The sequence below is a fragment of the Marmoricola endophyticus genome, assembly GCF_014644415.1.
Lineage (GTDB): Bacteria > Actinomycetota > Actinomycetes > Propionibacteriales > Nocardioidaceae > Marmoricola > Marmoricola endophyticus.
This window is the reverse complement of record NZ_BMKQ01000001.1, coordinates 742249-798876: the sequence shown is the minus strand read 5'-3', so window position 1 is coordinate 798876 and position 56628 is coordinate 742249. Positions and strand designations below refer to the sequence as shown.

The 56628-nt window shown below is 69.8% G+C and carries 51 protein-coding genes and 1 pseudogene (2 of these 52 cut by a window edge); 25 read left to right on the top strand and 27 right to left on the bottom strand.

The features are described from left to right. Positions 1-574, top strand: partial view of a HipA family kinase gene (locus tag IEX42_RS03910; protein WP_188778406.1) — the 3' portion only. It extends 197 nt beyond the left edge of the window; the window shows 574 of its 771 coding nt (coding positions 198-771); the start codon falls outside the window, past its left edge; the stop codon is at positions 572-574. Then, positions 571-966: a DUF3037 domain-containing protein gene (locus IEX42_RS03905; RefSeq protein WP_188778404.1), complete on the top strand. Its 396-nt coding sequence runs from the start codon at positions 571-573 to the stop codon at positions 964-966. Before IEX42_RS03910 ends, IEX42_RS03905 begins: the two co-directional genes overlap by 4 nt. A gap of 97 nt (positions 967-1063) precedes the next feature. Here the strand turns inward: IEX42_RS03905 and IEX42_RS03900 are convergent, their stop codons facing one another. Beyond that, positions 1064-1426, bottom strand: a complete 363-nt coding sequence (locus IEX42_RS03900; RefSeq protein WP_188778402.1) for a hypothetical protein — start codon at positions 1424-1426, stop codon at positions 1064-1066. Positions 1427-1441: 15 nt separating this feature from the next. Continuing rightward, positions 1442-2923, bottom strand: coding sequence for a cryptochrome/photolyase family protein (locus IEX42_RS03895; RefSeq protein WP_188778400.1), 1482 nt, complete (start codon positions 2921-2923; stop codon positions 1442-1444). A 23-nt stretch (positions 2924-2946) separates the two neighbouring features. Here IEX42_RS03895 and IEX42_RS03890 point away from each other — a divergent pair, with 23 nt between their 5' ends. Further along, positions 2947-3717, top strand: a complete 771-nt coding sequence (locus IEX42_RS03890; protein ID WP_188778397.1) for a class I SAM-dependent methyltransferase — start codon at positions 2947-2949, stop codon at positions 3715-3717. Here the strand turns inward: IEX42_RS03890 and cynS are convergent. The 4 genes from cynS to IEX42_RS03870 all read right to left on the bottom strand — a co-directional run bounded on the left by cynS (position 3705) and on the right by IEX42_RS03870 (position 7881). Continuing rightward, positions 3705-4145: a cyanase gene (gene cynS, locus IEX42_RS03885; RefSeq protein WP_188778395.1), complete on the bottom strand. Its 441-nt coding sequence runs from the start codon at positions 4143-4145 to the stop codon at positions 3705-3707. The genes IEX42_RS03890 and cynS overlap by 13 nt on opposite strands. Positions 4146-4456: 311 nt before the next feature. Next, positions 4457-5200, bottom strand: a complete 744-nt coding sequence (locus IEX42_RS03880; RefSeq protein ID WP_188778393.1) for a sirohydrochlorin chelatase — start codon at positions 5198-5200, stop codon at positions 4457-4459. Positions 5201-5237: 37 nt separating this feature from the next. Next, positions 5238-5984: a phosphoadenylyl-sulfate reductase gene (locus IEX42_RS03875; protein WP_188778391.1), complete on the bottom strand. Its 747-nt coding sequence runs from the start codon at positions 5982-5984 to the stop codon at positions 5238-5240. A gap of 181 nt (positions 5985-6165) precedes the next feature. Next, entirely contained in the window at positions 6166-7881 is a 1716-nt protein-coding gene (locus tag IEX42_RS03870) for a nitrite/sulfite reductase (RefSeq protein WP_188778389.1), read from the bottom strand. Between the two features lie 326 nt (positions 7882-8207). On the opposite strand from IEX42_RS03870, the gene IEX42_RS03865 reads away from it, so the two are divergent. Next, complete coding sequence (locus IEX42_RS03865; protein WP_188778387.1) at positions 8208-9662, top strand: glycine hydroxymethyltransferase; 1455 nt, start codon at positions 8208-8210, stop codon at positions 9660-9662. A gap of 259 nt (positions 9663-9921) precedes the next feature. Here the strand turns inward: IEX42_RS03865 and IEX42_RS03860 are convergent, their stop codons facing one another. From IEX42_RS03860 to glgA, 3 genes are all read right to left on the bottom strand, one after another. Continuing rightward, positions 9922-10896, bottom strand: a complete 975-nt coding sequence (locus IEX42_RS03860) for a TRM11 family SAM-dependent methyltransferase (protein WP_188778385.1) — start codon at positions 10894-10896, stop codon at positions 9922-9924. Positions 10897-11077: 181 nt separating this feature from the next. Next, the gene (locus IEX42_RS03855) at positions 11078-11380 is read right to left on the bottom strand and encodes a GIY-YIG nuclease family protein (protein WP_188778383.1); all 303 of its coding nucleotides are present in this window, start codon (positions 11378-11380) and stop codon (positions 11078-11080) included. Positions 11381-11796: 416 nt separating this feature from the next. Beyond that, positions 11797-12993, bottom strand: a complete 1197-nt coding sequence (glgA, locus tag IEX42_RS03850; protein WP_188778381.1) for a glycogen synthase — start codon at positions 12991-12993, stop codon at positions 11797-11799. Between the two features lie 62 nt (positions 12994-13055). Between glgA and glgC the strand changes: the two genes are divergently transcribed. Next, complete coding sequence (gene glgC, locus IEX42_RS03845) at positions 13056-14303, top strand: glucose-1-phosphate adenylyltransferase (RefSeq protein ID WP_188778379.1); 1248 nt, start codon at positions 13056-13058, stop codon at positions 14301-14303. Continuing rightward, positions 14300-15943: a phosphoglucomutase (alpha-D-glucose-1,6-bisphosphate-dependent) gene (gene pgm / locus IEX42_RS03840; RefSeq protein WP_188778376.1), complete on the top strand. Its 1644-nt coding sequence runs from the start codon at positions 14300-14302 to the stop codon at positions 15941-15943. The genes glgC and pgm overlap by 4 nt, the downstream gene beginning before the upstream one ends. Before the next feature lie 172 nt (positions 15944-16115). On the opposite strand, the gene IEX42_RS03835 is transcribed toward pgm, so the two are convergent. Both IEX42_RS03835 and IEX42_RS03830 read right to left on the bottom strand, forming a co-directional pair. Continuing rightward, the gene (locus IEX42_RS03835; RefSeq protein WP_188778375.1) at positions 16116-16790 is read right to left on the bottom strand and encodes a response regulator; all 675 of its coding nucleotides are present in this window, start codon (positions 16788-16790) and stop codon (positions 16116-16118) included. Continuing rightward, entirely contained in the window at positions 16787-18385 is a 1599-nt protein-coding gene (locus IEX42_RS03830) for a sensor histidine kinase (protein ID WP_188778373.1), read from the bottom strand. The genes IEX42_RS03835 and IEX42_RS03830 overlap by 4 nt, the downstream gene beginning before the upstream one ends. Positions 18386-18506: 121 nt before the next feature. On the opposite strand from IEX42_RS03830, the gene IEX42_RS03825 reads away from it, so the two are divergent. The 8 genes from IEX42_RS03825 to IEX42_RS03790 all read left to right on the top strand — a co-directional run bounded on the left by IEX42_RS03825 (position 18507) and on the right by IEX42_RS03790 (position 24614). Next, the gene (locus tag IEX42_RS03825) at positions 18507-19859 is read left to right on the top strand and encodes a cation:dicarboxylate symporter family transporter (protein WP_188778371.1); all 1353 of its coding nucleotides are present in this window, start codon (positions 18507-18509) and stop codon (positions 19857-19859) included. A gap of 64 nt (positions 19860-19923) precedes the next feature. Beyond that, positions 19924-20724 carry a crotonase/enoyl-CoA hydratase family protein gene (locus IEX42_RS03820; RefSeq protein WP_188778369.1) on the top strand — a complete coding sequence of 267 codons (801 nt, stop codon included), beginning with the start codon at positions 19924-19926 and terminating at the stop codon, positions 20722-20724. 33 nt (positions 20725-20757) lie between these two features. After that, positions 20758-21810 (top strand): YihY/virulence factor BrkB family protein, encoded by a 1053-nt coding sequence (locus tag IEX42_RS03815; protein WP_188778367.1) that lies wholly within the window; start codon positions 20758-20760, stop codon positions 21808-21810. Between the two features lie 40 nt (positions 21811-21850). Then, on the top strand, positions 21851-22138 hold the full coding sequence (locus IEX42_RS03810) for a hypothetical protein (RefSeq protein ID WP_188778365.1): 288 nt from the start codon (positions 21851-21853) through the stop codon (positions 22136-22138). Between the two features lie 12 nt (positions 22139-22150). Beyond that, entirely contained in the window at positions 22151-22510 is a 360-nt protein-coding gene (locus IEX42_RS03805; RefSeq protein WP_188778363.1) for a hypothetical protein, read from the top strand. Between the two features lie 7 nt (positions 22511-22517). Beyond that, entirely contained in the window at positions 22518-23594 is a 1077-nt protein-coding gene (locus IEX42_RS03800; RefSeq protein WP_229660574.1) for a potassium channel family protein, read from the top strand. 196 nt (positions 23595-23790) lie between these two features. After that, a complete protein-coding gene (locus IEX42_RS03795) occupies positions 23791-24237 on the top strand; it encodes a lipopolysaccharide assembly protein LapA domain-containing protein (RefSeq protein WP_188778362.1) in 447 nt (148 codons plus the stop codon). 5 nt (positions 24238-24242) lie between these two features. Then, positions 24243-24614: an NYN domain-containing protein gene (locus IEX42_RS03790; protein ID WP_188778360.1), complete on the top strand. Its 372-nt coding sequence runs from the start codon at positions 24243-24245 to the stop codon at positions 24612-24614. Positions 24615-24811: 197 nt separating this feature from the next. Here IEX42_RS03790 and IEX42_RS03785 read toward each other — a convergent pair whose 3' ends face one another. Then, positions 24812-26065: a PucR family transcriptional regulator gene (locus IEX42_RS03785; RefSeq protein ID WP_188778358.1), complete on the bottom strand. Its 1254-nt coding sequence runs from the start codon at positions 26063-26065 to the stop codon at positions 24812-24814. 124 nt (positions 26066-26189) lie between these two features. Here IEX42_RS03785 and IEX42_RS03780 point away from each other — a divergent pair, with 124 nt between their 5' ends. From IEX42_RS03780 to IEX42_RS03770, 3 genes are read left to right on the top strand one after another with little or no spacing between them, the layout of a single operon-like run. Beyond that, entirely contained in the window at positions 26190-27524 is a 1335-nt protein-coding gene (locus tag IEX42_RS03780; protein ID WP_188778356.1) for an MFS transporter, read from the top strand. Then, entirely contained in the window at positions 27521-29563 is a 2043-nt protein-coding gene (locus IEX42_RS03775; RefSeq protein WP_188778354.1) for an acetate--CoA ligase family protein, read from the top strand. The genes IEX42_RS03780 and IEX42_RS03775 overlap by 4 nt, the downstream gene beginning before the upstream one ends. Then, a complete protein-coding gene (locus tag IEX42_RS03770) occupies positions 29560-30879 on the top strand; it encodes an alkyl sulfatase dimerization domain-containing protein (protein WP_188778352.1) in 1320 nt (439 codons plus the stop codon). Before IEX42_RS03775 ends, IEX42_RS03770 begins: the two co-directional genes overlap by 4 nt. 47 nt (positions 30880-30926) lie before the next feature. Here the strand turns inward: IEX42_RS03770 and IEX42_RS18065 are convergent, their stop codons facing one another. Further along, positions 30927-31772: a LysR family transcriptional regulator gene (locus tag IEX42_RS18065; RefSeq protein ID WP_188778350.1), complete on the bottom strand. Its 846-nt coding sequence runs from the start codon at positions 31770-31772 to the stop codon at positions 30927-30929. 101 nt (positions 31773-31873) lie between these two features. On the opposite strand from IEX42_RS18065, the gene IEX42_RS03760 reads away from it, so the two are divergent. Then, positions 31874-32623, top strand: a complete 750-nt coding sequence (locus IEX42_RS03760) for an SDR family oxidoreductase (protein WP_188778349.1) — start codon at positions 31874-31876, stop codon at positions 32621-32623. 86 nt (positions 32624-32709) lie between these two features. Here IEX42_RS03760 and IEX42_RS03755 read toward each other — a convergent pair whose 3' ends face one another. After that, positions 32710-32865, bottom strand: a complete 156-nt coding sequence (locus IEX42_RS03755) for a DUF6131 family protein (protein ID WP_188778347.1) — start codon at positions 32863-32865, stop codon at positions 32710-32712. Between the two features lie 232 nt (positions 32866-33097). Between IEX42_RS03755 and IEX42_RS03750 the strand changes: the two genes are divergently transcribed. The 3 genes from IEX42_RS03750 to IEX42_RS03740 all read left to right on the top strand — a co-directional run bounded on the left by IEX42_RS03750 (position 33098) and on the right by IEX42_RS03740 (position 35941). Beyond that, positions 33098-33541, top strand: a complete 444-nt coding sequence (locus tag IEX42_RS03750; protein WP_188778345.1) for a PA2169 family four-helix-bundle protein — start codon at positions 33098-33100, stop codon at positions 33539-33541. Between the two features lie 428 nt (positions 33542-33969). Next, positions 33970-35163 (top strand): tyrosine-type recombinase/integrase, encoded by a 1194-nt coding sequence (locus IEX42_RS03745; RefSeq protein ID WP_229660573.1) that lies wholly within the window; start codon positions 33970-33972, stop codon positions 35161-35163. Positions 35164-35251: 88 nt separating this feature from the next. Next, positions 35252-35941, top strand: coding sequence for a hypothetical protein (locus tag IEX42_RS03740; protein ID WP_188778343.1), 690 nt, complete (start codon positions 35252-35254; stop codon positions 35939-35941). Between the two features lie 176 nt (positions 35942-36117). Here the strand turns inward: IEX42_RS03740 and IEX42_RS03735 are convergent, their stop codons facing one another. From IEX42_RS03735 to IEX42_RS03725, 3 genes are read right to left on the bottom strand one after another with little or no spacing between them, the layout of a single operon-like run. Further along, positions 36118-39273 (bottom strand): DEAD/DEAH box helicase, encoded by a 3156-nt coding sequence (locus tag IEX42_RS03735; RefSeq protein WP_188778341.1) that lies wholly within the window; start codon positions 39271-39273, stop codon positions 36118-36120. Continuing rightward, positions 39273-40817: an ATP-binding protein gene (locus tag IEX42_RS03730; protein WP_188778339.1), complete on the bottom strand. Its 1545-nt coding sequence runs from the start codon at positions 40815-40817 to the stop codon at positions 39273-39275. The genes IEX42_RS03735 and IEX42_RS03730 overlap by 1 nt, the downstream gene beginning before the upstream one ends. Then, a complete protein-coding gene (locus tag IEX42_RS03725; protein WP_188778337.1) occupies positions 40814-43054 on the bottom strand; it encodes a tellurite resistance TerB family protein in 2241 nt (746 codons plus the stop codon). Before IEX42_RS03725 ends, IEX42_RS03730 begins: the two co-directional genes overlap by 4 nt. Before the next feature lie 811 nt (positions 43055-43865). Between IEX42_RS03725 and IEX42_RS03720 the strand changes: the two genes are divergently transcribed. Next, positions 43866-45164, top strand: a complete 1299-nt coding sequence (locus IEX42_RS03720) for a hypothetical protein (RefSeq protein ID WP_188778334.1) — start codon at positions 43866-43868, stop codon at positions 45162-45164. A gap of 1456 nt (positions 45165-46620) precedes the next feature. Here IEX42_RS03720 and IEX42_RS03715 read toward each other — a convergent pair. The 6 genes from IEX42_RS03715 to mobF all read right to left on the bottom strand — a co-directional run bounded on the left by IEX42_RS03715 (position 46621) and on the right by mobF (position 50933). After that, a complete protein-coding gene (locus tag IEX42_RS03715) occupies positions 46621-47151 on the bottom strand; it encodes a hypothetical protein (protein WP_188778332.1) in 531 nt (176 codons plus the stop codon). Between the two features lie 60 nt (positions 47152-47211). Further along, entirely contained in the window at positions 47212-47340 is a 129-nt protein-coding gene (locus IEX42_RS18240) for a hypothetical protein (protein WP_268236425.1), read from the bottom strand. Between the two features lie 286 nt (positions 47341-47626). Continuing rightward, positions 47627-47833, bottom strand: coding sequence for an excisionase family DNA-binding protein (locus IEX42_RS03710; RefSeq protein WP_188778330.1), 207 nt, complete (start codon positions 47831-47833; stop codon positions 47627-47629). Beyond that, complete coding sequence (locus IEX42_RS03705) at positions 47833-48069, bottom strand: helix-turn-helix domain-containing protein (protein WP_188778328.1); 237 nt, start codon at positions 48067-48069, stop codon at positions 47833-47835. Before IEX42_RS03705 ends, IEX42_RS03710 begins: the two co-directional genes overlap by 1 nt. 131 nt (positions 48070-48200) lie before the next feature. Continuing rightward, on the bottom strand, positions 48201-49001 hold the full coding sequence (locus tag IEX42_RS18055) for a hypothetical protein (protein WP_229660572.1): 801 nt from the start codon (positions 48999-49001) through the stop codon (positions 48201-48203). 63 nt (positions 49002-49064) lie between these two features. Next, positions 49065-50933, bottom strand: a complete 1869-nt coding sequence (mobF, locus tag IEX42_RS03700; RefSeq protein WP_229660571.1) for a MobF family relaxase — start codon at positions 50931-50933, stop codon at positions 49065-49067. Positions 50934-51186: 253 nt separating this feature from the next. Here mobF and IEX42_RS03695 point away from each other — a divergent pair, with 253 nt between their 5' ends. After that, a complete protein-coding gene (locus IEX42_RS03695) occupies positions 51187-51759 on the top strand; it encodes a DUF7255 family protein (RefSeq protein WP_188778327.1) in 573 nt (190 codons plus the stop codon). Positions 51760-51780: 21 nt separating this feature from the next. On the opposite strand, the gene IEX42_RS03690 is transcribed toward IEX42_RS03695, so the two are convergent. The 4 genes from IEX42_RS03690 to IEX42_RS03675 form a co-directional block, all read right to left on the bottom strand. Further along, entirely contained in the window at positions 51781-52128 is a 348-nt protein-coding gene (locus IEX42_RS03690; RefSeq protein ID WP_188778325.1) for a HepT-like ribonuclease domain-containing protein, read from the bottom strand. Continuing rightward, positions 52125-52568, bottom strand: coding sequence for a helix-turn-helix domain-containing protein (locus IEX42_RS03685; protein WP_188778323.1), 444 nt, complete (start codon positions 52566-52568; stop codon positions 52125-52127). Before IEX42_RS03685 ends, IEX42_RS03690 begins: the two co-directional genes overlap by 4 nt. A 582-nt stretch (positions 52569-53150) precedes the next feature. Continuing rightward, positions 53151-54884: a DUF2075 domain-containing protein gene (locus IEX42_RS03680; protein WP_188778321.1), complete on the bottom strand. Its 1734-nt coding sequence runs from the start codon at positions 54882-54884 to the stop codon at positions 53151-53153. Next, the gene (locus IEX42_RS03675; protein WP_188778319.1) at positions 54871-55191 is read right to left on the bottom strand and encodes a nucleotide pyrophosphohydrolase; all 321 of its coding nucleotides are present in this window, start codon (positions 55189-55191) and stop codon (positions 54871-54873) included. The genes IEX42_RS03680 and IEX42_RS03675 overlap by 14 nt, the downstream gene beginning before the upstream one ends. Before the next feature lie 322 nt (positions 55192-55513). Here IEX42_RS03675 and IEX42_RS03670 point away from each other — a divergent pair, with 322 nt between their 5' ends. Then, positions 55514-56539: a PASTA domain-containing protein gene (locus IEX42_RS03670; RefSeq protein WP_188778318.1), complete on the top strand. Its 1026-nt coding sequence runs from the start codon at positions 55514-55516 to the stop codon at positions 56537-56539. A 15-nt stretch (positions 56540-56554) separates the two neighbouring features. Beyond that, positions 56555-56628: pseudogene (locus tag IEX42_RS18320) on the top strand (DUF4236 domain-containing protein) (its annotated part continues 64 nt past the right edge of the window); the annotation flags it as partial.

Genomic DNA, 56628 nt, shown 5'->3' with positions numbered 1-56628 from the left:
GCTGGTGGTCGTCGAGCTGGAGGAGGCGATCGCGCGCTACGAGGCCGACGAGGAGGTCCAGGACCTGCTCACGGCGAGCCTGGGCGCCAACCTCGGCGTGGACTTCCTGCCGGGGTCGTTCGGGTTCGACACGTCCGTCGACGTGGACCCCGAGTGGGCCGGCCGGGTGCTGTGGCTGGACGCCTTCGTCGCGAACGTCGACCGCTCCTGGCGCAACCCGAACCTCCTCGTCTGGCACGGCCGGCCCTGGCTGATCGACCACGGCGCCTCGCTGTACTTCCACCACGGGTGGGCCGGCGGCCTCACCTCGCCGGAGCGTTTCGCCGTGCAGCCGTGGGACGCCTCCGCGCACGTGCTGTCGCGCTGGACGGCCTCGGCCGCGGCGCTCGACGACGCGCTCGCGGGGGTCGTCACCGACGAGGTGCTGGAGACCGCGGTGGCGGACGTCCCCGACGAGTGGCTGGTCCCGGTGCCCGGGGCCGAGGACGCCGCGGCGCTGCGCACGGCGTACGTCGACTTCCTGCGCGCACGGCGCGACGGAGGCCGCACGTGGTTGCCGGGGAGCGCGCGGTGAACCCGTACCAGTACGCCGTCCTGCGCTGCGTGCCGCGCGTCGAGCGCGAGGAGTTCCTCAACGTCGGGGTGGTCGTCTACTGCCAGCGCGCCGACTTCCTCGACGTCGCCTGGGACGTCTCGCGCGAGCGGCTGGCGTCGTTCGCACCCTCGCTCGACGTCGACACGGTCTGCGCGGGCCTGGAGTTCGTCGCCGGCGTGTGCCGGGGCGACGCGGCCCTCGGCGGCGTCGCCGCCGACGACCTCGGCACCCGGTTCGGCTTCCTCAAGGCGCCGCGGTCCACCGTCCTCCAGCCCGGCCCGGTCCACGGCGGCCTCACCGCCGACCCCGCCGCCACCCTCGCCGACCTGCTGGCGCGGCTGGTGCGGCTTCCCCACGGTATGCAGGAATGACCGCGACAAACCGGACGACGACGTCCGCCTCCCACGGTGGAACAGCACTCCCCACGAGGGGTACGTCGTGGGAAGTGCTGGTTCGTCGTGGGCAGGATCAGGTCAGCGGTGCGGCGACCACCGACTCGCCCAGCGGGCTGTAGACGACGACGCCGACGTCCGCGGCGATCTGGGAGAGGTAGCGCTCGACCTCAGGGCCCTCGTGACCGCCCAGACCACCGATCGTCACGTAGAGGGAGTCTCCGTCGAGCTCACCGCGCAGCTCTTCCCACGGCGGCTCGGGCCCGTCGAACCGTGCTTCCAGCAGGTCAGCGACACGCGCCAGCTGCGGCGCCGGAGGCCGCCGTGCCAGGTAGCGCTCCTCGCTGGCCTCGACGCGTCGCTCGAAGTCCGCGGTGGCCTCGCGGTCCGAGGGGCGCCCGGGTCGACTGGGCACCCAGACGGCGATGTCGTACGTCACGTGCCGAGTATGGCGCTACAGCCAGCGACCCGCCGCTTTGGTGTGCGCGGCCTTGGTGGCGGCATCCATGGCGTCGTACTGCCGCACGATGAACGGCGAGCGCCCGTTGCCCTCGAAGACCTCGCGGTGGTCGCGGACGAAGGTCCAGTACAGCCCGTCCCACGCCTCCTGCCAGTCGCCGTCGTCGAGGGCCGAGCCGAAGTCCGACATCTTGCGCAGGTAGTTCGAGCCCGAGACGTACGGCTTCGTCGTGATCGCCTCGCCGGCGGCGAACTGGCTCATCGCGTACACGTTCGGCACCATCACCCAGTCGTAGGCGTCGACGAACATCTCCATGAACCACTCGTAGACCGCGTCGGGGTCGGTGCGCGTCAGGCACATCGCGTTGCCGAGCACCATCAGCCGCTCGATGTGGTGGGCGTAGCCGTGCTCGAGCACCCGCTCGACGACGCGGTCCACGGGAGCCAGACCGGTCTCGGCGGTCCACCAGCCCTCGTCCAGCGCGGCGGTGTGGCCGAGGTGGTTGGTCGTCCGCATCCGGCGGCCGTAGAGGAAGTACGTCGCCCGCATGTACTCGCGCCAGCCGATCACCTGGCGCACGAACCCCTCCAGCGACGGCAGGTCGACGTCCTCGGAGGCGTCCAGCGCGCCGGCCAGCACGTCGCGCGGGTCGAGCAGCCCGATGTTGAGCCCCGGCGTGATCGCCGCGTGGAAGAGGAACGACTGGTCGGCGGCGATCGCGTCCTCGTACGGCCCGAACTGCGCGAAGCGCTCGTCGAGGAACTGCGCGTACGACGACTCCGCCTCCTCGTGCGAGGTCGGCCAGTGGAACGCCGTCGCGTCGCCGGGGTTGCCGGGGAAGCGCTCGCGCACCCAGTCGATCGCGTCGGTGACCTCGGGCGCGCGGTCGGGCCAGGTCGGCGAGGGGACCGGGTGGTCCTTCGGCAGCTTCTTGCGGTTCTCGGTGTCGAAGGACCACTGCCCGCCGACCGGCTGCTGCCCTGTACCTTCCACGAGCACGTCGAGCCGCTGGCGCTGCCAGGAGTAGAAGTGCTGCATCCGTGCCGGGTGCTCGCCGAACCAGTCGCGGATCTCGGCGCGGGTGCAGATCCAGTTGGGCGAGTCGAGCACGTCCTCGGCGCGCAGCTCGTAGCCGGCGTCGGACAGCGAGGCCGAGCACCCCTGCGAGAGCCAGTCGTCGCACACGTCGTACACGCTGACCCGGTCGGGGCGCAGGTCCGCGACCACCTCCGCCAGCCGCTTGCCGCTGGGGGAGCGGCCGTCGGTCTCGATCACGTCGACGTCGTACGACGCCGCGCGCAGCCGGTCGACGAAGCGGCGCATCGAGGCCCGGTGCAGCACCAGCTTCTGGGTGTGGAAGGCGTACTGGCGGAAGAACAGGTCGTCCTCCACCAGCACGAAGCGGGTGCCCCGCGGCGCCTCCAGGTGCGCCGCGAAGAGCTGGTGGGGGTAGACCAGGCGCACGTGACGACTCACCCGCTCGACCCTAGGCTCCGGTTGTGGCCACGCCCTCACCCCGCGGTCTGAGCTTCGGCCCGGTCGCGGAGCGGTACGAGCGGTTCCGTCCCGGCTACGGCGAGGACGTCGTCGACCTGCTGCTCGCCCGTGGTCCCCGCTCGGCGATCGAGGTCGGCGCCGGTACCGGCAAGGCCACCCGTGCGGTCGCCGGCCGGGGGATCGCGGTCCTGGCCGTCGAGCCCGACCCGGCGATGGCCGCGGTGCTGCGACGCACGACGTGGGGTCTGCCGGTCAGCGTCGAGGAGTCGACGTTCGAGCAGCTCTCCGCCGAGCCCGTCGACCTGGTGTACGCCGCGGCCGCCTTCCACTGGACCGATCCGGACACCCGGTGGACGCGCGCTGCGCAGCTGCTCGTCCCGGGAGGGGTGTTCGCCTGCCTGGGCGGTCCGATCAGCATCGCCGACGCGGACCTCGACGCGCGGGTGATGGCCGTACGCCGCAGCGACCTCGGCGACGAGAACACCTCCCGCACCCGGACCGCCGACGGCGCGACCTCGTGGCCGGCGGACGAGCTGCGGGGCTCACCGCTGTTCACCGACGTCCGCGAGCACGACCTCACCGAGGAGTACGAGCTCTCCGCCGACGACCTCCTCGGCCACCTCTCGACGGTCTCGGCCTTCATCGTGCTCCCCGAGGACGAGCGCGCCGCCGCCCTGGCGCGGATCCGGGCGCTGCTCCCCGACCCGGTCCTCGTGCAGCGCGAGGTGAGACTGCACACGGCGGTCCGCGCCGAGCAGCCTCACCAGGCGTAGTCGAGGAACTTCCCGTCGAAGGTGACGACCACACGGTCGCCGCCCGGGTCCGGGTGCCGCTCGACGCTGAGCCGGAAGTTGATGGCGCTCATGATCCCGTCGCCGAACTCCTCGTGGATCAGCTCCTTCAGCGCCGGCCCGTAGACCTGCAGCGCCTCGTGGAAGCGGTAGATCGTCGGGTCCGTGGCCAGCTCGGGCTCACGGGTGCGGTACGGCATCCGCTGCAGCCGGGCCACGTCGTCGGCGGAGAGGTCGAGCAGCGAGCCGGCCTTCGCGGCCGTCTCCGCAGGCATCGGGTGCATCCCGAGCAGCGCGGAGGTCGACCACTCCTTGGGCCGGCCCAGGGCCTCGGCGATCTGCGCCCAGCTCAGCCCCGCCGCCTGCTTGGCGGCGAGGACACGGTCACGGAGGTCGGCGTTGGTCGTCATGCCGTACGACACTAGGTCGCCGTTGTGACAACGGTGTGACGCGACGGGGGGTCTCGACGTCGCTCGCTGGCGCTCGCTGCTCGACCACCGGCGGGTCACAAAGACCTGACGCTGCTCGCTCACCGTCACCACCGGTGGTCGAGCAGCGACCGAGCGTCAGCGAGGGAGCGGCGTCGAGACCTCTCGTGGGGCGAGCGTGGGTCAGGGGGTTCTGACGCTGCTCGCTCACCGTCACCACCGGTGGTCGAGCAGCGACCGAGCGCCAGCGAGGGAGCGGCGTCGAGACCCCTCGTGCGGCAGGCGCCGGCTCCTCAGACGGGTACGAGCTCCACGGCGCCCACGGCGTACCGCGCCAGCACCGCCTGCGCGAGCACCTCGTCGGACCCGAGCGGCTCGGAGACCGCGACGGCACCCGCCTCCAGCGCCAGCTCCTTGGCCCGGTCGGGGAGGAAGCCGGGCGCGAGGAACATCGACGCGACGGCGACGTGTCGGCGTCCCTCCGCGCGGAAGGCGCGGACGGCCTCGCCGGTCGCCGGCGGGGCCGACGACGCGAACGCGGCGGTCACCGGCAGGTGGTGGTGCTGACCCCAGACCCGGGCGAGCCGGGCCACGGCCTGGTTGGCCAGCGGGTCCGAGGACCCGGCCGCGGCCAGCACCAGCGCGTCCAGCTCGCGCACGCGGGCGTCGCTGAGTGCCTCGCGCAGCCGACGGTCGAGCACGTCGAGGAACGCGGGCTCCAGCCCGAGCACCTTCGAGGCGTGCACCTGCAGGCCGTCGTGGCGGGCCATCGCCTCGCGCACGGCGGCGGGGACGTCCACCTTGGCGTGGTAGGCCTCGCTGAGCAGGAGGGGGACGACGACGACCTCCTCGACGCCGACGGCGACCAGGCCGTCGACGACCTCACCGAAGCCGGGCTCGCTCAGCTCGAGGAAGGCGGTCTCGACCCGGAGGTCCGGACGCAGCCGGCGCACCTGCGCGACGAGCTGGGTGATGGTCGCCTTGTGGCGGCGGTCGCGGCTGCCGTGGGCCAGCGCGACGAGAGCGGGGGCGGTCATGGCCGGCCTCCTCGGGTGCGGTGGATGGGGCGGGGGATCACTGGTTGATCCCGCACTCGGTCTTGTTCGTCCCGGCCCAGCGGCCGCTGCGGGGGTCCTCGCCGGGGGCGACCCGGCGGGTGCAGGGCCAGCAGCCGATCGAGGGGTAGCCGTCGTACTGCAGCGGGTTGACCAGCACCCCGTTGTCGATGACGTACTGCTCGACCTGGGCGTCGCTCCAGCGCGCGAGCGGCGAGACCTTGACCTTCTTCTTCTTCTCGTCCCAGCCGACGACGGGGGCGATCACGCGGTCGTGGGTCTCGGCCCGGCGCAGGCCGGTGGCCCAGGAGTCGTAGTCCGCGAGGGTCTTGCGCAACGGCTCCACCTTGCGCATCGCGCAGCACAGGTCGGGGTCGCGGTTGAACAGGTCCTTGCCGTACTGCGCGTCCTGCTCGGCGACGCTCAGCTCGGGCTCCGCGGTGACGATGTTGACGTCGAGAGTCGCCTCGACGGCGTCACGGGTGCCGAGGGTCTCGGCGAAGTGGTAGCCGGTGTCGAGGAAGACGACGTCGATGCCGGGGGCGACCTTCGAGGCGAGGTGGGAGAGCACGGCGTCGCCCATCGAGGCGGTGATGCAGAACCGCTTGCCGAAGGTCGCGACGGCCCACTCCACGATCACCTCGGCCGGTGCGAGCTCGAGGTCCGCGCCGACGCCGTTGACCAGGTCGCGCAGCTCGTCCTCGCTGCGGCCCTGGGTCTCGGTGCCACGGGCCAGTCGCGCGCGCTCGGTGGTGGGGACGGTCATGTCGTGCTCCTCGGGCTCGTCGGCTCGGGACGGGGGATCTGCCCGAGCATCGACAGGGAAAAGGCCCGCAGGCAGGAGCGGCATTCCCACGCCCCGGCCGCCTTGACGCCCTCGCCGGGCTCGTGGGGCCAGAGGTTCTCGTCCCCGCAGTACGGGCACAGGTTGGGGAAGGCGCGGGCGCTCACGAGCCGGCGCTCTCGAGCGCGCGGTCGCCGCGCAGCTGGTCGTCCTCGGCGCGGACCACCCAGTCGGCGAAGGCCTCGCCGTCCTCGCGGTCCTCCAGGAACGACGTGACCACGTTGGTGACGTAGTCACCGAGGTCCGCCGAGGTCACCTTGTGCGCGCGCAGCTTGCGCCCGAAGTTGGAGTCGAGCCCGGTGGCGCCGCCGAGGTGCACCTGGAACCCCTCGACCTGGTTGCCGTCGGCGTCCATCACCAGCTGTCCCTTGAAGCCGAAGTCGGCGACCTGGGTGCGTGCGCAGGCGTTCGGGCAGCCGTTGACGTTGACGGTGATCGGCACGTCGAGCTCGGGGATCCGCTCCTCCAGCTCGCCGATCAGGTCCTTGGCGCGCTGCTTGGTCTCGACGATGGCGAGCTTGCAGTACTCGATGCCGGTGCAGGCCATCGTGTTCTGCCGCCAGTTCGAGGGGCGCGGGGTCAGCCCGATCTCCTCGACGGCCTCGGTGAAGTCCTCGACCTTGTCGGCGTCCACGCCGATCACGACGATCTTCTGGTAGGCGGTCAGCCGGATCCCGTCGGCGCCGAAGCGTTCGACGACGTCGGCGAGCCCGGTCAGCGTCGAGCCGGAGATCCGGCCCACCGTCGGGGCGACGCCGACGTACTTGCGGCCGTCGTTCTGGTCGAAGACGCCGATGTGGTCGGCCTGGCGCTTGGGCGCCTCGGGGGAGTCGAGGGAGACCAGCTCGCGCTCGAGGTACTCCTTCTCCAGCACCTCGCGGAACACGTCGCGGCCCCAGTCGGCGACCAGGAACTTCAGCCGGGCGCGCGAGCGCAGCCGGCGGTAGCCGTAGTCGCGGAAGATCTTGATGACGCCCTCCCAGACGTCGGGGACGTCCTCGAGGGGGATCCACACGCCGAGCTTCGTCGCCAGCATCGGGTTGGTCGACAGCCCGCCGCCGACCCACAGGTCGAAGCCCGGGCCGTGCTCGGGGTGCACGGTGCCGACGAACGAGACGTCGTTGGTCTCCGGCGTCGTGTCGTGGCTGGGGTGCCCGGTCAGCGCGGTCTTGAACTTGCGCGGGAGGTTGGAGTACTCCGGATCGCCGACGTAGCGCCGCTTGATCTCCTCCAGGGCGGACGTGCCGTCGATGATCTCGTCGGCGGCGATCCCGGCGACCGGCGAGCCGAGGAACGCGCGCGGGGAGTCGCCGCACGCCTCCATCGTGTCCAGCCCGGACTCGTCGAGCAGCTCCCAGATCGCGGGCACGTCCTCGATCCGGATCCAGTGGTACTGGATGTTCTCGCGGTCGGTGACGTCGGCGGTGTCGCGGGCGTACCGCTCGCCGACCTGGCCGAGGGCGCGGATCTTGGCCGGCGTCAGCAGTGCGCCGTCGGAGCGCACGCGCATCATGAAGAACTCGTCGTCGAGCTCCTCCTCCTCGAGCATCGCGGTCTTGCCGCCGTCGAAGCCCGGGGCGCGCTGGGTGTAGAGCCCCATCCACCGGAAGCGTCCGCGCAGGTCGGCGGGGTCGATCGAGGCGAAGCCGCGCTTGGAGTAGATGTTCAGGATCCGGTCGCGGACGTTGAGCGGGTTGTCGTCGCGCTTGGACTGCTCGTTCTTGTTCAGCGGCTCGGTGTAGCCGAGCGCCCACTGACCCTCACCGCGCTTGGTGCGGGGGATGGGCGTGCCGTTCTTGCCGGTCTGGGTGGAGACCATGACAGAGGTGAGTCCTGTTCGTCGTCGCGGGCCGCGGGTCGACGGCGCGGGCGGACGACGGTGTCGGCCTCGGGACGTCGGCTGCGGCTCGCTGGGGAGGGAGCCGGTCAGCGGGAGCGACAGATCATGCTGCGGGTACGGCCGAGGTCGACGTGGCGGCGAACCACCAGTCGGGTCGACGTACGCGCGAGCATGGGTCGAGTCTCGGTCTGTGGACAGCCGCCCACAAACTGAGATCTCGTGATGTGAGATTGCCGTCTGTAATGTGAGACACCCGACTTGGTGCGGGGCCCGACCGGGGGCTGTCGGCCACTAGTCTCCTCGCCATGAGCGATGCCCCGCTGCCCTACGCCAAGGCCGCCTCGACGGCGTACGACGCCGCGCTGGAGGTGATCGCCTCCGTCGAGCCGCGGATCGCCGAGGCCACCCGCCAGGAGCTGGCCGACCAGCGCGCCTCGCTGAAGCTGATCGCCAGCGAGAACTACGCCTCACCTGCCGTGCTGCTGACGATGGGCACCTGGTTCAGCGACAAGTACGCCGAGGGCACCGTGGGGCACCGCTTCTACGCCGCCTGCCAGAACGTCGACACCGTCGAGGCCCTCGCGGCCGAGCACGCCCGCGAGCTGTTCGGCGCCCCGTACGCCTACGCCCAGCCGCACTCGGGCATCGACGCGAACCTCGTCGCCTTCTGGTCGATCCTCGCCCACCGGATCGAGGCGCCCGCGCTGGCCGAGAAGGGCATGAAGAACGTCAACGAGCTCACCGACGAGGACTGGGAGGGCCTGCGCCGCGAGATGGGCGACCAGCGGCTGCTCGGGATGTCGCTCGATGCGGGCGGCCACCTGACGCACGGCTTCCGCCCGAACATCTCGGGGAAGATGTTCCACCAGCAGCAGTACGGCACCGACCCCGAGACGGGCCTGCTCGACTACGACGCGGTCGCGGCCAAGGCGCGCGAGTTCAAGCCGCTGGTGCTGGTCGCCGGCTACTCGGCGTACCCGCGCCGCGTGAACTTCGCGAAGATGCGCGAGATCGCCGACGAGGTCGGCGCGACGCTGATGGTCGACATGGCGCACTTCGCCGGTCTGGTTGCGGGCAAGGTCTTCACCGGGGACGAGGACCCGGTGCCGCACGCCCACGTCGTGACCACGACGACGCACAAGTCGTTGCGCGGTCCGCGCGGCGGCCTGGTCCTCGCGCAGGAGGAGTTCGCCTCCAGCGTCGACCGCGGCTGCCCGATGGTGCTCGGTGGGCCGCTCTCGCACGTGATGGCGGCGAAGGCCGTGGCGCTGGCCGAGGCGCGCCAGGACGGGTTCCGCACCTACGCGCAGGCCATCGCCGACAACGCCAAGTCGCTGGCCGACGGCCTGATGTCCCGAGGGGCGAAGCTGGTCACCGACGGCACCGACAACCACCTGGTGCTGCTCGACGTCTCCGGCTTCGGCCTGACCGGGCGCCAGGCCGAGACCGCGCTGCTCGAGGCCGGGGTGGTCACCAACCGCAACTCGGTACCCGCCGACCCGAACGGCGCCTGGTACACCTCGGGTATCCGCCTCGGTACACCCGCCCTGACCACGCGCGGCTTCGGGGGGACCGAGTTCGACGAGGTGGCCGACATGATCGTCGACGTGCTCTCCCAGACCCAGCCCGGGACGACCAAGGCGGGCGGGCCCTCGAAGGCGTCGTACGTCACCGCCGACGGGGTCGCCGACCGTACGCACGCGCGGATCGACGAGCTGCTGGACAAGCACCCGCTCTACCCGGGACTCGACCTGGCCTGAGGTCGGTGGTCGAGCCCGACTGAGCGCCAGCGAAGGAGGACGTCGAGACCCGGCGAGCGACGCGCCGAGGTGGTCGAGCCCGACTGAGCGCCAGCGAAGGAGGACGCCGAGACCCGGCGAGCGACGCACCGAGGTGGTCGAGCCCGACTGAGCGCCAGCGAAGGAGGACGTCGAGACCTCCGTCGCCGACGCACGTACCTCTCGTGGCTCGACGTCGCTCGACCGATGGCGAGGAGCTCGCTTCGTCGGCTGAGACGGCCTACGTCGGACGCGTCGCCACCAGCACGTCGCGGTGGATCGAGGCGTCGACCCGGTGCGCGAGGTCGAGCCACGGGCCGTCGTCGCGGACGTCGAGCCCGGCATCGCGTGTGATGGCGGCGAGCGTCGCGCGCGGCAGGGTGAGGGTGTTGAAGGCGATGCCGAGCGCGCCGCCGCCGACCAGCTGGCCGGCCCAGACCGGCAGGGCCTCGCGGAGCAGAGCCTCGGGGGAGCGCTCGCGGCCCTCGCCGGTGTGGCCGCCGTGCACCACGCCGTACGGCGCGTCGGTGACGACCGCGTCGAACTTGCGCTTGCCGAGCAGCTCGGCGGAGCGGCGACCGTCGCCGGAGAGGATGCTGAGCGTCTGCGTGCGCTCTGCCGGGGTGACCTCGACGTCGAGGCGGCGGCCGACCTTGCGGCCGTCGCGGCGGACCGGCGTGACGTCGGCCCGGTGCTTGAGCCGCTTGCGGCGCAGGTAGGTCTTGAGGAACGCCGCCGTTGCGTCGAGCGCCTTCTCGTCCTGCTCGACGCCGGTCGCGTCGTGGCCGAGGGTGAGCGCCGTGGTCAGCGTGGTCCCGCGTCCGCACATCGGGTCGAGCACACGACGCGGGCCGGGGGCGCGGTCGACCGCGGCGAGCGTCACGTTGAGCAGCAGCCGGGTGAGCTGCTCGTTCGTCTTGCCGGGGTATTTCGGGATGCTCACCAGGTCGTCGTCCAGCACGTCAGGGACGTGCACCGGCACCGGCGCCAGCAGGTCACCCTCGCGCCGGAAGAGCGCGAAACGGCTCGACATCGTCCCCAGCGCCGGCTGCTCCGGTGCCTCGAGAGCGAGGTAGTCGACCCCGGCGACCTGGACCGGGGCCACGGCGGTGACTTCCGGGCACAGCAGCCGCAGCTCCGCCGCCGCCAGCGCCGGCGCCTGCTCGGCGTACACCCGGTTGGCCGACGGCGCGAGCAGCAGCAGGTACGACGTCACGGCGCCTGAGCCTAGAGGTGCCGGCGACGTCCGCTGTCGCTGTCATCCCACCGGGTCTCGACGTCGCTCCCTTCGACAGGCTCAGGGCATCACGCTGGCGATCGCTGCTCGACCGGCTAGCCGTAGGTGGTCGAGCCCGACCGAGCGCTAGCGAGGGAGGACGTCGAGACCACGACCCGGCTCAGGTCGCCCCGTCTCGCCGCTCGCCGGAGTAACCCCACGCGAGCCCTGGTAGGTCTCGCATCCTCCCTTCGATGAGGGCCTCGCGTTTCGCTCGCGACCAGCCCTGGATCTGGTTCTCCGAGGCGAACGCGTTGGCCACGTCGTCGTGGTGCTCGCACCACACGAGGACCACCGGTCGACGTGTACGGGTGTACGCCGCGCCCTCACCGGCGTTGTGCTGAGCCATGCGCCGATCGAGGTCGAGGGTGCTGCCGACGTAGTAGGAGCCGTCCGAGCAGCGGACGATGTAGACCCAGGCCATGCGCTTCACGATCGTCTGCCGCGCAGCGGTGCGGAAGAGGTCGGTCGCGGCCTGTGGAGAAGGCTGCTTCTCGTCTCACCGGGTCTCGACGCGCTCGCTGGCGCTCGCTGCTCGACCACCCATCCGCGCTCGCTGGCGCTCGCTGCTGGACCACCCATCTGCGCTCGCTGGCGCTCGCTGCTCGACCACCCATCCGCGCTCGCTGGCGCTCGCTGCTGGACCACCCATCTGCGCTCGCTGGCGCTCGCTGCTCGACCACCCATCCGCGCTCGCTGGCGCTCGCTGCTCGACCACCCATCCGCGCTCGCTGGCGCTCGCTGCTCGACCACCTAGCCGTAGGTGGTCGAGCCCGACCGAGCGCTAGCGAGGGAGGACGTCGAGACCTCCCCTGGTGGGTCGCGAACCGTGGGTGATCGTCACCGCAGGGAGCGGTAGACCTCCAGCGTCCGCTCGGCGATGGCGGGCCAGCTGAAGTGCTGCTGCGCGCGGGCGCGGCCGGCCCGGCCGTACGACGCGGCGCGCTGCGGGTCGCTGACGGCGTCGGTCAGCGCGGCGGCGAGATCGGCGACGTACGCATCGGGGTCCAGCGGGGTGCCGGTGCCGTCCTGGGCCTGGTCGATCGGCACCAGCCACCCGGTCTCGCCGTCGACCACCACCTCGGGGATGCCGCCGGTCGCGGTGGCCACGACCGCGGTCTCGCAGGCCATCGCCTCGAGGTTGACGATCCCCAACGGCTCGTAGATCGACGGGCAGACGAACACGGTCGCCGCGGTCAGCAGGGCCACGACGTCGGGGCGCGGCAGCATCTCGCCGATCCACACCACACCGTCGCGCGAGGCGGCCAGCCCGTCGACCAGCCCGCGCACCTCGGCCTCGATCTCGGGGGTGTCCGGAGCGCCGGCGCAGAGCACGAGCTGCACGTCGGGCGGCAGCTGAGCGGCGGCGCGGAGGAAGAGCGGCAGCCCCTTCTGCCGGGTGATCCGCCCGACGAAGATCACCGCCGGGCGGTCCGGGTCGACGCCGAGCTCGCGCACCCGGTCCGGGTTCGCCACCGGGGCCCAGTCGTCGGTGTCGATGCCGTTGTGCACGACCGTGACCTTGGCGGGGTCGACGGACGGGTAGCTGCGCAGCACGTCCTCGCGCATCGCCGCGCTGACCGCGATGATCCCGGCGGCCGCCTCGTACGCCGTCCGCTCGGCCCAGCTGGACACGGCGTACCCGCCGCCGAGCTGCTCGGCCTTCCACGGCCGCATCGGCTCGAGGCTGTGCGCGCTGACCACGTGCGGCACGTCGTGCAGCAGCGAGGCGAGGTGGCCGGCCATGTTGGCGTACCAGGTGTGCGAGTGGACGACGTCGGTCCCCTCGCACCCGGCCACCATCGACAGGTCGACGCCGAGGGTGCGGATCGCGGGGTTGGCGCCGGCCAGCTCCGCCAGGTCCGGGTACGACGTCGTGCCCGGCTCGGCGCGCGGGGCGCCGAAGGCGTGGACGCACGCGTCGACGTCGGCGCGGGCGCGCAGCGCGCGCACCAGCTCGGCGACGTGGACGCCGGCGCCGCCGTACACCTCGGGCGGGTACTCCTTGCTCAGCACGTCGACGCGAAGGCGGTCCATGCGTCTCAACCTATCCGCGGGGAGCCTCGCCCGGTGACCCGTGTCACGGATAGGTTCGCCCCATGGCCTCCTCCTCGCGCAAGAACGTCCTCGCGATCGTGCTGGCCGGCGGCGAGGGCAAGCGGTTGATGCCGCTGACCGCGGACCGGGCGAAGCCGGCGGTGCCGTTCGGCGGGATCTACCGGCTGATCGACTTCGCGCTGTCCAACGTCGTCAACTCCGGCTACCTCAAGGTCGTCGTGCTGACGCAGTACAAGTCGCACAGCCTGGACCGGCACATCACGACGACGTGGCGGATGAGCACCCTGCTGGGCAACCACGTCACGCCGGTGCCGGCCCAGCAGCGGGTCGGCAAGCGGTGGTACCTCGGCAGCGCGGACGCGATCTACCAGTCGCTGAACCTGCTCAACGACGAGAAGCCGGACATCGTCGTCGTGGTCGGTGCCGACCACGTCTACCGGATGGACTTCGCGCAGATGGTGGACGCGCACGTCGAGTCCGGTGCCGCCGCGACCGTCGCAGCGATCCGGCAGCCGATCGGGCTGGCCGACCAGTTCGGCGTGATCGACGTCGACCCGGCCGACCCGTCGCGGATCCGCGCGTTCCTGGAGAAGCCGACCGACCCGCAGGGCCTCCCGGACAGCCCGGGGGAGGTGCTGGCCTCGATGGGCAACTACGTCTTCGACGCCGACGCGCTGCGCGAGGCGGTCACCCGCGACGCGGAGCAGGAGGACTCCGCGCACGACATGGGCGGCGACATCGTCCCGGCCTTCGTGGCCCGCGGCGAGGCCGGCGTCTACGACTACAAGGACAACGACGTGCCCGGCTCGCTGGACCGCGACCGTGGCTACTGGCGCGACGTCGGGACGATGGGCTCGTACTTCGCCGCGCACATGGACCTCGTCGCGCCGCTGCCGATCTTCAACCTCTACAACTCCGAGTGGCCGATCTACACCACCTACGGCCCGCAGCCGCCGGCGAAGATCGTCGAGGGCGACCTGGGCAAGCCGATCAAGGTCTTCAACTCGATCCTCTCCCCGGGTGCGGTCGTCATCGGCGGGCAGGTCAGCACCTCGGTCCTCTCGCCGATGGTGCGGGTCGAGCCGGGGGCCGAGGTCTCGGACTCGGTGCTGCTGCCCGGCGTCCGCGTGGGGGAGGGGTCCGTGGTCCGCCACGCGATCATCGACAAGTCGGTCGTGCTGCCGCCGGGCACCAGGATCGGGGTCGACCCCGAGGAGGACCGGGCTCGCGGGTTCGTGGTCGAGGACGGCCTGACGGTGCTGGCCAAGGAGCAGGAGGTCCCGCGGTGAACGACTCCCGAGCGGGTACGCAGGCCCGATCCGAGGACCTCGTCGACGTCCCGGCGCTGGTGACGGCGTACTTCACCGGCGTCCCGGACCCCGAGGACCCCGACCAGCAGGTCGTCTTCGGCACCTCCGGGCACCGGGGGAGCAGCCTGCGCACCGCCTTCAACGAGACGCACATCCTGGCCACGACGCAGGCGATCTGCGACTACCGCAAGGCGCAGGGGTACGACGGGCCGCTGTTCCTCGGCGCCGACACGCACGCGCTCAGCGCGCCCGCGACCGCGACCGCGATCGAGGTGCTGGTCGCCAACGACGTGACGGTGCTGGTCGACGAGCGCGACGGCTTCACCCCGACGCCGGCGGTGTCGCTGGCGATCCTGGCGGCCAACGGAGGTCGGACGGCGGGAGCGGGGCTCGCCGACGGGATCGTGGTCACCCCCTCGCACAACCCGCCCTCGGACGGGGGGTTCAAGTACAACCCGCCGCACGGCGGGCCCGCGGACTCCGAGGCGACGAGGACGATCGCCGACCGCGCCAACGCGCTGATCCGCGACGGGCTCTCGGGCGTGCGTCGCGTTCCGCACGCCCGCGCCCGCGCGGCCTGCACCGGCTACGACTTCCTCGGTGCGTACGTCGAGGAGCTCCCGCACGTGCTCGACATCGACGCCGTGCGCGCGGCCGGCGTACGCATCGGCGCGGACCCGCTGGGTGGTGCCAGCGTCGGCTACTGGGGCGAGATCGCCGAGCGGCTGCGCCTGGACCTGACCGTGGTCAACCCGGCAGTCGACCCGACCTGGCGGTTCATGACGCTGGACTGGGACGGCAAGATCCGGATGGACTGCTCCTCGCCGAGCGCGATGGCGTCGCTGATCGGCCGCAAGGACGAGTACGACATCGCCACCGGCAACGATGCCGACTCCGACCGGCACGGGATCGTCACGCCCGACGCCGGGCTGATGAACCCCAACCACTACCTCGCGGTGGCCATCGGTCACCTGTTCGGCGGCGCGCGCCCGGACTGGCCGGAGTCCGCGCGGATCGGCAAGACGCTGGTGTCCTCCTCGATGATCGACCGGGTCGCCGAGTCGCTCGGGAAGCCGCTGGTGGAGGTGCCGGTCGGCTTCAAGTGGTTCGTGCCCGGGCTGCTCGACGGGTCGTTCGGCTTCGGGGGCGAGGAGTCGGCCGGCGCGTCCTTCCTGCGCCGTGACGGCAGCACCTGGACCACCGACAAGGACGGCATCCTGCTCGCACTGCTGGCCTCGGAGATCGTCGCGGTCACCGAGCAGACGCCGAGCCAGCTGTACGCCAGCCTCGTCGCCGAGCACGGCGACCCGGCGTACGCCCGCATCGACGCCGCCGCGACCCGCGAGCAGAAGGCGAAGCTGGCGGCGCTGAGCCCCGACGACGTCGGTGCGACCGAGCTCGCCGGCGAGCCGATCACCGCCAAGCTGACCGAGGCGCCGGGCAACGGCGCCGCCGTGGGCGGGCTGAAGGTGACCACGGAGTCGGCGTGGTTCGCGGCGCGTCCCTCGGGGACCGAGGACGTCTACAAGATCTACGCCGAGTCCTTCCGGGGCGCCGACCACCTGCACCTCGTGCAGGAGGAGGCGCGCGAGGTCGTGGCCGCGGCGCTGGAGGGCTAGCGCGAGGGTCTCGACCTCCTCCCGGTCGTGGGGACGGGTGGTCTCGACGTCCTCCCTCGCTGGCGCTCGGTCGGGCTCGACCACCTTGCCTGGTCGGGCTCGACCACCGCGAGGTGGTCGAGCAGCGAGCGTCAGCGAGCGCGTCGAGACCCGGTGAGCCGGGCCTCCGCCGTCACACCCGCCGGTACTCCAGCTCGGGGCGGCCGGAGCCGCCGTACCTCGCGGCGCGTGCCAGCAGGCCCCGCTCGGTCAGCTGCTCGAGGTAGCGCCTCGCGGTGACCCGCGAGACCCCGGTGCGCTCGGCGACCTCGGTGGCGGAGACGGCCTGCTCGGCGGCGCGTACGGCCTCGAGGACCTGCTCGAGCGTCTCCGGGCTCATCCCCTTCGGCGTCACCTGGCCGCCGGCGGGCCGCAGCGCACCGAAGGCCCGGTCCACCTCGTCCTGCGCGACCTGGCCGTCCTCGCCGCCGAGCCGCGCGCGGTACTCGGCGTACTGCCGCAGCTTCTCGGCGAACGAGGCGAACGTGAACGGCTTGAGGAGGTACAGCACCACTCCCTGGGCCACCGCCGAGCGCACCACCTCCGCCTCGCGAGCAGAGGTCACCGCGATCACGTCGACGTCGTGACCCGCCGCGCGCAGCCGGCGCAGCAGCACCAGGCCGTGGCCGTCGGGCAGGTTCATGTCCAGCAGCACCAGGTCGACCGGGCGTGCGGCCAGCAGGCGTGCGGCGTCGGCGGCCGAGCGGGCGACGCCGGCCAGCTCGAAGCCGGGCACGCGTCGGACGTACGTCGCGTGCGCCTCGGCGGCCAGCTCCTCGTCCTCCACCACGAGCACGCGGACACTCATGCGCCCCGCCTCAGGTGGACCGCGACCTCGGCGCCGCCGAGGTCCGAGCGCCCGATGCGGACGTCGCCGCCGTGGCGCCGCGCCGTTCGTCGTACGAGCGCGAGGCCGACGCCCCGCCCGCCCACGGCGGACCCGGCCTTCGTGCTCCACCCCTGCTCCAGGGCCCGCGCCGCCTCGGCGTCGGTGAACCCCGGACCGCTGTCGCCGACCGCGACCTCGAGCCCGTCGGCGTCGGGGGTCAGCCGCACCCGGACCCTGCGGTCGGTGCCGTCCGGGCGCTCCGCGACCGCGTCCAGCGCGTTGTCGACCAGGTTGCCCAGCACGGTGACGAGGTCGCGCGCCGAGAGGTCGGCCACCGAGGCGCCGCCCTCGACGCTCAGGGTCGTGCCCCGCTCGGCGGCCTCGGCGCTCTTCCCGAGGAGCACGGCCGCCAGCACCGGGTCGCCGACCCCGCCGACGACCTGGTCGGTGAGCACCTGCGCGACCTGCAGCTCCTCCGTGGCGAGATCGACCGCCTCGTCGGCCCGACCCATCTCGACCAGCGACACCACGGTGTGCAGCCGGTTCGCGGCCTCGTGGGTCTGTGCGCGCAGCGCCTGGGTCAGCCCGCGGGCGACGTCGAGCTCGCCGGTGACCGACTGCAGCTCGGTGTGGTCGCGCAGCGTGAGGACGACGCCGACCTCGCGGCCGTCCCACTGCGCGGGGGCCGAGGAGACGACGAGCAGGTGCTCGCCGACCAGGTAGAGGTCGTCGGACTCGGCCGTCCGGCCGAGCGCGGCCGCGACCAGCGCCGGCGGCAGACCGAGGCGTCGTACGTCCGAGCCGACGACGTCGGCCGGCAGCTCCAGCAGGGTCCGCGCCTCGTCGTTGACCAGCTGCACGGTGCCGCGGTCGTCGAGCAGCACCAGTCCTTCGCGGACCGCGTGGAGGACCGCGCGGTAGAACTCGTACATCCGGGTGATCTCGCGCTCGCCGAGACCGTGGGTGCGCCGCCGCAGCCGCCGGGTCACCCACCAGCTGCCGAGCAGCCCGACCCCGACCACCGGCACCGCGGCGACGGCGATCAGCAGCAGGTCCGAGCGCAGCCCGGAGTCGATCCGGGAGACGGTGATCCCCACCGCGACGAGGCCGACGACCCGGCCCTGGGACTCGACCGGCACCACCCAGCGCACGGACGGGCCGAGCGTGCCGGCGTGCGTCTGCCGGAACGCGCGCCCGTCCAGCGCGTCACCGACGTCGCCGATGAACCTTCGCCCGATCAGGGACGGGTCGGGGTGGGTCAGCCGGACCCGGTCCGGCGTCATCACGGTGATGAAGTCGGTGCCCGTGGCCCGGCGCAGCCGCTCGACGTACGGCTCCAGGGTGCGGGAGGGCTCGCTCCCGGCGAGCGTGGCGGGCAGGCCCGGGGCGTCGGCGACGCTGCGGGCGACGGTCAGCGTGACCTTCGAGGCGCGGTCACGCGCGTCGGCACGGGCGTCGTACGCCGCGAGGGCCGCGGAGACACCGACCAGCACGAGGACCACGAGCAGCTGCGTCAGCAGCACCTGTCGCGCGATCGACGGCTCGGCACGGCGGCCGCGGCGCAGGAGATCCACGGGTGCATCGTGCCGCACGGCGGGTGAACAGAACGACCAGAACAGTGACCGTGCTCACACGGTGGCGCAGGATGACGCTCGTCACCAGTCCAGGCGACCAGAACGACTCGATGGAGGACCCGTGAGTACGAGCGCCGCACCGTCCCAGCCCCGGCAGAAGCGGGACCGCACCCACTTCCTCTACATCGCGGTGGTCGTCGCGGTGGTGCTCGGCATCATCGTCGGCTTCGCCTTCCCCGACTTCGCGCAGTCGCTGCAGGTGCTGGCCGACATCTTCATCGGGCTGATCAAGATGATGATCCAGCCGGTGATCTTCTGCACCGTCGTCCTCGGCGTCGGCAGCGTCGCCAGCGCGGCACAGGTCGGCAAGGTGGGCGGCCTCGCGCTGGTCTACTTCCTGGTGCTCTCCACCGTGGCGCTGTTCATCGGCCTGCTGGTGGGCAACCTGATCCAGCCCGGCGACGTCATCCACCTGACGGACAGCGCGGCCGCCGCGGGGGAGAAGCAGGCCTCCGCAGGCGAGGGCTCGACCACGGACTTCATCCTGGGCATCATCCCGACGTCCCTGCTGGCCTCGCTGACCTCGGGCTCGGTGCTGCAGGCGCTCCTGGTCGCGCTGCTGGTCGGCTTCGCGCTGCTCGGCATGGGACCGGCGGGCAAGCCGGTGCTCACCGTGATCGGGCACTTCCAGAAGCTCGTCTTCCGCGTCCTGGCGATGGTCATGTGGGTCGCGCCGGTCGGCGCCTTCGGTGCGATCGCCGCCGTCGTCGGGGCCACCGGCGTCGACGCGCTCAAGGGCCTCGCGCTGCTGATGGGCGCTTTCTACCTGACCTGCGTGCTGTTCGTGTTCATCGTGCTCGGCGCGATCCTCAAGGTGGTCGCGGGCGTCAACGTCTTCGCCCTGATGAAGTACCTCGGCCGCGAGTTCCTGCTGATCCTGTCCACCTCGTCGTCGGAGACGGCGCTGCCGCGGCTGATCGCCAAGATGGAGCACGCCGGCGTCGACAAGACCACCGTCGGCGTGGTCGTACCGACCGGCTACTCCTTCAACCTCGACGGGACGGCGATCTACCTCACGATGGCCTCGCTGTTCATCGCCGAGGCGCTGGACAAGCCGTTCTCCATCGGCCAGCAGGTCTCGCTGCTGGTGTTCATGATCATCGCCAGCAAGGGCGCCGCGGGAGTGAGCGGCGCCGGCCTGGCGACGCTGGCCGGAGGCCTGCAGGCGCACCGGCCCGACCTGGTCCAGGGCGTCGGCCTGATCGTGGGCATCGACCGGTTCATGTCCGAGGCCCGGGCGCTGACCAACTTCGCCGGCAACTCGATCGCGACCGTCGTCATCGGCTCGTGGACGCACAGCGTCGACAAGGCCCGGCTGGACCGGGTGCTCGCCGGCGATCTGCCGTTCGACGAGGCGACGATGGTCGACGACCACGAGGCGAGCGACGAGGCGGCCGCAGCCGTACGCCACTGAGGGGGCGCCGACGAGGCGTGACAGCCTGCTCCCAGAGCAGCCCACCGCCCGAGAGGACCCCACCATGAGCGACGTACTCCGCACCGAGCGCGACGGCAACGTCGAGACCTGGACCATCGATCTGCCCGACCAGCGCAACCCGATCTCCGGGCTGGACGTGATCGAGGCGTTCGAGGAGCAGACCCGGCGGGTGCAGGACGACCTCGAGGTGCGCTGCGTCGTGCTGACCGGTGCCGGGTCGGCGTTCTCCGCGGGCGGCAACGTCGCCGACATGCGGGCGAAGGAGGGCATCTTCGCCGGCAACCCGTGGCAGGTGCGCAACGGCTACCGCAGCGGCATCCAGCGGATCCCGCTGGCGATGGCCGCGTGCGAGGTGCCGATGGTGGCGGCCGTGAACGGCCCCGCCGTCGGCGCCGGGTGCGACCTCGCGCTGATGTGCGACCTGCGGATCGCCTCGACCAGGGGCTGGTTCGCCGAGAGCTTCGTGCAGCTCGGGATCATCCCCGGCGACGGCGGGGCGTGGCTGCTCACCCAGGCCGTCGGCCCGCAGCGCGCCGCGGAGATGGCCCTCACCGGGGACCGCGTGCTCGCCGAGCAGGCCCTCGACTGGGGCCTGGTCACCTCCGTCGTCGAGCCCGACGAGCTGCTGCCCGCCGCGCAGGACCTCGCCGGCCGGGTGGCCAAGAACCCGCCGCACGCGACCCGGATGGCCAAGCGGCTGCTGCGCGAGTCCCAGCGCGCCACGCTGCCCCAGGTGCTCGAGCTCTCCGCGACGATGCAGGCGCTCTCGCACCACACCGCCGACCACGACGAGGCCATGGCGGCGATGGCGGAGAAGCGCCCGGGGACGTACGCCGGGTCCTGAGCCGGCACCGCTCCTGGCCGTACCGTAGGCGCCATGGCGACGGGCGCGACGGACGCGGACGGCGGGCCCCCGCAGCCCGCCGCCGCAGCCTCGCGCGCCGCGGAGCTGCGCCGGATCGGCCCCGCCCGCCTGCTGCGCGCGGTGTGGCGGCTGACCAAGGAGACGACGCTCTCGTGCGTCCACCACCGGGTGACCGGGCTGGCCGCCGAGGCGGCGTTCTTCGCGATTCTGTCGCTGCCGCCGCTGATCTTCGCGCTGGCCGGCGCGATCGGCTACGTCGTCGAGCGGTTCTCGGCCAACCGGGTCGACGAGGTGCGCGAGGCGGTGCTCTCGCTGGCCGGGCAGGCACTGACCCCGGAGACCGTGAACACGATCATCCGTCCGACGCTGAACGACGTGCTCGCCGGCGGGAGGTACGACGTCGTCTCCGTCGGCTTCGTCCTCGCGCTGTGGTCCGGGTCGCGGGCGTTGAACGTCTTCGTCGACACCATCACCATCATGTACGGCCTCGGCGGGGTCCGCGGGATCGTGCGCACCCGCACCCTGTCGTTCTTCCTCTACGTCCTCGGGCTGATCACCGGCATCGTCAGCATCCCGCTGGTGCTGGCCGGGCCGACCCTGGTCCGCGACGTCCTGCCCGACCGGCTGGTCTTCCTCAACGCGCTGTACTGGCCGGTCGTGCTGGTGCTGTGCATCTGCTTCCTGGCCACGCTCTACCACGTCTCGGTCCCGGTGCGGACGCGCTGGCGGCTGAACCTTCCCGGTGCGGTGTTCTCGATGGGCGTGTGGATCTTCGGCTCCGCCCTGCTGCGGCTCGTGCTGGCCGGCACGGCGGGGCAGTCGACCTCGATCTACGGCCCGCTCGCCGCGCCGATCGCGGTGCTGATCTGGCTCTACATCCTCTCCATCGCGGTGCTGATCGGTGCCGCGATCAACGCGACCTTCGACCGGCTCTGGCCCCAGCCGGAGACCACCGGCGCACGGCTCCAGCTGCTGCGCCGGGTGCAGCGGTCCGTACGGACCTGGCGCCCCGGCGGCGAGCGGCCGGCCGACGCCGTACCCCACGAGCCGGAGCAGCGCGGATAAATCTGCCACCGGGTCGGGCAGCGACTCGTATCCTCACAGGATGCTGCCGGCACGGCTCGTCACCGAGGACCGCGGCTGCGTGCTGCGCCTGGACACCGGTGTCGCGGAGGTGCTGACGGCGGCGGGGCGGCGGCGGGCGTCGTACTCCGGACGGATGCTGACCCGGGTCGCGCGGGACCCGGCCGCGGCGCCGGCGCCGGGGGACTGGGTACGCCTGCGGTCCTGGCCCGACGGGCGCACCACCATCGAGGAGTGCCTGACGCCGCGGCGTCCCGAGGGCGCCGACGCGGTGGTGATCCCGCTGCCCGGTCGGCGCCTGCCTGCGTGACATGCTGACGTCGTGGCGAACGTGACCCTGCCGACCCCGGTGCTGCTGGCCGGGGGAGCGCTCTGCCTGGTCGGGGGCTACCTGCTCGGCGCGGTGACCGGGCCGGACACGCCTGACCGTACGACCGCGACCGTGGTGAGCTACCAGCGCGACGACAGCAGGCTGTGCCTGCGCGGGGAGGCGGTCGAGGACCAGCGCGGTGCCGAGGACGGCGAGCTGTGCGGGGTGTGGCGGCGCAGCAACCCGGCGACCCGGGACGACCCGAAGGCCGGCGAGGAGTTCCGCTTCGTGACCCAGGAGGTCTCCGGTCAGGAGGGTGACCAGGGGAGTGGCTCGAGCACCGTCGTGATCTACGGCGACCTGATCGGCTGACGTCCTCGTGCGGGACACGACGACCAAGCTCGTCCGCTTCCCAGCGGCCTCGAGATCACCGTGGTGGCAGCTGGGGCGCCGGCTGCTGCTGGCGGTCGCGATCCTCGTCGGCACGGTGCTGCTGGTCTACCTCGACCGCGACGCGTACCGCGACAGCGCCAAGCCCGGCGGCACGATCGGCCTGTCCGACGCGATCTACTACACGACCGTCACGCTCTCCACGACCGGGTACGGCGACATCGCCCCCGCGACGCAGAGCGCGCGCCTCGTGAACGCCTTCGTCATCACCCCGGCGAGGATCGCCTTCCTGGTGCTCCTGATCGGCACCACCTTGGAGGTGCTCGCCTCGCAGGGGCGCGAGCAGTTCCGCATCGCCCGTTGGAGGAAGAAGATGGACGAGCACGTCGTCGTGATCGGCTACGGCACCAAGGGCCGCAGTGCGGTCGACCTGCTGGCCGGCAACGGCGTCGACCGCGAGCGGATCGTGGTCGTCGACCCGGCGAGCCACGCGGTCGAGGACGCCAACGCGGACGGGCTGGCGGTCATCGCCGGCGACGCCACGCGCCGCGAGGTGCTGCGTCGCGCGGGCGTGGACCGGGCCGAGCAGGTGATCATCACGACCAGCCGGGACGACTCCACCGTGCTCTCGACGCTGACGGTTCGCCAGCTCAACCCCGACGCCTACATCGTCGCCGCGGTCCGGGAGTCGGACAACGTCGAGCTGGTCAAGCAGAGCGGCGCGGACTCGGTGATCACCTCCTCCGACGCCGTCGGGCGGTTGCTGGGGATCTCCTCGATGAGTCCGACGCTCGGCTCGGTGATGGAGGACCTGCTGACGTACGGCCAGGGGCTGGAGGTGGCCGAGCGGGAGCTGCTGGTCACCGAGGTCGGCAAGCAGCCGCAGCAGCTGCGCGACCAGGTGATCGCGGTGGCCCGTGACGACAAGGTGTTCCGCTACTTCGACCCCGCGGTGGCCCTGCTGGCGCGCGGCGACCGGCTGATCGTCGTACGACCCGCGCAGGAGCTGCCCTGGGCGCCCCGGCCGGGCACCCACGGGGAGGACGTCTCCGACGAGGACGAGTAGTGGTCTAGCCCACCCGCGTCGATGTCGATGAACTTCGGCATTCGCCGGACGGGGTTGTCCCACCCACGTAATCTCTTCCTCAGAACCGCTGGTGACCCGAGACGCCAGCGGTTCTCTTAATTTTTCGGGCCTGCGCCGCGCCGTGCGCACCCGCGAGGGTCCAGCCAGGACGCGCCGCGAGCCCTACGCTGGCCCCATGAGCAGCAACGAGCCGCCGCCGTCACGCCTGACGCCCACCGAGAAGCCGGCGGGCGGGCCGGCCGAGACGCCGAAGCCGCCGTCGGACACGAAGGCCGCCCCCGACACGAAGGCGGCCCCGGACACGTCGGCGCCGCCGACGAAGCAGGGGTCGGCCCCCGCGCAGACCACCGACCCGCTGCGCGGCTCCAAGGCCAGCGGCTTCTGGGCGACGGTCGTGGTCCTCGTCGTCGTGCTGGTGCTGCTGGCGGTCTTCGTCCTGCAGAACACCCGCAAAGTGCAGATCGACTTCTTCGGCTGGAGCGGCAGCATCCCGCTCGCTGCCGCGATGATGATCAGCGCGGCGGCCGGGCTCGTGGTCGCCGTGGCGGCCGGCTCGGCCCGCATCCTGCAGCTGCGCCGGCGGGTCAAGCGCGAGCGCAAGGCCGTACGCCCCGCGAAGTAGCGGCCGTGACCACCGTGCTCGTCGTCGACGGCGCGAACGTCGTCGGCGCCCGCCCGGACGGCTGGTGGAAGGACCGCGCCGGTGCCGCGCGGCGCCTGCACGAGAGCCTGCTCGTCGCGGACGTGCCCCAGGAACAGGTCGTCCTCGTCCTCGAGGGCGCAGCGAAGGGCGGCGTACGGCCGGGGCGCGACGGCCACGTGCGTACCCGCCACGCCAAGGGCAACGGCGACGACGAGATCGTCGCCGCCGCCCAGGATGCCTCCGAGGCCGGGCACCGCGTCTACGTCGTCACCGCTGACCGGATCCTCATGGGCCGCGTCGAGCGCTACGGCGCCACCGTCCTCACCCCGACCTGGCTGCTGGCCGAGCTGGGCTGAGCGGGGCTGCTAGAGCCGGTCGTCGGGTCCGGTCACGGGCTTGCGACTGGGAGTCCCGTCGCGGTCACCCGCGGGACGAGGGGACTCGTCGTGGGAGGGGCTCGTGGGTCGATGGTGCTCCACCTCGGCTGCTGCGTGACGGGCGGCCGGCGTGGGTCTCCGTACCGGCCCGCGGCCACCCTGCTCCGCGAGCGCGCTCAGCCGCGCCGAGCTCTCCCCGCGTCGGCGTCTCTGGTGAGCAGGGCGGCACCGACCAGCATGAGCCCGCGTGAGGTGCGCACGTCGAGACCGGTGAGCGCCTCGACGCGGGTCAGCCGGTTGTCGACGGTGTTGGGGTGCACGCCGAGGGTGCGGGCCGTGCGCGTCCGGTTGAGGTCCTGGTCGACGAAGACCCGTAGCGTCTCGAGAAGGCCGTGCTCGCGCGCGACGCTGTCGAGCATGGTCCGCAGCGGGCCGGAGGCCTCGGTGCTCACGGTGAGCTGGAGCTCGAGCAGGTGGTCGCTGCGGCGGACGAGGCCGTGCTCGCGGGTCGGGAGGGCGACGTCGAGCAGACGGTCCGCGCGACGGGACGCCGCAGGGAGGTCGGTGCGGGCGCAGGCGTCCTCCCAGGAGGCGATCACCGTCGTTCCGAGGGCGTCGGCGAGCCTGTCGAGCGTCTCCTCCAACTCCCCGGGCGCGGGGCCCTGCGAGGTCACGGGCAGGAGGACGTGGCCGCGGGAGTCGGTCATGGCGACCAGGACGTGCTCGCCGAGCCCGCCGTGCAGCAGCTCGGTCGCGTGGCGCAGCTTGCGGCGGGTGCCGATGCGTCGCCCCAGGTCGTCCGCGCGGACCTCGGCCGGGGTGTCGCCGATCGCGACGGCGAGGGTCACGTACGACGCGGCGAGACGTACCCCGACCCGTTCGGCCGTCTCCTCGACCGGGCGTCCGTGCACCAGCCCCAGGGCGACGTCGGTGGCGGTCTCCGCGTCCCGGGCGTGCACCGTGACGTACTCGCGCTGGTAGGCGGTGCCGACCGCGCGCACCAACCGCCTGCCCTCGCTGCGCAGGTGGGCCAGGGCGGCGGCGACCAGTCCGGGTGCGACGGGATGAAGCTGCTCGAGCAGCGTCTGCTGGACGACGTCGATGATCCGAAGGTGGGCGTCCAGGAACTCGCTGATCGGCAGGCCCTCGTCGGCACGCTCCTCGGCCCTGCGGACGAACGGCGAGAGCTGGCTCTCTGACAGCTCGGACCGGTCCTCCAGGCAGTCCAGCAGCAGGTAGCCCGCCTGCCGGCCGGTCTGGGTGACGCGTCGGTAGAGCGCATCGAGGTCGTGACGGCGCTCGGTCGGTGAGCTGCGGTAGAGCGGGGAGTCGGCGACGTAGGTGTCCACTGCGGCCGTGATCCTCGCGGGGAGCGCGGACCTCGTACGACGCAGTGCTGCGCTCAGGTCGGGCGCCTCCTGTTGTGACATCTCACAACACCCTACGACGATGGTTGGGTCAAGACGTGATGGTGGTCACGTCGATCCCGCCAGAGGGTGGATCTATGCCCATCACGAGCAACCGTCCCGGAGCACCGATCGAGGAGCTCGCGTCATGACCGCGGCACAGCACGACCTACGATCCCGCCCGGTCCGGGTCGAGGGCTCCCGTCGCTGGGTGGTGACCGCACTGCTGTTCACCTTCATGCTCATCAACTTCGCCGACAAGGCGGCACTCGGTCTTGCGGCCAAGCCGCTGAGCCGGGACTTCGGTCTGGACGCCGAGGCGTTCGGGCACGTGGCGAGCAGCTTCTACCTGCTGTTCAGCATCGCCGCCATCCTCGTCGGGTTCCTCGCCGACCGCGTTCCCACGCAGTGGGTGCTCCTGGGGATGGCGCTGGTCTGGTCCGTCGCGCAGCTCCCACTGCTGTGGACGGTATCGGTGTCGCTGCTGGTGGGCAGCCGAGTGGTCCTCGGGGCGGCGGAAGGGCCCGCGTACGGCACGGCCAACCATGCGCTGCACAAGTGGTTCCCGGACGCCGAGCGGCAGACGCCGACCAGCATCGTGGCTCTCGGGGCGAGTGTGGGCAGCCTGCTCGCGGCACCGGGCCTGACGGCGGTCATCGTGTCCTTCGGCTGGCGGGCGGCCTTCGGGCTGCTGGCGGCGATCGGGCTGGTCTGGGCGGTGCTGTGGCTGTGGCTCGGTCGCGACGGCCGTGAGCAGACGACCGCCTCGGGTGCGGATGAGCGAGCCAGCACCGACTCGGCGATCGTCGAGCAGCGCGTCGCCTACTGGCGGCTCTTCGTCAACGGGACCTGGGTCGGCAGCACTCTGCTCGGCTTCGCCGCCTACTTCGGACTGGCGTTGACGGTGACCTGGTTGCCGCTCTTCCTGGAGGACGGGCGAGGATTCTCGGCCTCCCAGGCCGGCGTCGCGGTGGCGGTGTTCTGGACCGTCGGGGGACTGATGACCCTTGGGGTGGGGGTCTGGTCCGAGCGGCTGACGCGACGCGGCCTCGCCCCCCGTCGAAGCCGCGGCATGCTGGCGGTGCTGATGGTCGGCGGCGGTGGCCTGCTGGTCGCCGCCGGTGTCTCGGTGAACAGTCCGGTGCTGAGCCTGCTGCTGCTCGTGGTCGGCCTGGGCGCACCGGGGACGGTGTTCGCGCTCGGGCAGACCCTGGCCGGCGGGCTGTGCCCCACGGGGCAGCGAGGCGCTGTCCTCGGGGTGAGCGTCGGCGTCTCCACGCTGGCCGGAGTGCTGGCACCGAGCGTGATGGGCTCGCTGGTGGGGAGCGCGAGCACCGCGCTCGACGGGTACGACGCAGGGTTCCTGGTCCTGGCGGCGCTCTGCGTCGTCTGCTCCGTCATCGGCGCGCTGGCGATCGACCCCGACCGCGACCTGCTGCGGATCCACGGGCGCGGCGCCGACGCAGTCGAGGGTGTCCGGTGACGTCGCGGCTCGACCCGCTGCTCCGGCCGCGCTCGGTCGCCGTCGTGGGTGTCTCGGCGACGAGCCGGCTCTCCTGGGGTCGTCTCACGCTCCACCGTCTGCTGCAGGGTGGCTTCCCGGGCCCGGTCGGCGCGGTCGGTCGAGAGGGTCTGGAGCTCGCAGGGGCCGAGTGCGCATCCGACCTCGGTCAGCTCTCCTTCGTGCCCGACCTGGTCGTGGTGGCGACGCCGGCTCTCGCTGCGGTCGACGTCGTCGGTCGATGCGCGGAGCTCGGCGTCGGTGCGGCCGTCGTCTACGCCTCGGGCTTCGCCGACCTCGGGTACGTCGAGCTGCAGGAGGAGCTGCGCGAGGCGGCCGGCTCGATGCCCCTGCTGGGGCCGAACTGTCTGGGCGTCGTCAACCGTGAGGCGAGGCTCTCGGTGACCACGACCGCGTTCCTCGACCGACCGGCGGGGCCGGCCGGCCCGGTGGCCGTGGTCACCCAGAGCGGTGCCGTCGGCTTCGTCCTCGCCGACCTGCTCGAGTCCGCGGGCGTGGGTTTCACCGGCTACGCGAGCACGGGCAACGAAGCGGTGCTGACGTCCACGGAGATGGCCACGGCACTGCTGGAGCACGACGAGGTGCAGGTGCTCGTGCTCTACCTGGAGGGTGTGCGCGACGCCGAGGGCCTGCGCACCCTCGGCCGCCGCGCCCGGGAGCAGGGCAAGAAGGTCGTCCTGCTGGCCGTGGGCAGCAGCGACGCCGGACGTCGCGCCGCCCTGTCCCACACGGCGGCGGTCCTGGGCGACCACGCACTGCTGCGGGCGTTGTGCGACCAGGTCGGTATCGAGCTGGTCGGCGACGACGACGCCGTGGTCGACGCGGTGCTGAACGCCCGACGCGGCCTGTCGCTCCCCGCGGGGCCACGCTTCGCTGTCCTGACGATGTCCGGCGGTGCCGGTGGAGTGCTCGGCGACGCGCTGACCGCTCGCGGGGCGCGGCTCTCTGCGCTCTCGCGGGACACGGTCACGGCTCTCGGGGACGTCGGCGTCGTCGAGGCCGGCATCGACAACCCGGTGGACCTGGGTGGCAACTTCTTCGGCTCGCTGGGCAAGGTCGACAAGCTCCTCGACATCCTCGACGCCGACCCCGATATCGACGCGATCGTCGTCTACCTGACCTTCGGGGACCGGTTCCCCGACCAGTACGCCGACATCGCCGCACTCGTCGGAGCGCTGCGGACGCCGGCCTGGTTCGTCTGGGCCTGTGCCCCGCCCGGCGGCGTCGAGGGGCTGGCGATGCCCGACACGGTGCTGCCGAGCATCGGCGCACTGCTGCGGCGGCTCGACCCGCTGCTCGTCACCGGCGCCGTCGACGAGCCCGAGGAGGAGGTCACGCACCGGCCCGACACCACGGTGCTCTCCGAGCGGTTCGCTCGCGACCTGCTGGCGTCGTACGACGTCGAGCACGTGCCGACGCTCTGGGCGTCCGACGCCTCCCTGGCCGGGCTCGTCGACGACGCCGGGTGGACTGGCCCGTACGTGCTCAAGGGCGACGCGGCGGACCTGCCGCACCGCGCGAGCGCCGGGCTGGTACACCTCGGCGTCGAGCGCGACGAGCTGGTCGAGCGGACCGAGGAGGTGCTCGCCCGGCTGCGAGAGGCCTCGCACGCAGACGGGGCCGCGGTGGTCGCCCAGCCGCTCGTCGCCCACGACCTGGAGCTCGCGCTTGGTGCCGTCCGCGACCCGACGTACGGCGTCAACCTGCTGGTCTCGGCCGGTGGTGGAGACGTCGAGGGCGAAGCAACCCTGCGGCGCAGCCTGCACGTCCCGGCGCCCGACGCCGAACGGCTCAGCTTGCTGACCTGGGTGGAGGACCAGCTCGGGGTGAGCGCCGGCTTGGTCGACCCGGTGCTGCGGGGCCTCGAGCGGCTGATGACCGAGCGTCGCGACGTCACCGAGGTCGACCTCAACCCGCTGTGCCCGTACGAGGGCCGCCTGCTGGCGCTCGACGCGCTGATCACACTCTCCGACCACGAGACGAACAGGAGCATCAGATGAGCGACTTCTTGGACTTCGCCGACCGGGTGTGGCGCGGCGCCGAGGACGCCGCGTCGTACCACCGTGGCGAGTGGCGCGGCGACGGTCTGCAGCCGGTGGCAGACGGGGTGTGGATGTGGCCGGCGTTCGGCAACGTCTACGTCGTGCCCACCGACGACGGGCCGATGCTCCTCGACACCGGCGACCAGCGCCGGGCCGAGGACCTGTTCGCGGTGGTCCGCGACCTCGACGACCGTCCGCTGCACACCGCGGTCTACTCCCACGGGCACATCGACCACGTCTTCGGGGTCGACCCCTTCGACCGGGTCGCTGCCGAGCAGGGCCTGCCCGCTCCCCGTGTGGTGGCGCAGGAGCTGGTCGTTCCCCGCTTCGACCGCTACCGGTTGACCCGCGGGTTCAACACCGTCATCAACCAGCGGCAGTTCCAGGCCCCGGGGCTGGAGTGGCCCGACCGCTACCGCTATCCCGACCTGACGTACGCCGACGAGCTGACCCTCGACGTCGGCGGCGTCGGCGTCGAGCTGCGGCACGGCCTGGGGGAGACCGACGACGCGACCATGGCCTGGCTGCCCGACAAGGGGGTCCTCGCCTGCGGCGACTTCTTCATCTGGGCCAGCCCGAACGCCGGCAACCCGCAGAAGGTGCAGCGCTTCGCCCGCGAGTGGGCCCAGGCGCTTCGGTGGATGGCGGGGCTCGGCGCCCAGGTGCTGCTGCCGGGTCACGGACTGCCGATCGTCGGCGTCGAGCGGGTCGCGCAGAGCCTCTCCGAGGCCGCCGAGCTCCTCGAGGTCGTGCACGACCAGACCGTCGCGCTGATGAACGAGGGCGCCCTGCTGGACGAGGTGGTCCACGAGGTGAAGGCGCCCTCCGAGCTGCTCGAGCGTCCCTACCTGCGCCCGTCGTACGACGAGCCAGAGTTCGTCGTACGCAACGTGTGGCGGCGCTACGGCGGCTGGTGGGACGGCGATCCCGCCCACCTCAAGCCGGCGACGTCACGGGAGCTGGCGCGCGAGGTCGCCGCGCTCGGCGGGGGAGCGCCCGAGCTCGCCGCCCGCGCCGGCGAGCTGCTGGACCGCGGCGAGTGGCGCCTCGCGGGTCACTTCGCGCAGATGGCGGTCGACGCCGACCCGGAGTCGGTCGACGCACACCGAGCCAGGGTGAAGGTCTACCGCGAGCTCGAGCAGCGGGCGACCTCGACGATGGCCAAGGGCGTCTACGGGTGGGCCGTCGCGGAGTCGCGGGCTGCGCTGGAGGGGAACACCCGGGAGGAGGAGCTCCGCGCCAAGACCGCTGGGCGCTCGACCTGGGCGTTCTGAGGCGGCTCGATCGCGGAGGTCGAGCCTGGCGGGACCAGGCGCCGCTCTCACAGCCGAGCGGCGGCGCGCACGAGGCCGGCGACCCCCGGCGACGTGCTGTGCGCCGGCCACGCGATCACGGTGGTGACCCGGGGCGCGTCGCTCAGGGGGACGACGGCCAGGCCGTCGCGCAGGTTCTCCTGCGCCGATGCGGGCAGCATGATCGCGGTGCGGCGCAGTCGTACGAGCTGAAGGACCTGGGTGAGGTCGAACAGCTCGGGCCCGGGACCGTCGGGGTAGCTGCTGTCCAGGTTCGGCCACCGCGGCAGCGGCAGATCGGGGATGGAGCTCGCCTCGGCCACCGTGATCGAGCTGCGGGTGCTGAGCGGGTGACCACTGGGCAGGATGAGGACCTGATCCTCGACGGTGAGCGGGTCGGTGTCGAAGCCGCTCAGGTCGTCGAACGGCTTGTGCAGGATCGCGACGTCGGCCCGGCCGTCGCGCAGCATCAGGGCCTGGTGGCGGGGTGGGCTGAGGACCACGTCGACCTCGACCGCGTCGGGCTCGGCCGCGTACGCGTCGAGCAGCTTGGCCATCAGCTCGCTCGAGGCGCCCGCCTTCGCCGTGAGCACGACCGGTGCCCGCCCGGGGGAGCGGGCGTCGCGGAGGGCGCGCCGCTCCGCCGCCTCGAACGCCGCCAGGGCGGCTCGGCCCTCGCGCAGGAGGGTCTCGCCGGTGCTGGTCAGGTCGACGCCGCGGGGCGTACGCACGAACAGGTCGGCGCCGAGCCTTCGCTCGAGCTGGGCGATCGCGCGGGACAGGGGCGGCTGGGCCATCTTGAGCCGCTCGGCGGCCCGGCCGAAGTGCGACTCCTCGGCGACGGCCACGAAGTAGCGCAGCTCGCGACTCTCCACCCAGCCGAGAATAGTCCTCACCTGGTGCCATACCCCGGCGGTATCAAGCCTGACCCAGCCGGTGTTGGGGGAGCCGCACGGCGCGAGCACAGACTCGCGCCATGACCGAGAACACGACAGACAAGCTCACCGGCAACGGGAGGACGGCCCTGGTCACCGGGGCCAACAAGGGGATCGGGTACGAGATCGCCGCCGGACTGGCCCGCCTCGGCTTCAGCGTCGGTGTCGGCGCCCGCGACGAGGCGCGTCGCCAGGACGCGGTGGACCGGCTGCGTGCCGAGGGCCTCGACGTCTTCGGCGTCGCGCTCGACGTGACCGACGACGCCAGCGTCGCCGCCGCGGCGGCCCAGCTCGAGGAGCGCGGTGGCCTCGACGTGCTGGTCAACAACGCCGGCATCACCGGCGGGGCGCCGCAGGAGCCGACCAAAGCCAGCCCCGACCAGGTGCGCGAGGCGGTGGAGGTCAACGTGATCGGAGTGATCCGTACGACCAACGCGCTGCTGCCACTGCTGCGCCGCGCCCCGTCCCCGCGGATCGTCAACGTCTCGAGCACGGTCGGCTCGCTCGGCCTGCAGACCGCGCAGGCCGACGCCGTCGGCCCGATCTCGGCGGTGTACTCCCCGACGAAGACGTACCTCAACGCGGTGACGGTGCAGTACGCCAAGGAGCTCGCCGACACGAACGTCCTCATCAACGCCGGCTGCCCGGGCTACGTCGCGACGGACCTCAACGGGCACCAGGGGTTCCGCACGCCGGAGCAGGGGGCCGCGGTCTTCCTCGAGCTCGCCACCCTCCCCGACGACGGGCCGCGCGGCACCTTCCGCGACGAGACCGGCATCCAGCCCTGGTGAGTCGGGACGGTTTCGGGCTGGACATGGCTCCGCCCGCCCGGGCACATCCCGGGCGGGCGGAAGCTAGCCGTCCTTGCGGGTGACGGCTAGAACCAGTGCTTTCGACCACCCACGGCCCGGCCGGTGGCACCGAGGACCCACAGCACGACGCCGACGATCGCGAGGATCGCACCGATCGTGTAGAGGATCGGTATGTTCGCGACCGCTCCGATGATGATGAGGATGACGCCCAGAATGATCATGGTGATTCCTTCTCGTTGAGGCCGACAGAGTGTCGGCTAGTGACGACCCTCTCGCGTCGGTGCCGTCGTGGGCTACAGCGCAACGGGCGAGTCGGCGACGGGGAGCGGTGACCAAGGCAGCAGGCCCGCCGCCCGGCCCCGGCGACACCTGTGGAGCGTCATTCGCGAGGGTGGACCGAGAAGGCCGTGGGTCGGCGAGGCTGAAGGGATCCACGACACGAAGGAGCACCCCATGTCTGATGACGCCAAGGCGGCCAAGCAGCTGGTCGAGACGCTGAAGGACGGCGAGCGAGGCCTCAGCGACGCAGCCGAGAAGCTGCGTGGTGACGGGCACGCCGAGTGGGCTGCGACCCTGCAGCACCTGTCGTCGCAGCGTGCCGGCTTCTGGCGCGAGATCGTCGGCCTGGGTCACGACTACGGCGACGACGTCGAGGAGAGCGGCAGTGCCGCGGCAGCGCTGCACCGTGGCTGGATCTCACTGAAGGACGCGCTGACCAGCGACGACCCGTCCGCCGTGCTCAAGGCAGCCGTGACCGGTGAGGATCACGCGGTCTCGACCTACGAGGACGCCGTGGGTATGGACCTCAGTGCAGGCTTCCGCGAGGTCGTCGTACGCCAGCAGGCGGCCGTCAACGCTGCCCGTGAGGAGGTCCGGGACCTGGAGAGCGCGGGCTGACGGGCGCCCACGTCGTCATCGCCGGCGGCGTCTGGGTGTGCCGCGACCACCGGAACCGTTCGGCAACGGCAGCAGTTCGAGGGCTCGTCGGCCGACGCCGGGCTCCGGTGCTGCGCGGCTGAAGCATCGAGTTCTCGGCGAACTCTGGCTACGAAGATCCTGAACACCCCGGTCGGCTGAGCCGGTCCGGAAGCGCATTCCGCACGTATTGCGCACGCCAAACGCAATGACACCCCTTGACCTCCGTTCGTGCAGGTCAAGGGGTGTGCGCGTTGGTGGGCGATACTGGGTTTGAAGGCGCGATTCAGAGCGTATTCTTCAGTCCGTTGCTGACCGCCTGAGTCGTGTATCGTCGCAGGTCAGAGGGCATGCGGCTCGATGATAGGTGTTGACATAAATAGACACGGAATGACATCGATCTTCTCCGTATGTTCCTCGTGATCGAGGGGGCGATATTAATGGCGGGGAACACTTCGAGAAATGGTACAAGAACCCGACGTGGGTTCGGACGTGTCGAGCTGCTCAAGTCCGGTCGCTACCGCGCTGCGTACACGGGACCGGACCACCGGCTCTACCGCGCCCCGCAAACCTTCGCGGCGAAGGACGACGCGATCGCCTGGCTCTCCGCCCGTCGGGCTGAGATCAGCCTCGAGCTCTGGGCGCCCGAGGCCGCTGCTCGCGCGGCGGCCAAGGCGGCCGCCCCGGTCTTGCGTGAGTACGCCGACGACTGGGTCACGAACCGGCGGACTCGGGGGAGGGAGCTTCGGCCGAAGACGCGCTATCAGTACCTGATGCTGCTCGAGAAGTTCATCAACCCGACCTTCGGTGATTGGACGCTGGACCAGATCCAGCCTGTCGACGTCAACCGCTGGTACGACCAGGTGGCCCCGGGGCGAGAGCACATGCGAGCGCAGTCCTACAGCTTGCTGCGCACGATCCTCAACACGGCTGCGACGGAGCGCCCGCACCCGCTGATCCCCTACAACCCGGTGCACATCCGCGGCGCGGGCAGCACGGCGAGAGTTCACCGCGTGCAGCCCGCCTCGCTCGAGGAGCTCAACATCATCGTCGACGAGCTGCCGCCTCGCTACAAGCTGATGGCTCTTCTGGCGATGTGGTGCGCGCTGCGCTTCGGCGAGCTCACCGAGCTGCGCCGTGGCGACATCGACATCCCGCGGGGCCGCGTCAAGGTCCGCCGGGCGGTGAGCCGCGCCTTCGGCGAGTTCTTCGTCGGTCCACCCAAGTCGGACGCCGGCATCCGCGACGTGGCGATCCCGCCGCACCTGATGCCCTTCGTCGAGGCACACCTCGCCGACCATGTGGGTGGTGAGAGGGACGCTCTGCTCTTCCCGGCTGCGGCGAACAGCGACCACCACATGGCGACGGCCACGCTGTACAAGGTCTACTACCCGGCTCGTCGAGCTGCCGGCCGAAGGGATCTCCGCTGGCACGACCTGCGGCACACCGGTGCCGTCCTGGCCGCGCAGACTGGGGCGACGCTCGCCGAGCTCATGGGGCGACTGGGGCACTCGACCCCTGGTGCGGCAATGCGCTACCAGCACGCCTCCGAGGATCGCGATGCCGAGATCGCCAGACGGCTGTCGAAGCTAGTTGAGCTATAGGCAGCGGAATCATGTGGCGTAAGCGGCCGCCGGCGGCAAACCCTCAGGGCACCAGACCCGGTACTCGAAACGCGGGCAGCATTGGACCATGTTGACGAACATGGAACAGAGACTGGCCTCCTTCAATCGCAAGGAGCGATTCCTCCTGGTGGGACAGGCACTGGGCAACGCCGCCTTCACCCTCGGCGAAACGTTTCGACTGCAGCTCGGGGACGTCCTGAAGCGAGATGTTCCAGCCAATGCCTACTGCGCAATGGACTACCACCTGGATTGGCTGTTCGCCGCGTTGATGTGGGCAGAGGGACTGGCGCACCCAGGCAATCTGATGGAGCGCAACGTTGACGCGGGCGTTGCCGGAGTGCCGGAGGATCTCAAGGTCACCGGCAACCAATCCGACATCGACCTCTTGGTGGCATGGACCGACGAACGCGGACGGGGTCAGCTCGCGCTGTTGGAGGCGAAGGGCTATAGCAGTTGGACCAACAAGCAGATGCTCTATAAGGCGGCTAGGCTTACCGCGATTTTCGGCGACCACGATGCGCCGCGTTTCCCGGACGTAGACGCGCATCTGGTGCTTGTCGGCCCCCACCCGCCCGTAGGGTTGAAACTGACCACTCCGTCATGGGCTCTCGGTCCCAGCGATGGCTTGGCGAAGTACTTTCTGCCACTGGATCCTCCCCCTGTCGAGACCTTCGTGGTGCGACGGATCAATCAAGATCGGAAGCCAGCCGTGACGGGTACTCACTGGGTGATAGCGCCGAGTGTTTCGCCTTGGTAACGATGCGGGTTTGAGCTCACAGGGTGGCCCGCCAGACGCGTCGACATGACTCAGTGCAGAGACGTCTGACTGGGACGCTAGGGCCTGTCGACTCTGGCCGCGTCGAAGCGTTCGGTACGAAGCCGGTCGTCGTTGCGGCCCACAGGGCTCGCCATGATGTCCCCCCTGTGCTCCTGTCACTGCAGTGGGTACCGGAGCGCTCCGTAGCCCTGGCGTGGCGTGGCTCGCGGCGCTGCTGGCCGCGGGTAGGTCCTTGGGGTCACGACTTTGCCGTCCACGAGTGCGGTGATGGCCTGCGCGGGTGCATGGCGCAGCTGGGCTGCGAGCAGTTGCGCGGTGGCGAGCGCGTCACCGACAGCCGTGTGCGCGGCTCGCAGACTCACCCCGGCGGCCGCGCAGCAGCCGGCCAGGGTCAGGTCATCAAAGACGGCGAGGGACTCGGCGACCGCAAGTGTGTCCAGTACGGGCCAAGGGGGAGGCTCGAGGTCAGCGCGCGCGAACTCGACGTTGAGGAAGGCGAGATCGAACTCGGCATTGTGTCCGACGACGATGCGGCCGGCGAGTTGGTCGGCTATCCACTCGGCGATGTCGTTGAACCTGGGTGCGGCGGCCAGGTCGGCGTTGACCAGGCCGTGCACATGCGCTGGGCCTGCGTCGCGCAGCGGGTTGACTAGTGAGCTCCATGTTGCGGTGGGGGTGCCGGTCTCGTCGGTCTGCACGATCGCGACCTCAACGACCCTGTCCTCGCGCAGCGAGTCGATCCCGGTGGTCTCTACGTCGATGACGGCGAAGGGCGTCTGGCCCACTGATGCGAGCGCAGGCGAGAACGCAGTCGAGGTGGACTCGCCGTCCCCGACGCCGACGGCTCCGCCGTCTCCGCCGCCCCTGACGAGCTCGATGCGTTCCGTCGAACTGGTTGCGCCGGTGCCGAGCCCGGGCGCGGGGTCGAAGACGTCGAGTGACTCCACCGGCTCGGTCGTCAAGTGTGCCAACACGCTCCACGCGCCAGGGACGTCGAGCGCATGGGCGGCGTACGCGAGATCGAGCAGGTCTTCGGAGAGGAACTCGTCGTACTTGTCGCGCAGCTTGTTGCTCACCGACCGCGCCAACTTCTCAGGATCAGGTTCCCCTGCTTGGACCAGCTGTTGTGCGGCGGTGAGGACATCGGTCGGGTGGGTGTGGACGATGGTGAGCCCGACTCCGTCTTTGGCTGCTGGCACCTCGACGCTGGCGAATGCGACCGCGAGCGTGTTCAGGATCTGGTCGCCGCGCCATGGCAGCAGCACGGTGTCCGATCCCCACGGCACCACTGATCGCTGGCTCAGGTTCAGCCGGGCGAAGTTGTTGCGGCCCTCGGTGAGCAGGTCTTGCCCGGTCGCGTCCAGGTAGGCCGGGGTGTGGGCGGTGAGGTAGAGATGGCGCATCCGTTGGCGGATCTTGTCGGCGACCTCGGCGCCGTTGCCGGTGAACGACGGCGGTCGGCCACCCGACGAGCGGGTGAGCTCGATGATGCGGGCCGTGGCGTCGACTTCGACGACTTGCCAGCGCAGGCCGGCGAAGATCAGGAAGCTGCCGACCAGGACGGGGAAATCGACCGGGATAGTGCCCAGCGTCCTGCCGCAAGCCATCAGCCGGTATTCCTCGCCGGACTTGAAGGCGGAGTAGAACGAGTAGTGATTCACCAGCCGGTCACCGACCGGGCCGGCGAGCAGAACCCCGTCACCGGCTTGGGTCAGCAGGCCGGCCTCGCCCATGTCACGCAAGAGCTGCACGAACACCTGTTGAGAGACCAAGGCGAACGGCCCGTTGCCGCACAAGGCACTGAACAGCTCCGCGGCCTTGGCTCCGCCGTGTTGCGCGATGACGGAGAGGACCTGCTGGATGAGGGTGGACAGGTGAAGGTCGGAGAGATTGGGCGGCTCGTACCAGCGTTCGCGCAACATCAGCTCAGTCATCGCGACCGTTTGCACCAGGTGAGCGCGCAGCATGTCAGTCGGCGGGGTGCGTTCGGTCACCTCTGCTTCAGCGACGTAGGCGCGCAGGGTCGCGGGCCTGCCTCGTCGACCTGAGCGGCCCAGGCGTTGCCGCAAGGATGCGACTCCGGGTGGTGATCCAATCTGCGCAACAGAGTCGGTAGACCCGATGTCGATGCCCATTTCGAGCGTCGAGGTGCAGATCGCGCTCGCGGGTGTCTCGGTAGAGCGCAGCTTGTTCTCGACGTCCTCGCGGTGCTCCTTCGACAGGTTGCCGTGGTGGGCGAGGAATTCGTTCGGTACTCGTGCGGTCTCGCTGAGTCGGGTCAAGATGTCGGTGTAGGCCTCCACAGCGGAGCGGCTGTTTGCGAAGACGAGGTTGTCGGCGCCGCGCAGCGTTTCGAAGATGTGTCGTCCTATCGCGACTGCGTCGTCCGAGTGGGCGGCTTCCTCATCAGGCTCATGCCTCCCGGCCGCATCACGGGTCGTGGCGTTAGAGCCCGTCTCAATGTCCGTGTTTGTCTCGGGGTTGTGTCGGATGTAGCCGCGCACCTGCAAGCGGATCTCGGTGGCGTCTTCGTGCGGTGAGGCGACCAGTGCGACGCCTGCGCCGTGCCCGGGGCGCAGATACTCCGCGGCGTGGGTGAGGTCGGCCAGGGTGGCCGAGAGCCCGATGCGGGGGACCCGACGGCGCAGGGCCAGATCGATGCGGTGCATGAGCGACTGCAGCTGCGCGCCGCGTTCGGTGCCAATGAACGAGTGAAACTCATCGATGACGATGTGTTGCAACCCCGCGAAGATGACCGGGACCCGGGGGCCCTCGCGGACGAAGAGCGCCTCGAGGGATTCGGGAGTGATGAGCAGGATTCCTTCGGGGTGGGTGCGCAGCTTGCGTTTCGCGGACGCGGCTACGTCACCATGCCAGCGGTGCACCGGAATCCCGGCGTCTTCCCCGAGGGTCTGCAGGCGCAGGAACTGGTCGTTGATGAGGGCCTTGAGCGGACCGATGTAGAGGCCGCGCACCCCGGGGGCAGCGGGCGTAGGTGGGCGTCCCTGCCCGTGCTCGTCTCGTGCGGCGTCCAATCTGGCAGAGATGTTGGAGGCGATAGGAAGCCACGCGGCTTCGGTCTTCCCGCCGGCGGTCGCCGCCGAGATCAGGACGTCACAGCCGGCGAGTATGGGCTCGACTGCCAACGCCTGAACGGTGCGCAGGCTTGACCAGCCTTGGCTCCACACCCACCGCTGGACTTCGGGGTGGAGCCGTCCGAACGCTGCCGCCGGGTCGGCGGCGCCGGTTGCCCGTGCGGCTGAGGTTGAAATCCCGGTTGAAGGTTCCTGGTCGCGCGAGCTGTTGGTCATCAGAGCTTGAACGAGGTCAGCTCATCGTCCCCGCCCCGGCCGTAATCTCCGTCACCGTCGTCATCCCGGCTATCGTCACCGTTGTTCTTGTGCTCGACGGTGACGCTGCCATTGTCCGCGGGGTCTACTGCCCAGCTGGGCGGGCCCACAACACCGGCGCCAGGCGCGGCGGTGAGGGTGACGCTGCCTCCGCCTTCTGGCGGGGCCGAGACGGTGCCTTCGGTGGCGGGGAGGGGCTCGAGGTCTGGGTTGGTCTCCTCGCCGATCGGGATGGCGTCGATGATCTGGTCCCACTGCTGCTCGGGGTTCTGCTCGAGGATGGCGAGCAGGTCCAGGAACCCGCGGATGGTGTTGCGGGGCGTACGGAAGTAGGCGTCTCCGATGCGGTTCGAGCAGTGCGCCATGAACGCCTGCAGCGCCTCTGACGGCAGCAAATAGTTGGCTGGGTCACCGCCGGCGTGCACGTGAACGAGCTTGGTCAGCAGGATAAACAGGTCCTCAGGGGTGAGCGCCGAGAGCCGGATGACAGGCCCAGAGAGGTCGACTCGTCCGGCCGTAGCGAACGTGTTCTCGGCAAGACGTGATTGCAGCGCGGCGTAGGAGTACAGGCCGCGGCGTGAGTCGGTCAGGAAGTCCGGTGTGCCGCCGAAGATAAACCCGATTCCTTCGGCGTATCCCTGCAAGGCGTCATTGAGGATGCGCAAGATCTGCTCGTAGTTGGACTTGCGTGCCTGGCTGTTAGCGAGCTTGTAGAGGTTGACCATTTCGTCTAGGCACACCAGCAAGCCGTCGAACCCGGCCAGGCGGACGAACTTGGCAAGGAGCTTCAGCTGGTCGTAGAAGTTGGCGTCGTCGACGATAGTGCGGACCCCGAGAGCCGCACGGGCATCGGTGCGGGTCGCGAACTCCCCGCGCAGCCACCGCACAGCATCAGACTTCAGCTGCTCGTTACCGGTGTCGTGACCTTGCCAGTACTTAGCGATGACTTCGGCGAAGTCGTAGCCCCCGGTGAGCTCGCTGAGCTGCGCCAACCGTGCCCGCATGATCGACTCGGGGGCGGTGCCGTTCTGGTTCCCCTCGGTCAGTGCGCTGGTGACGAACCGTTCGACAACGCTGCCCACCGCGCCGCCGTCTGGTTTTGCACGCGTCGACATGCTCCGCATCAGCTCTGAGTACAGCGAGCGTGCTTGCCCACCGGTCGCGTGCAGGCGTCGGTCGGGGGAGAGGTCGGCGTGGACAGTGACTAGCTTGCGTTGCAACGCCACCGAGCGGACCAGGTTGAGGAAAAACGTCTTGCCCGATCCGTATTCGCCGATGATGAACCGGGCAGCTGAGCCGTCGTCGCCGATGCGGGTGATGTCGGCCAGGAGCGCGTTCAGCTCGTTAACGCGTCCGACTTGGATGTGCTGTTGGCCGATACGTGGGACGACGCCGGCGCGTAGACCGTTGATGAGGGTGTCGCGGTCGCGGGGACGGATCCGCTCTGCGGCCGCTGCGCCGGTCGCTTTGGTCGTGTCGGCTGCGGTGGTCGCGTTGTCGGTCATGTGGGCAGCTCCTCGCGTGCGAAGTCGTTGATAGTGAACGTGTCGGTGTCGTTCTCGTCGAGGAGCGTGTCGCCGGTGATCTCTAGCGCGTATTCGTTGATGATGTCGATGGCGCCGTCTGGCATCAGATGATTGCTCTCGGCCAACTCTTCGATGTCTGCCCGTGACCATGTGGTCTCACCCAGCAGCGCCTGCAGGAAGGCGCTGTGTGCGGCGTCGAGCCCCTCGTAGGACGAGGCCGCCACCCGAGTGGTCTCGTCACCGCCGTCGGCGGCTGCTCCGGGCACCGGCGCAGAGGTGCCTGTAGCGGCGACCAGGGTCTCACCAGAAGCGTCAACTCCGGCTACCTGCTCGGGCGGCGGCTGGTTGCCGGTGGTGGCTGGTTCGTCGTCACCAAAGATGTCGGCCAGCAGCGCTCCGACTGCTGCTGTCTCAGCGAACTTCGCTTCGATGACTCGCGCATCCAGCTGGAAGACAGCTGGACCGTCCACATCCGCGGGGTCGAGTGGCGGTGGCGGTGGCGGTGAGATCGGGTAGCCGGGGTCGGCGCCTGTTGCTTCTCGCACAACGACCGGGCTTGTCGCCGGGCTGGGGCGGCCACCGGCCAGCAGCGCATGCAGGCGCGTGTGCACCTGGGCCGGATCGACGCCCAGCAGCGTGAAGATCTTGGTCAGGCTGGCGATTTCTTCGGACGAGATGACGCCGTCGGCGGCCGCGACCGCGACCAGTAGGTCGGCGACGCTGGAGCGTTGCGGTTCGGTGAGCACCTCTACTCGTTTCACCAGACCGGTTAGCTTCACCCCGGTGGCCGCGAGCCACCGCATGTGCGCGCCTAGACGGACCCGTTCACCCGGGGTGAGGTCCAGCGCACGTTCGAGGTGGTTGACCAGGTGCCGTTGTTCTTCAGCGCTCACGTGCCCGTCGGCGGCGGCGACTGCGGTAGCCAGGTGCAACAGGGTCGCGGCACCGGCGTAGGCGGCGGTCGAAGCCTGCGGCTGCGGCTCGGTGCCCGTCCGGAACGTCACGACCTTCGAGACGGTCGTGATGGCGGGCCCACCCAAGCGCACGTCAGGTTCCATCCCCAGGCCGTAGCGGGCCAGCAGCGTCGCGAACGTGACCGCTTCGGCCTTCGCCAACCGCTCCGCCGACTTGGCCGGCCACCGCGACAGCACTTCGGCTCCCGTGGTCGCGGAACCGGAGTCGGCGAGCCCGGCGGCCCAGTCGACCAGGTCGGCCACTTGCGGCGACGGATCGCCGGCCAGGTCGACGGGCAGCAGCGCCGCCGCCGCGAGGGACGCCTTGCCCTCCGGGTTGCGGCCCAGGTAGCGGCTGTACGCGTCCAGATCGGCGGTCACGGACTCGACGAGCTTCGCCAGATGGTTGCGGGGCGCTGCCATCGTGAACACGTCAGGCACACCCATCGACAGCTGCGCGGCACCCATCCCTGAAGTTGCCGTGTAGTACTCGACCTTGATCTGGGTCTTGCCCGGCCTGACACGAATCCCCTCACCGAACGCGTCCCCGTAGCGGGAGTTGAACAAGGCCGTGAACTCCTCGCGGCACCTGGTCGCGGGAGTCCTCAGATGGATTTCGGGGTGATACCACGCCCATGCGAGCGCCCAGTCGGCCGGAATCGGCTTACCATCGGAGGCCATAGCGCCGAGCCCAACCCGTAGACGCAGCGGCGCCTCCCAACGACGTTCCAGGTCCAGCGGCGGCGCGGCAGCGGCGCTGTCACCCTCGACCTCGGCGACCTCGCCCAGCACGTCGAGCACGTCGAGGAACTTCGAGGCGTAACTGCGGAAGGAGTAGTTCTCGCCATAGACGTCGAGGAGTCGCTGCAGCTCGGCGCGCATCGGTGCGAGCTCGACACCGAGCCGCCTGTTGGCGGGGATGTCGACCAGCGCGCGGCGTTCCAAGCCGTAGAGGAACAAGAACACGAACCCGATGTCGGCTCTGGGATCTCGCCGTCCACTGGCCAGCCAGGTCAGATAGCCGGCGCGGGCGGTGGGGCTGATCTCGTCGTAGGCCGGCCAGTAGCCCATCTGGGCGTTGCTGAGGTTCGCCGGCGCCCGGGACACCGACAGCCGTGGGTCAATCAGAGCGGGGTCGGTGCCTCCGCGCGGTGCTTGCAGTCCGTGGCCGACATAGAGCATGCCGCCGGGCACCGTGTACTTGCCGATGGTGGCGGTGGTGCCTGGCCCAATCCACTGCACGGTGCGCGTCAGCTGCTGCACGCCCGTGCCTGCTCCGGCGCTCGGTTGGGTGCGCGGCGAAGCAACCTCGGTCGGCGGCGGCGTGGTGGGTGCCTGCGAAGGCGCGGTCAGCGGTGCGGCTAACGGTGCAGTGGACGGTCCAGCCGGCGGTGCGGAGTCAGCCGGGTGCACCGTTGGCGGAGGCGGCGCCGGAGGGGTGCGGCGCAGCCCGGAGGCCGGGGCCGGTGCATCCGGGGTCTTCTTCTTGCTGCGGAATCGGTCGAGCAGTCCCAAGAAATCTCCCTTTGTCAGCGGCGTGCAGGGCGCATCCGTCCACTGTCGCATCCCGGCGCGCTGCCTGTGTCTGACGTAACCACATCAAATTGGGGGAGGGGGTCTGTTCGTCTAGAATCCCCAAGGGGCGAGACAGGGGTCCCGGCGGTGATGCTTGCCCCGCAGTGCCGCGGGGAAGGCGCAAAACACTTGAGAGTTGATGCGAGGCAAGCGGAGAACGATCCGCCGCCCCGGCCACCTCGCGGGGCGGCGTGTACGTCGCAGCCGGCCCGTAACGCACAGGCGATGAGCTCGATGCCAAAGGTTGACGTCCAGCTCACCGTGCGACGAGAAGCCGTGATCGAACGGTGGGCCCCGAATCTCTACGAAGCCGTGTCACGCAGTGACCTGCTGCGGAGCGCCGCGAGGAACAGAGCGTGGAGGCCGTCCCGGGCGTTGATCCCGCGCCGCCAGGCGGCGGCATAACGCAGGCTCCGAGGTGGGCTCAACGCGATGCGGTTACAGCCGTCCTGGCACAACAACGCATCAGATGGCGATCGGCTGCCGTTAGCCTTCCTAGATGGTGAGTGAGCTGGGTGGTCGCCCCGTCACCGCGCGTCAGTGGGAACTCCAGGCTGCGGATGAATGGCTCGCGTACCGACGAGACACGAACTCCGATAGCGCGCACTTCTGCGAGGCTGTGACGCGCCTGATCGTCCGCGCAGTAGGTGAGAACGTGGGTGCCGCCAAGCGTGTCATCGCTCAACTTGGATTGACTTTGAGCAGGTGTGATGAGCTCGACTTCAAAGAGTTTGACCAAACACTTGCCTACGCACTGTGGCACGAAGTGGATCGATATCACCGCGTCACGCAAGCGCTAGACATGCTCTTCGAGCGTGGAGCCCTACCCATAGCAAAACCTGCGCGCCGACTTCAGATGCTCGAGGTGGGTTCTGGTCCCGCGCCGGCGGGTTACGCGACTGTGGACTACTTCGCTGCCCTCGGCGCGTGGACGCAGCGACAGACGGCTGGCTTCCATAGTTCTGATTCTGTCGAGGTGCATACGCTCGATCGCGGCCCGGCTTGGCGACAGATGATTCACCGTCTATCCGAGGAGCTGCTACTAGTCGCTCGAAGCGGCGCCGAGCGTCCCTATGTGCGCAGAGACCGCTTCTTCGACGTCACCTACAACGATCTGCGCGGCTTCAATCCGCGCGAATTGCACAACCAGACGCGAGACCGACATCTGGATCGCATGTTGGAATCAACCTGGGCCGAAGATGGTGACGGCTTCGTGGACTTCGACGCGTGGTTCGCTGTGTCTGATCGTCAGGTCGCGAAGGCGTTGGCAGCGAAGGCTGCTCCGCCGTCGGCGTACGACCTCATCGTCGTGGCCAACTTCATTACAAACGAAGAGATGCTGCAGATGCTCAAGCCTGACGTGGAGGTTCTGGCTCGATCTCTGGTTCCGGGAGGGGTCTTGCTCATACTGAGTGCACCAGGCGCGAAGTACACCCAGATCTGGGAGCACATACGCGAGCTGGCCCGACGTGCCCGGCTTGAACAAGTGGTGGACGAGGTAGTTGGTGCTCATCGCGAACCGGCGACACATGCGCTGGTAGCCAGTGCAACTATCAATGCACTTCGTCACCTAGAGCGTCTAGTTCCGAACGCCTGGACCGCAGCCGAGCTGCCGGATGCGGTCCGGGCCGAGGTCGTCTCAGCCCTGTCCGTGCCTGCCTCAGCACCGATTGAAGAAGCGGCCGCGCGGTTCGGCCCGTACCCGCACTTCCAAGTCCATGCTTTCAAGCGTGGACACCGAGCCATATCGCTCAAGGAACGGAAGCGGTTTTCTCTGCGCAAGGCCACTCAGAGGTAGGACTCGGGCGACGTTTTGGAGAGATACACCGGTGGCTCAGGCGACGAGGAGCCCTCAGTGTTCGTGCGTGAGCTCTGTTCTTTCGAGGGGAGCCTGACCCGGTTCTCCGGACACCTAGATATGGGGGGCGGCGACTCCCCCAAGGCCGACTCTTAGTTCAACGAGATCTGGCCGGGACGCCTGGCCGAGCAGACCGCGGGTGCTGACCGTCACGCGGGAAGGGCCGGGGCACTCAATGAATGTACTTCGGGCGGCCGCAGTGAGGGTGACTCAATCGCGCAGGGCGGTAATCGAGGCCATCCGCTGCTCGTTGTGCTGACGAGGTCAGTACCTGATTAGCTCAAGCTCCCCCGCACGCCGGCAAAAAGGATTTCGGCGTCACGCCGTTGCGTGACTCCCCCGGCATTCCAGCGGGACAGCGTGCCCCCGCGGGGTCGGGTCCGATCGCGGCCGGTGTGGTGCTGCTCGCGAGCGTTCGGAAACTGACGATCGCTGCGGGTTGCGCGGACCTCGGTCCGGCAGCCGAGCGGTGTGTTGCCGTTCCCTATCGATGACGGTTGGTGAGGTGCCAGCGATACCAGTTCGACCGCTGTATCTTCTGGACCGAAGCGCAAGCCGGAAGGAAAGTCGGGATTGGAGCCAACAACAACAGACTGGATTACCGCCTGCGCGGAAGTTTTCGCGGCGTTGGGCACCGTTGGTGCACTATGGGCAGCCTTACTGGCCCTGCGCAGTGACAAACTTGAACGAGCGCGGACCGAGGTCCGGGGGTTTCGTTGCTGGATCGAGGCAGACAAGGACTCGCTCGGCTCGTCCGCCATGGCGACCCTGGTTCTCTACATCGAGAACGCGACGGACGAAGTCCTGTACGACGTGCAAGTCCGAGTGGACGCGCCTGCGATCCTGCGCAACGCGGAGATCGGCTGGTCACGCATGAGATTTCCACCCGCCCCTACTCCGGAGACTATGAACGGCCTGTCTGGACTTAACGTGGGAGACTTCCGGGTGATCCCCGGTTCCGGTGCGGAAGGCATATTCACGGACGGTCGGGGACATCGGTGGCACCGGAGCTCAAGTGGCCGCCTGCAACGTGTCAGTCCTGCAAGGTGGTGGGCCCCCTGGCGCCTGGAGCACCGCCTTGAACGGACGGGACCACGATGGTGGGCGCTTCGATCGAACTGGCACTACCGGTGGGACGACCAAGGAAGCCGGAACGTGAACGGCTACCCGCCGCCGTGGTGGGCCATGGACATCCGGTGGAAGCGGTGGCGATTCACGCGTCGCGAGCACCCAGTGACGCTGCCCTGGTGGGCCTGGCGCGCCCGGTGGCGCACACGCGAGACCATCTGCGCTGCACGGGTGAGAAGGGGCTTGTGCTTGCCATGGTGGGCCATCGACTCGCGCTGGCGGCACTGGCGGTACTGGCGCAAGGAACTGCGGGCTGGGAACCGCGACGCTAGGCAGCAGGAGGCTGCCTGGACCCGCTTTCTCGCGACGGGTCGCCGTGAGGATCTGGAGGCACCGTGAGGGTCATCAGACCACGAAAGAGAACGAGGTGCCGGGCTACCACCACTCGATGGCCGATGGTCAGCGGTTTCGGTGGCCCACGCCGCATCGCGGCCAACTCATCCCGCGCCTGCAACCAGGTTCCCCGTGCTGTGTCACGGAGCTGCTCAACGTACTGCCCGCCATCTCGTTCGTGCGCCTCGATGAGCAATGGGAGGGCTCTGTTCGCGTCGCGCGTGATGCGCCCCAGCCCTCCGTACGACAAGTCTTCCAGTGTCAGTTGCTCCGGCTCGGTCGGGATCCGGTCACGGCTCAGGAGTACGACTTGCTTTAAGGAGAGCGGCCACACCCGATCCATGCGCTTGCCGAGGTCGGGCGGGCATCGCCAGGCGGGGACGAACGCCCGCGCGGTGAGGTCCTGGCCCGGCATCTTCCGGAAGAACTCCGCCGTCAGCCTGGCATTGGTGAAAGAGGAATCCACACACGCGACGTAGGCCGGGAAGGTTATGGCGCTGTTCTGCAACGGGGGCTGGGCCGACGCTCACCGAGTCAGGTCGCGCAGGTTCGTCATCAAGTGACCGAGCACGTCGATGGCGCGATCCTCGCCGGGACGAGCGAGCCACTGGTCGAGGGACTGCTGCGCGCGCTCGTCGGCCTGCTCGGTGTCCACGCCAGGAGGTTAGGGCGAGCGTGTCGGTATCTGCGGACATCCGTAAGCTCGTGCTCCGTGCCGAACGCCGGCGCGCGCGACCCCATCGAACTCGGTAGCCTCGAGGCGCGGGCCGCGGCTTTCCTCAGGCGTCGGTATGTCTCGCCTCTATCGTCGTCGCTGGCGGCACGCAAGCAGGAAGCCCGAAGCCGATCTTGGCTTCCCGGCCATGGCTCCACCTCATTCTGGGGGAGTGGGTCACCTTCGCTGGTGACGAGTTGCACGGGGACCCCGGGACGGCTGTAGGTCACCAGCTACGCGGACAAGCGGAAGGGATGGGCCGCAAGGCGTTCTCGAGATCGTCTAGTCGCAACCGGATCGAGCGCCGGCCACACTGGTACGCCGGGATGGTGCCGTCGCTGATGCGGCGCCGGATGGTGCGCGTGGACAGCGACATCATCTCGGCGGCCTCCTCGATGCTGACGTAGATGGGGAGCTCGCGCTTGCGGGTCATCACCGGTCTCCCTTCGTGACGGTCGGGGTAGCGGATGCGACGAGTCGTCGGACCTCCGCGACGCGCACGTAGAGCCGGCCGGTGCCGTCGAAGCGGGCCCAGCGGGGGCCGACGCCGCGGCGGCGCCAGTCGCGAACGGTGCGCTGCGGAGTGCGGATCAAGGTGCAGAAGTCCTCGAACGTGAGTAGGGCGTTGTCGTGCCACTCCTCAGGGACGTGGATCGGGTGGGTGTTCATCGGTGTCCTCCAATCGTGAGGACCGGCTGCAAGTGGCTGTTCATGCGGGTGCATGTCTTGCGATGTCCTCATTACCTAAGAGAGCGAGGGCGGCCTACACGATCACCGACCGACAAATTCGCGCCGGATTGTCATCGGCCGATCCCTCGTGGCGGGCGACACGCAGGAGACGGGACGTGCTCTTCCGATCGACGGTGGATGCCCCGGGCTCCTCGTTTTGCTTCCAGAGGATTCGCTTGTGTCCCTAGCCGCTCAACTGCGTCTCGGGCAGCTTCGGCAGCGTGGGAGGGTCCGAGGTCAGCGCGGTCGCGATGGAAGATGTCGACCCACTGAGCGCGTGCGTCGTCCACGGTCTCGGCGACGAGGTGGGCGGTGTTGGTTTGCCGCCCGCGGGTCATGCCGACGTACGCCGAGGCTGCGCCGGTGGTCTCGTCGATGAGCAGGTGGGCGTTGTCGACGGTGTCGCCCTGGGCGCCGTGCACGGTGGTGGCGAAGGCGAGCTCGACGTGGCGGTGTGTGTAGTCGGCGGGCAGCGTCCGCTCGCCAGGTCGGCCGCGTACGTCGAGGGCGCCGTCGCCGTGCACTGCCGTCACGGTCCAGGTGTCGCGGTTGGCGACACCGAGGTCGCGGTCGTTACGTCGGGTCGCGATCCGGTCGCCGCTGCTGATCTGCTCACCAGTGGAGGTGGTGAGTGTGCTCGCGGGTGCGTTCGACGGCGCGCTGAGGTCCCTGAGTCGTCGGTCGCGGATCGCGGCGTTAAGGAGGCTGACCTGTTCGCGGGTGTCGGCGATGAGTAGGGGAGCGGCATCCGCTGGTGCGGTGGCGGTCTCCGCGACAGCGGCGAGACGCTCGACCTCGCTGGCGTGGATGACGATGTCGCCGCGTGCGAGCAGCGTGTCGAAGATGTCGGCGCTGTCCTCGCCGGCGCGCATCTGGACGGTGAGGTCGGCGTACTCGGGGTCGGTGAACCGGCGGACGGTGTCGAGCTCGACGTGTCACTCGTCGGGTGTCCAGCGGATGGCGAGGTCGAAGGCGCCGCCGCGTCCGACGGCGGGCAGCTGGTGGCGGTCACCGACGAGGGCGAGGCGGGCACCGGCCTCGTCGGCGACGGTGAGCAGTGCGCGGGTGACGTCCTGGTCGAGCATGCCGGCTTCGTCGACGAGGAGGACGTCGCCGGCTCGGAGCTGAGCGAGAGGCGCCGGGGGCGGGTGCTGCTCGAGGACGAGTCGTCCCCAGTAGCCGTCGGCGTCCCACCGGAAGCCGTGCTGGTGCACGAGCCAGGCGGCCGAGAACGCGTCGTCACCGATCTGCTGCTGCGCGACCTTCGCCGCCTTCAGCGTCGGAGTGGCGACCACGAGCCGGTGTCCGGTGGCGTGGAGACATTCGCTGGTTGCGGCGAGCGTGGTGGTCTTGCCGGTGCCGGCCGCGCCTTCGACGACGACGAGTCGCGCGTCGCTGAGGATCGCGCTGACGACGTCGCGCTGCGAGGCGTCGAGGTGTCGTAGCGAGGCGGAGGAGCCGAGCGGTTCGCGTCCGCCGGAGTGCTCGGCGCGCGTAGCGAGTCGCTCGACGATGTCGGCCTCGACGGCGAGGACGTCGCGGGAAGTGAGCGCGCGGAGGTGCTCGGGCACGTCGTCGCGCTGCAGCAGTGGTTGCGATGCGGAGACGGCGCGAGCGGTGAGGTCCTCGAGCAGCTCGCGGCGTACGGGGCCCTCGGCGATCACGCCGGCGTCGGCGACGATGCGCTCGCACTCGCCGCGCAGGTCGGCGGCGTTCCAGGCTGAGCGTCGGGCGCCGAGGCGGACGAGCGCGAGCTGGACGACGTTGTCGCGGTTGATCCGACCGATGGGAGTCGCGGGCGGCGACCCGGCGTCGGGCGAGGGCGGCGGGGCAGCGAAGCCGAGCTCGTGCAGCTCCTCGAGCCACCGGCTGGTGAGGTCGGTGCCGTCGCGGGGGACGACCTTGTCGGGGCGGGCGTCGGCCCACGCGCGGCGGTCCCAGCTGCGTCGCTGGGTCGGGCCCGGCTCGGTGCCGGGGTGGGCGGCGCGCCAGGCCGCCTCGTAGGCGTCGACGTTGCGGTTGATCTGCGCGGCGCGGGCGCTGAAGCGGGGAGCGTACGGCGCAAGCTCGGCGATCTCGCCGGACTCGCTGTCGAGGGTGTAGCCGTACGCGGCGAGGGTGCGGCGGAACTCGGGGTCGCAGGCGACGGCGGCGTGGCCGATTCCGTTGAGCGCTTCGATGCTGTCGACGACGCCAACGGAGTGCAGTCCGCGCCACCGGCCGTGTGCGAACACGCGGGCGTTGATCTGCAGGTGGAGGTGTCGGTGCGGGTCGCCGGCGCGTGAGGTGTGGTGCCGGACGACGGCGGCGTCGATCTGCTCGACGGGCACCTGCACCTGTCGGCCGCGCGGGCCGACCCGCGTGGTGGCGTGGTCGGCGAGCCAGCCGATGATCTCGACGGCGGCGCGCTCCTGAGCGGCGTCGTACGCCGCGGCGATCGCGGGATGGACGGCGGCGGCGAGCGACCAGGTCTTGGGTCCGTTGACGACGACCTCAACGAACCGCAGACCGTTCTCGTCGGTGCGCAGCCGGCCCTTCGCCTCCCCGGTGTCGACGTCGTAGCCGCCGACCCAGCGTTCGTAGGCGTCGCCGTCGAGGGTCCCCCGTCTGGTCACGCCGGGGGAGTGGGGTTCCCGGGGAGGTACGCCCGTCGTGGACGGCGCGGTCGTCGGCGAGGCGAAGTAGTGGGTGGCGAGCCCGGTGCCCTCGGCGAGGTAGTAGTCGTCGACGCGGGAGCGGTCGGCCTCGACGTAGGAGCGCGCGGCGCCGGCCGCTCCGCGGTAGAACTTCACCCCGCCGTGCATGGCTGCCCACCGCCTCGTCACTGGTCGTCACTGGGCTCGAAAACGACGATCGGCCCGTCCGGGAGGGACGGGCCGTGCTGCTTGATCTACGGAACTTCGTAGCATGCGTGCCGCTCGGTCTGAAGGCTGTCAAGTCTTTCTGGAGCTCGGAGAGCGCGGACTCGTCATCGCTCGTCAGTGGTGCCTCGGTCGAGAAGCTGAATCCATCAGTCGGTGACATGCTCATGTCATGACGACGAGGTGGAGGGGGTAGATGCCGGTTCGAGAGTGCCAGAACGCGTTCGCCGCGGCGGCTGCGGCTGACGGAGTCGCTCTGACGGCTGCGAGTGTCCCCTGGCTGAACGGTCGGGGGCACCTCGGGATTGCCGACGATTTCAGTCACGTCAAGGAGGTGCTGGCAAACATCTTCGAGGCTCTGGGCGGGCAACCGGATGAGCTTGCGAGTAAGCCGATGCGAAGGTTGTCGGGCGACTTCGTGCACGCTCCGACTGGCACCTTCATCGAGGTGGACGAGCGTCAGCACTTCACCTCTCATCGGCTGAAGACGCTCGATCTCTACCCGAGCGGAGCGCGCTTGGGTTTCGACATCGAGGAGTATCGAGACCTCTGCCGAGGCTTAGCGGCGAAGGCCGATCGCGACTTTGCGCACAAGGCGGCAGCCGGATTTGGGCCCGGTGGTCGTCCGCGACAGCGGGCGTACAACGATGCGCTTCGCGACCTCGTGACTCCGTCGATGGAGCTGCCTCCGGTGATCCGTGTCGCTGCTCCGGACCGAGATGGGGTCGCTGCTTACGAACGCGTGCGAGACAGCCTCAAGGCTCTCTAGACCTTCTCTTGTCGACCCCGGTCAGTCCCCGAGTCGGGGGAGAACGGTGTCGGCCAAGTAGCGACGGAGGGCCGGGACGTCCTGCGTGACGGTGCGCCACACCCGCCGCGGGACGAGGTCGTCGTATTGGTGGGCGGCGAAATTTCTCATCGAAACGATCTCTCGCCACGGCTGGTCAGGGAACTGGGTGAGCACGTGATCGGGGATGCGATTGACGGCCTCGCCGATCCGGATCAGTCCCATCTCGACGGCCCACTGGGTGCGGACGTCGGACTCGAAAGCGGTCAGGCTTGGCCCGATGATGTCGGCAAGCACGTCGCACACCTCGACCACGCGCTCGGCTGCCTCGCGCGCCTTCTCGGTCGTCACACCGGGACTGCCTCAGCCAGCACGCGGTCGCGGAAGTTTCCGCGTAGACCGTCGGACGCTACGACGTCGACCTCGATCTGCAGCAGCTCGCTGAGCGCAAGACGCAGCCCAACCTCGTCTAGCAGCGAGGCGTCGTCGGTGAAGTCGACCAGGACGTCGACATCGGAACCCGGCTCGTCATCGCCGCGCGCCACCGATCCAAACAGGCGGGGGTGAGAGGCGTGGTGGCGGGCTGCGAGCTGCCGGATCGCCTCTCGATGAATGTCGATTCGCTCCGACGGCCGACCAGCAAGGGCTCGTGTGAGACGTGCAAGGACATCTGGGGAGGGCGTGCGCCGACCGTTCTCGTACGCCGACAGGTTCGGCTGCGGGACCTTCGCGGCGCGCGCCAGCTGCGCCTGTGTCATCCCGGTCGCTCGCCGGGCAGCGCGTAGATCCATGCGGACATCGTACGGGCGAGATATCGGTACCGATATGCCAAGATCGGCGTCGGTGGCGCGATCAGACCCACCCGTCTTCACGGCGAGTGAAGCGGGTTGCTTGTCTGCCCCGGAACGGTATTGCCCCAATGCACAGCATGGCGACAAAGTGGCGCTGTGAAGCGGATCTGTGTTCGCGACGTCCCCGGCCACGTCTATGCGGCGTTGAGCGGGGCAGCGAAGGCCAACGGTCAGTCACTGTCCACGTACGTGGTCGGTTGCCTCAGCGATGCTGTGCGAGTGGCTGGTGTCGCGGAGTACGTGGCGACGTAAGAGGCGCCCACCGGGACCGGGATCAGCCTGGATGCGGCGTCTGCTGCCGTACGAGAGGTTCGAGGCGCTTCGTGAGCTGTAGCGACGGTCCTCGCCTCGGGACTCGATGGTGTTCTGAAGGTGGATGCCTCTCGCCTGCACGTCATGATCGTCTGTTCTTGTGCCGGTGACGGCAGCCGGAAGGGAGCGGAAGGCCTCCGGGGAAGTGGCGCGCTGCGCGCGGCGGCGGTCTTGGAGACGTTCATCCGTCGCGCTGGTGACTGTTGGCATTCAGGTGGTCGACGGCTGCTGAGCCAGGTACGGCCGTAGGTGCTCGCGCAGGTCGGGGTCGCACACGTAGACGTAGGTGCCGAGCATGCCGCGGGTCAGGAGCACCCGGTAGATGTTGCGGACGAAGCGCAGGATGTCTTCGTCGGTGTAGGTGATGCCGCGGGCGCGGTTGTTCTCCATGCCCTTCTTGTCGAAGTAGTGGTTGCGGTCGAAGACGATCTGCCGGGCCTGGCGGTCGTAGCGAAGGTCGCGGCCGATGATGACGCCGGCGTAGTTGAGGTCGTACCCCTGGATGGTGTGGATCGACCCCACCTCGTTGATCGAACCAGGGGAGTTGATCCAGTCGATATCGGCCACGTTCCAGCGCAGCCGCAGCCCGTCGAGGACGATGTCGTAGGCGTTCTTGTCCCTGCGGCTGCGCCACTGCCAGGCGTAGCCGGCGACCAGTCGTGCCAGTCCAACCTCGGCATCTCGCTCCAGGATCGCGTCATACATCTCGCTGAGGTCGTCGTACATCCGGAGGTCGTAGCCGTCGAAGGGCTGCGGCGGGGGAGAGGAGTCCGCCAGCACGTTGCGGATGTAGGTCACGTAGTCAGCGCCGCCCTGCACACGCATCTGCGAAGCGAGACGGTAGCGGCGGCGTTGCTCATCCTCCCGAGGGAGAAGCGCCGCAAGGGTCTGCTCGCTGACGTCGTGCGGGCGAACGCTCTGCGCTGAATCGAGTAAGAAGATCTGGTGATCACTCTTGGCGATGACCCAGTCAAGCTGCGTCTTGCTGAGGTCGTCCTCGCCGAAGAGCTGCTCGTTGATCGTCCGGAACCGAGCGTTCATCGGCCCAGAGGGCTGATTCGATCGCTGGTTCAGACGGTGGGTCTCGTCCACGATGAGCAGGCTGAATCGGCCCGCGTCGCGGCCGACTTCGTAGGGGGTGAGCACCATCGCCGGGTCGAGGCCAGGGGTCTTCTTGAAGACGTTCTCGATGGACTTGCGCAGCGACTGCTGCGGGATCACGAGTCCGATGCGGAAGTCACGGAGTAGCTCTGGGTATCCCTCGACGAAGAACTCTGACAGCACGGACTCGCCATCGGACGGCTCCGTCAGGTCCGCGTGCTTGATGTCTTGCAGCAACTTCATCAGGTAGACCGCGACGACGGTCTTGCCGGTTCCAGGGTCACCTTGGATGACGATGCGGCTGTCGCGGCGGCCGCTGATGTCGTCGAAGAGGCCCTCGAGGATGTCTTCGACGGCGATCGCCTGGTCTTGCGACAGCGCCTTAAACGGGGACAGCTTGAAGAGGTCGGAGTTCTCGATGTCCCGGATCGGCCGCATGAAGGCCCCTCGCTCGCGCAGCGCGTCGAAGACCTCGTCGAACGTTTCTTGGTAGTCCGCACGACGGTAGTAGTCGGCGTTGGTGACGCCGTCGTTGCGATTGAGCACTTGGTACTTGCCGTCGCCTGCGAACAGTCGGATGAGGTACGACTCAAGGTCGAGGCAGACTGACTTGTTGAACGTGGGGTCGATGATCACTCGGGCGGCGCGGAGTGACTGCTTGCCGGGTGACTCGAGGTGCTGTCGGATTCGCGCTGCGGTGTTGAGGGACTCGCCTACGTAGATCTCGGCTCGGTTGTCCAGCAGGTACACGACCGGCCAGTTGCGGAACCTGGGGTCGCCACTCGACCACGCATCGAGCTCGCGCCTGGTGAGCACGAACTCCTCGATCTCAAAGCTGGTCATACTTCGTGCTCCGACCACGGGCGCGGTCGACCGGGTACTTCTCCCGCGTCTTCTCCAGCTTGTCGAGCACGATCTGGTCGGCGTCGAGATCGAGTCGAGCCGCGAGAAGGTGGCAGTAGGTCAAGACGTCTGCCAGCTCGTCACGAACAGCGCTCTCCTCAGCGGAGTCGCTCCATTGGAAGCACTCCAACAGCTCACCAGCCTCGATGACGATGCTCTTGGCGAGGTTGCCGGGAGTGTGGAACTGAGCCCACTCGCGCTCGTCGACGAACTCGGCAAGCGCGTCGCTGATCCTCGATCCCTGCATGCTCGAACCCTAGTTGCCATGCGCGGCTCTCATTGTGAGTCGCGTGCGGAGGCTTGCAATGGCTTCTCGGCAATCGCTCTCAAGGGTTGGCGCCAGCGTGTCGGGCTCGGTTCCGTCGCGCCCCGCTCGGAAAGATCTCGCAGCTGCTCTCCGCTCCCATGCCATTGCAGTTAGCGGTTTCGATCCGCTGCGGAAATCGGCTGCGTCTTGCCGTTTTCCAACCAGGAGAGCCTTGGTGGGCTGATACTGGCCGCGCTCTCAGCGCCACCGGAACTGACGTCAGGCGCTCACATTTGATGAGGGCATAGCTGCGAAGGTGCCAATGAACGACAACGCGAGCCGGCCCGGCCCACGAGCCGGATGGTGGATTGATCCTGCCGACGGCAATCAGCTGCGCTACTGGAACGGTCAGGCATGGAGCGAGTTCGTCCTGCCCAAGCCAACCTGGTGGGGCGCGCCGAGCGCCGTCGCTAGTCCTGATGTCGCAAGCCGTGGTGGTGACCCGGGCGTGCCGTGGTGGCAGGCGTGGTGGTTCATCATCCCGACCCTGGTGATCTGTCTGCCGGTAGGCCTGATCGGGTTGTGGCGCCGCCCTCGGCTGTCGACCGGCACACGGGTCACCGTGACGGCGGCGACTCTGGTGCTGGTGATCGGAGCGGCTCTTCTTTCTCCCGATGCTGCTGACGATGGCGCCGACCGTGTCGAGGCCGAGACAATTTCTGATTCAACCGCAACGTCCAGTCCCACGGTGGTCCCGAAAGCGGTGGTTCCGGATGTCGTGGGAGCCAGTCGTGCTCGAGCGAGTCGCGAACTGGAAAAGGCTGGCTTGACCGTCGCGAGTGTCCGCCGGGTGCCGTCGGCGGAGCCGCGCGGCACGGTTTTGCGGCAGGGCGCAGAGCCGGGGGCGTCCCTCGCGCTGAAGACTGGGGTCGCTCTAGTGCTGGCCGCGCCTTTGCCACTTGTCCCGGCGGTGGTGGGGGAGTTGGGCCAGCAGGCGAGAGCGTCGCTCCGTGCGGCCGGCTTCCGGGTTCGCGTCGTGACGGCTCGGCGTACGTCTGGTCAGGACAGGCGCGTGCTGAGCCAAGTCCCCAGCTCGACGGACCGGGCGCTTCCAGGATCTGTCGTGAAGCTCGTCGTTGCCGATGTGGTCGTACCCAAACCGAAGCCACAACCGCCGGCTCAGAACTGCACGACCGGGTACGACCCGTGCCTCACCCCGATGTCCGATTACGACTGCGCCGGCGGATCCGGCGATGGGCCCGGATACGTCGACGGCCCCGTCATCATCAGTGGCTCCGACCCCTACGAGCTCGACAACGACGGCGACGGCGTCGCGTGCGAGGACTAGGAGAAATCCGGAGCAATGGGATTTTCGATAAAGGTTGCCCCCGGCGTCCGCGTCCGAGCCTCGAGCCGCGGAGTGAGGACCAGTCTCGG

Excerpts from the sequence above, each read along its gene's own strand:
- cynS (WP_188778395.1), bottom strand. The coding sequence starts at position 4,145 with ATGACGACCAACGCCGACCTCCGTGACCGTGTCCTCGCCGCCAAGCAG.
- IEX42_RS03880 (WP_188778393.1), bottom strand. The coding sequence starts at position 5,200 with ATGACCGCCCCCGCTCTCGTCGCGCTGGCCCACGGCAGCCGCGACCGC.
- IEX42_RS03875 (WP_188778391.1), bottom strand. The coding sequence starts at position 5,984 with ATGACCGTCCCCACCACCGAGCGCGCGCGACTGGCCCGTGGCACCGAG.
- IEX42_RS03870 (WP_188778389.1), bottom strand. The coding sequence starts at position 7,881 with ATGGTCTCCACCCAGACCGGCAAGAACGGCACGCCCATCCCCCGCACC.
- IEX42_RS03865 (WP_188778387.1), top strand. The coding sequence starts at position 8,208 with ATGAGCGATGCCCCGCTGCCCTACGCCAAGGCCGCCTCGACGGCGTAC.
- IEX42_RS03855 (WP_188778383.1), bottom strand. The coding sequence starts at position 11,380 with ATGGCCTGGGTCTACATCGTCCGCTGCTCGGACGGCTCCTACTACGTC.
- glgA (WP_188778381.1), bottom strand. The coding sequence starts at position 12,993 with ATGGACCGCCTTCGCGTCGACGTGCTGAGCAAGGAGTACCCGCCCGAG.
- glgC (WP_188778379.1), top strand. The coding sequence starts at position 13,056 with ATGGCCTCCTCCTCGCGCAAGAACGTCCTCGCGATCGTGCTGGCCGGC.
- IEX42_RS03835 (WP_188778375.1), bottom strand. The coding sequence starts at position 16,790 with ATGAGTGTCCGCGTGCTCGTGGTGGAGGACGAGGAGCTGGCCGCCGAG.
- IEX42_RS03820 (WP_188778369.1), top strand. The coding sequence starts at position 19,924 with ATGAGCGACGTACTCCGCACCGAGCGCGACGGCAACGTCGAGACCTGG.
- IEX42_RS03815 (WP_188778367.1), top strand. The coding sequence starts at position 20,758 with ATGGCGACGGGCGCGACGGACGCGGACGGCGGGCCCCCGCAGCCCGCC.
- IEX42_RS03810 (WP_188778365.1), top strand. The coding sequence starts at position 21,851 with ATGCTGCCGGCACGGCTCGTCACCGAGGACCGCGGCTGCGTGCTGCGC.
- IEX42_RS03795 (WP_188778362.1), top strand. The coding sequence starts at position 23,791 with ATGAGCAGCAACGAGCCGCCGCCGTCACGCCTGACGCCCACCGAGAAG.
- IEX42_RS03785 (WP_188778358.1), bottom strand. The coding sequence starts at position 26,065 with ATGTCACAACAGGAGGCGCCCGACCTGAGCGCAGCACTGCGTCGTACG.
- IEX42_RS03780 (WP_188778356.1), top strand. The coding sequence starts at position 26,190 with ATGACCGCGGCACAGCACGACCTACGATCCCGCCCGGTCCGGGTCGAG.
- IEX42_RS03770 (WP_188778352.1), top strand. The coding sequence starts at position 29,560 with ATGAGCGACTTCTTGGACTTCGCCGACCGGGTGTGGCGCGGCGCCGAG.
- IEX42_RS03760 (WP_188778349.1), top strand. The coding sequence starts at position 31,874 with ATGACCGAGAACACGACAGACAAGCTCACCGGCAACGGGAGGACGGCC.
- IEX42_RS03755 (WP_188778347.1), bottom strand. The coding sequence starts at position 32,865 with ATGATCATTCTGGGCGTCATCCTCATCATCATCGGAGCGGTCGCGAAC.
- IEX42_RS03750 (WP_188778345.1), top strand. The coding sequence starts at position 33,098 with ATGTCTGATGACGCCAAGGCGGCCAAGCAGCTGGTCGAGACGCTGAAG.
- IEX42_RS03745 (WP_229660573.1), top strand. The coding sequence starts at position 33,970 with ATGTTCCTCGTGATCGAGGGGGCGATATTAATGGCGGGGAACACTTCG.
- IEX42_RS03740 (WP_188778343.1), top strand. The coding sequence starts at position 35,252 with ATGTTGACGAACATGGAACAGAGACTGGCCTCCTTCAATCGCAAGGAG.
- IEX42_RS03735 (WP_188778341.1), bottom strand. The coding sequence starts at position 39,273 with ATGACCAACAGCTCGCGCGACCAGGAACCTTCAACCGGGATTTCAACC.
- IEX42_RS03730 (WP_188778339.1), bottom strand. The coding sequence starts at position 40,817 with ATGACCGACAACGCGACCACCGCAGCCGACACGACCAAAGCGACCGGC.
- IEX42_RS03720 (WP_188778334.1), top strand. The coding sequence starts at position 43,866 with ATGGTGAGTGAGCTGGGTGGTCGCCCCGTCACCGCGCGTCAGTGGGAA.
- IEX42_RS03710 (WP_188778330.1), bottom strand. The coding sequence starts at position 47,833 with ATGACCCGCAAGCGCGAGCTCCCCATCTACGTCAGCATCGAGGAGGCC.
- IEX42_RS03705 (WP_188778328.1), bottom strand. The coding sequence starts at position 48,069 with ATGAACACCCACCCGATCCACGTCCCTGAGGAGTGGCACGACAACGCC.
- IEX42_RS18055 (WP_229660572.1), bottom strand. The coding sequence starts at position 49,001 with ATGCGCGCCGGCGAGGACAGCGCCGACATCTTCGACACGCTGCTCGCA.
- mobF (WP_229660571.1), bottom strand. The coding sequence starts at position 50,933 with ATGCACGGCGGGGTGAAGTTCTACCGCGGAGCGGCCGGCGCCGCGCGC.
- IEX42_RS03695 (WP_188778327.1), top strand. The coding sequence starts at position 51,187 with ATGCCGGTTCGAGAGTGCCAGAACGCGTTCGCCGCGGCGGCTGCGGCT.
- IEX42_RS03685 (WP_188778323.1), bottom strand. The coding sequence starts at position 52,568 with ATGGATCTACGCGCTGCCCGGCGAGCGACCGGGATGACACAGGCGCAG.
- IEX42_RS03680 (WP_188778321.1), bottom strand. The coding sequence starts at position 54,884 with ATGACCAGCTTTGAGATCGAGGAGTTCGTGCTCACCAGGCGCGAGCTC.
- IEX42_RS03675 (WP_188778319.1), bottom strand. The coding sequence starts at position 55,191 with ATGCAGGGATCGAGGATCAGCGACGCGCTTGCCGAGTTCGTCGACGAG.
- IEX42_RS03670 (WP_188778318.1), top strand. The coding sequence starts at position 55,514 with ATGAACGACAACGCGAGCCGGCCCGGCCCACGAGCCGGATGGTGGATT.